45 protein-coding genes (1 of these 45 cut by a window edge) are annotated in these 42,171 nt (G+C 47.9%); 14 read left to right on the top strand and 31 right to left on the bottom strand.

Annotated elements, in window-relative coordinates; all coding sequences use genetic code 11:
• Nucleotides 1-346: 346 nt before the first annotated feature.
• On the top strand, nt 347-628 hold the full coding sequence (locus C7R93_RS07660) for a hypothetical protein (RefSeq protein WP_106838258.1): 282 nt from the start codon (nt 347-349) through the stop codon (nt 626-628).
• A gap of 60 nt (nt 629-688) precedes the next feature.
• Here the strand turns inward: C7R93_RS07660 and C7R93_RS07655 are convergent, their stop codons facing one another.
• From C7R93_RS07655 to C7R93_RS07645, 3 genes are read right to left on the bottom strand one after another with little or no spacing between them, the layout of a single operon-like run.
• Nucleotides 689-1,465, bottom strand: coding sequence for a fumarylacetoacetate hydrolase family protein (locus C7R93_RS07655; protein WP_106838257.1), 777 nt, complete (start codon nt 1,463-1,465; stop codon nt 689-691).
• A 42-nt stretch (nt 1,466-1,507) separates the two neighbouring features.
• Complete coding sequence (gene thiI, locus C7R93_RS07650) at nt 1,508-2,707, bottom strand: tRNA uracil 4-sulfurtransferase ThiI (RefSeq protein WP_106838256.1); 1,200 nt, start codon at nt 2,705-2,707, stop codon at nt 1,508-1,510.
• Between the two features lie 25 nt (nt 2,708-2,732).
• Nucleotides 2,733-3,902, bottom strand: a complete 1,170-nt coding sequence (locus tag C7R93_RS07645; protein WP_106838255.1) for a cysteine desulfurase family protein — start codon at nt 3,900-3,902, stop codon at nt 2,733-2,735.
• Between the two features lie 276 nt (nt 3,903-4,178).
• On the opposite strand from C7R93_RS07645, the gene C7R93_RS30215 reads away from it, so the two are divergent.
• Nucleotides 4,179-4,325, top strand: a complete 147-nt coding sequence (locus C7R93_RS30215; protein WP_167402443.1) for a hypothetical protein — start codon at nt 4,179-4,181, stop codon at nt 4,323-4,325.
• 112 nt (nt 4,326-4,437) lie between these two features.
• Here the strand turns inward: C7R93_RS30215 and dapF are convergent, their stop codons facing one another.
• The gene (gene dapF, locus C7R93_RS07640) at nt 4,438-5,298 is read right to left on the bottom strand and encodes a diaminopimelate epimerase (RefSeq protein ID WP_106838254.1); all 861 of its coding nucleotides are present in this window, start codon (nt 5,296-5,298) and stop codon (nt 4,438-4,440) included.
• Between the two features lie 141 nt (nt 5,299-5,439).
• On the opposite strand from dapF, the gene C7R93_RS07635 reads away from it, so the two are divergent.
• Nucleotides 5,440-5,970, top strand: a complete 531-nt coding sequence (locus C7R93_RS07635; protein ID WP_106838253.1) for a DUF84 family protein — start codon at nt 5,440-5,442, stop codon at nt 5,968-5,970.
• 63 nt (nt 5,971-6,033) lie between these two features.
• Here C7R93_RS07635 and C7R93_RS07630 read toward each other — a convergent pair whose 3' ends face one another.
• Nucleotides 6,034-6,615, bottom strand: a complete 582-nt coding sequence (locus tag C7R93_RS07630; protein WP_106838252.1) for a hypothetical protein — start codon at nt 6,613-6,615, stop codon at nt 6,034-6,036.
• Between the two features lie 97 nt (nt 6,616-6,712).
• Here C7R93_RS07630 and C7R93_RS07625 point away from each other — a divergent pair, with 97 nt between their 5' ends.
• Nucleotides 6,713-7,303, top strand: a complete 591-nt coding sequence (locus tag C7R93_RS07625; protein ID WP_106838251.1) for a 5' nucleotidase, NT5C type — start codon at nt 6,713-6,715, stop codon at nt 7,301-7,303.
• A 62-nt stretch (nt 7,304-7,365) separates the two neighbouring features.
• Here C7R93_RS07625 and C7R93_RS07620 read toward each other — a convergent pair whose 3' ends face one another.
• A complete protein-coding gene (locus C7R93_RS07620) occupies nt 7,366-7,590 on the bottom strand; it encodes a DUF1540 domain-containing protein (RefSeq protein WP_106838250.1) in 225 nt (74 codons plus the stop codon).
• Between the two features lie 101 nt (nt 7,591-7,691).
• Between C7R93_RS07620 and C7R93_RS07615 the strand changes: the two genes are divergently transcribed.
• Nucleotides 7,692-8,471: an SDR family NAD(P)-dependent oxidoreductase gene (locus C7R93_RS07615; protein ID WP_106838249.1), complete on the top strand. Its 780-nt coding sequence runs from the start codon at nt 7,692-7,694 to the stop codon at nt 8,469-8,471.
• Here C7R93_RS07615 and C7R93_RS07610 read toward each other — a convergent pair.
• Together C7R93_RS07610 and C7R93_RS07605 are read right to left on the bottom strand one after the other, a co-directional pair.
• Nucleotides 8,448-9,704, bottom strand: a complete 1,257-nt coding sequence (locus C7R93_RS07610) for an MFS transporter (RefSeq protein WP_106838248.1) — start codon at nt 9,702-9,704, stop codon at nt 8,448-8,450. The two genes, C7R93_RS07615 and C7R93_RS07610, sit on opposite strands and share 24 nt — an antisense overlap.
• 147 nt (nt 9,705-9,851) lie before the next feature.
• Nucleotides 9,852-11,060, bottom strand: a complete 1,209-nt coding sequence (locus tag C7R93_RS07605) for an MFS transporter (protein ID WP_106838247.1) — start codon at nt 11,058-11,060, stop codon at nt 9,852-9,854.
• Nucleotides 11,061-11,224: 164 nt separating this feature from the next.
• On the opposite strand from C7R93_RS07605, the gene C7R93_RS07600 reads away from it, so the two are divergent.
• The gene (locus tag C7R93_RS07600; RefSeq protein ID WP_106838246.1) at nt 11,225-11,959 is read left to right on the top strand and encodes a transcriptional regulator; all 735 of its coding nucleotides are present in this window, start codon (nt 11,225-11,227) and stop codon (nt 11,957-11,959) included.
• Nucleotides 11,931-13,250, top strand: coding sequence for an MFS transporter (locus C7R93_RS07595; protein WP_106838245.1), 1,320 nt, complete (start codon nt 11,931-11,933; stop codon nt 13,248-13,250). The genes C7R93_RS07600 and C7R93_RS07595 overlap by 29 nt, the downstream gene beginning before the upstream one ends.
• 71 nt (nt 13,251-13,321) lie before the next feature.
• Here the strand turns inward: C7R93_RS07595 and C7R93_RS07590 are convergent, their stop codons facing one another.
• The 10 genes from C7R93_RS07590 to codY form a co-directional block, all read right to left on the bottom strand.
• Nucleotides 13,322-14,758, bottom strand: coding sequence for a serine hydrolase domain-containing protein (locus C7R93_RS07590; RefSeq protein WP_106838244.1), 1,437 nt, complete (start codon nt 14,756-14,758; stop codon nt 13,322-13,324).
• Nucleotides 14,759-14,784: 26 nt separating this feature from the next.
• Nucleotides 14,785-15,897: an o-succinylbenzoate synthase gene (gene menC / locus C7R93_RS07585; RefSeq protein WP_106838243.1), complete on the bottom strand. Its 1,113-nt coding sequence runs from the start codon at nt 15,895-15,897 to the stop codon at nt 14,785-14,787.
• Nucleotides 15,878-16,885, bottom strand: a complete 1,008-nt coding sequence (locus C7R93_RS07580) for an ABC transporter ATP-binding protein (protein ID WP_106838242.1) — start codon at nt 16,883-16,885, stop codon at nt 15,878-15,880. Before C7R93_RS07580 ends, menC begins: the two co-directional genes overlap by 20 nt.
• Nucleotides 16,882-17,871 (bottom strand): ABC transporter ATP-binding protein, encoded by a 990-nt coding sequence (locus C7R93_RS07575; protein ID WP_106838241.1) that lies wholly within the window; start codon nt 17,869-17,871, stop codon nt 16,882-16,884. Before C7R93_RS07575 ends, C7R93_RS07580 begins: the two co-directional genes overlap by 4 nt.
• A gap of 22 nt (nt 17,872-17,893) precedes the next feature.
• Nucleotides 17,894-18,748, bottom strand: a complete 855-nt coding sequence (locus tag C7R93_RS07570) for an ABC transporter permease (RefSeq protein WP_106838240.1) — start codon at nt 18,746-18,748, stop codon at nt 17,894-17,896.
• Nucleotides 18,749-18,763: 15 nt separating this feature from the next.
• Nucleotides 18,764-19,684 (bottom strand): ABC transporter permease, encoded by a 921-nt coding sequence (locus C7R93_RS07565; RefSeq protein WP_106838239.1) that lies wholly within the window; start codon nt 19,682-19,684, stop codon nt 18,764-18,766.
• Between the two features lie 17 nt (nt 19,685-19,701).
• On the bottom strand, nt 19,702-21,300 hold the full coding sequence (locus C7R93_RS07560; RefSeq protein WP_106838238.1) for an ABC transporter substrate-binding protein: 1,599 nt from the start codon (nt 21,298-21,300) through the stop codon (nt 19,702-19,704).
• Between the two features lie 25 nt (nt 21,301-21,325).
• Nucleotides 21,326-22,204, bottom strand: a complete 879-nt coding sequence (locus tag C7R93_RS07555; RefSeq protein ID WP_106838237.1) for a MurR/RpiR family transcriptional regulator — start codon at nt 22,202-22,204, stop codon at nt 21,326-21,328.
• On the bottom strand, nt 22,205-23,698 hold the full coding sequence (locus C7R93_RS07550; RefSeq protein WP_106838236.1) for a M81 family metallopeptidase: 1,494 nt from the start codon (nt 23,696-23,698) through the stop codon (nt 22,205-22,207).
• Nucleotides 23,699-23,903: 205 nt separating this feature from the next.
• Nucleotides 23,904-24,680: a GTP-sensing pleiotropic transcriptional regulator CodY gene (codY, locus tag C7R93_RS07545; protein ID WP_106838235.1), complete on the bottom strand. Its 777-nt coding sequence runs from the start codon at nt 24,678-24,680 to the stop codon at nt 23,904-23,906.
• Nucleotides 24,681-24,868: 188 nt separating this feature from the next.
• Here codY and C7R93_RS07540 point away from each other — a divergent pair, with 188 nt between their 5' ends.
• Complete coding sequence (locus tag C7R93_RS07540) at nt 24,869-24,958, top strand: sporulation protein YjcZ (protein WP_106838234.1); 90 nt, start codon at nt 24,869-24,871, stop codon at nt 24,956-24,958.
• Between the two features lie 68 nt (nt 24,959-25,026).
• On the opposite strand, the gene C7R93_RS07535 is transcribed toward C7R93_RS07540, so the two are convergent.
• From C7R93_RS07535 to C7R93_RS07520, 4 genes are all read right to left on the bottom strand, one after another.
• Nucleotides 25,027-25,803, bottom strand: a complete 777-nt coding sequence (locus C7R93_RS07535) for a sporulation protein (RefSeq protein ID WP_106838233.1) — start codon at nt 25,801-25,803, stop codon at nt 25,027-25,029.
• Between the two features lie 56 nt (nt 25,804-25,859).
• A complete protein-coding gene (locus C7R93_RS07530; protein WP_106838232.1) occupies nt 25,860-26,405 on the bottom strand; it encodes a sporulation membrane protein YtrI in 546 nt (181 codons plus the stop codon).
• Nucleotides 26,402-26,713 carry a YtrH family sporulation protein gene (locus C7R93_RS07525; protein WP_007720892.1) on the bottom strand — a complete coding sequence of 104 codons (312 nt, stop codon included), beginning with the start codon at nt 26,711-26,713 and terminating at the stop codon, nt 26,402-26,404. Before C7R93_RS07525 ends, C7R93_RS07530 begins: the two co-directional genes overlap by 4 nt.
• A 132-nt stretch (nt 26,714-26,845) precedes the next feature.
• Nucleotides 26,846-27,070 carry a hypothetical protein gene (locus C7R93_RS07520; protein WP_106838231.1) on the bottom strand — a complete coding sequence of 75 codons (225 nt, stop codon included), beginning with the start codon at nt 27,068-27,070 and terminating at the stop codon, nt 26,846-26,848.
• A 335-nt stretch (nt 27,071-27,405) separates the two neighbouring features.
• On the opposite strand from C7R93_RS07520, the gene C7R93_RS07510 reads away from it, so the two are divergent.
• The 3 genes from C7R93_RS07510 to C7R93_RS30205 are packed head-to-tail and all read left to right on the top strand — an operon-like array spanning nt 27,406 to nt 28,949.
• The gene (locus tag C7R93_RS07510; RefSeq protein ID WP_106838229.1) at nt 27,406-28,653 is read left to right on the top strand and encodes an MFS transporter; all 1,248 of its coding nucleotides are present in this window, start codon (nt 27,406-27,408) and stop codon (nt 28,651-28,653) included.
• Nucleotides 28,650-28,796: a hypothetical protein gene (locus C7R93_RS30210; protein WP_167402442.1), complete on the top strand. Its 147-nt coding sequence runs from the start codon at nt 28,650-28,652 to the stop codon at nt 28,794-28,796. Before C7R93_RS07510 ends, C7R93_RS30210 begins: the two co-directional genes overlap by 4 nt.
• Nucleotides 28,797-28,811: 15 nt before the next feature.
• Nucleotides 28,812-28,949 (top strand): hypothetical protein, encoded by a 138-nt coding sequence (locus C7R93_RS30205; RefSeq protein WP_167402441.1) that lies wholly within the window; start codon nt 28,812-28,814, stop codon nt 28,947-28,949.
• Nucleotides 28,950-29,021: 72 nt separating this feature from the next.
• On the opposite strand, the gene C7R93_RS07505 is transcribed toward C7R93_RS30205, so the two are convergent.
• Nucleotides 29,022-29,537, bottom strand: coding sequence for a hypothetical protein (locus C7R93_RS07505; RefSeq protein WP_106838228.1), 516 nt, complete (start codon nt 29,535-29,537; stop codon nt 29,022-29,024).
• 41 nt (nt 29,538-29,578) lie between these two features.
• Nucleotides 29,579-30,658 (bottom strand): M42 family metallopeptidase, encoded by a 1,080-nt coding sequence (locus C7R93_RS07500; RefSeq protein WP_106838227.1) that lies wholly within the window; start codon nt 30,656-30,658, stop codon nt 29,579-29,581.
• A gap of 153 nt (nt 30,659-30,811) precedes the next feature.
• Between C7R93_RS07500 and C7R93_RS07495 the strand changes: the two genes are divergently transcribed.
• Both C7R93_RS07495 and C7R93_RS07490 read left to right on the top strand, forming a co-directional pair.
• Nucleotides 30,812-31,651, top strand: coding sequence for a GNAT family N-acetyltransferase (locus tag C7R93_RS07495; protein WP_106838226.1), 840 nt, complete (start codon nt 30,812-30,814; stop codon nt 31,649-31,651).
• A 78-nt stretch (nt 31,652-31,729) separates the two neighbouring features.
• On the top strand, nt 31,730-33,031 hold the full coding sequence (locus C7R93_RS07490) for a BaiN/RdsA family NAD(P)/FAD-dependent oxidoreductase (RefSeq protein WP_167402440.1): 1,302 nt from the start codon (nt 31,730-31,732) through the stop codon (nt 33,029-33,031).
• Nucleotides 33,032-33,267: 236 nt separating this feature from the next.
• Here C7R93_RS07490 and C7R93_RS07485 read toward each other — a convergent pair whose 3' ends face one another.
• From C7R93_RS07485 to C7R93_RS07450, 7 genes are all read right to left on the bottom strand, one after another.
• A complete protein-coding gene (locus C7R93_RS07485; RefSeq protein ID WP_106838224.1) occupies nt 33,268-33,477 on the bottom strand; it encodes a hypothetical protein in 210 nt (69 codons plus the stop codon).
• Entirely contained in the window at nt 33,474-35,921 is a 2,448-nt protein-coding gene (locus C7R93_RS07480) for a septation ring formation regulator EzrA (RefSeq protein WP_106838223.1), read from the bottom strand. The genes C7R93_RS07485 and C7R93_RS07480 overlap by 4 nt, the downstream gene beginning before the upstream one ends.
• Nucleotides 35,922-35,969: 48 nt before the next feature.
• Nucleotides 35,970-36,572 (bottom strand): forespore capture DNA-binding protein RefZ, encoded by a 603-nt coding sequence (gene refZ, locus C7R93_RS07475; RefSeq protein WP_106838222.1) that lies wholly within the window; start codon nt 36,570-36,572, stop codon nt 35,970-35,972.
• Between the two features lie 259 nt (nt 36,573-36,831).
• Nucleotides 36,832-37,740 carry a hypothetical protein gene (locus C7R93_RS07465; RefSeq protein ID WP_106838221.1) on the bottom strand — a complete coding sequence of 303 codons (909 nt, stop codon included), beginning with the start codon at nt 37,738-37,740 and terminating at the stop codon, nt 36,832-36,834.
• 127 nt (nt 37,741-37,867) lie between these two features.
• Nucleotides 37,868-38,866, bottom strand: a complete 999-nt coding sequence (locus tag C7R93_RS07460; protein WP_106838220.1) for an MBL fold metallo-hydrolase — start codon at nt 38,864-38,866, stop codon at nt 37,868-37,870.
• A 66-nt stretch (nt 38,867-38,932) separates the two neighbouring features.
• Nucleotides 38,933-41,173, bottom strand: coding sequence for a sensor domain-containing diguanylate cyclase (locus C7R93_RS07455; protein ID WP_106838219.1), 2,241 nt, complete (start codon nt 41,171-41,173; stop codon nt 38,933-38,935).
• 38 nt (nt 41,174-41,211) lie between these two features.
• Nucleotides 41,212-41,793, bottom strand: a complete 582-nt coding sequence (locus C7R93_RS07450; RefSeq protein ID WP_106838218.1) for a histidine phosphatase family protein — start codon at nt 41,791-41,793, stop codon at nt 41,212-41,214.
• A 230-nt stretch (nt 41,794-42,023) separates the two neighbouring features.
• Between C7R93_RS07450 and C7R93_RS07445 the strand changes: the two genes are divergently transcribed.
• Nucleotides 42,024-42,171, top strand: partial view of an S-layer homology domain-containing protein gene (locus C7R93_RS07445; RefSeq protein WP_106838217.1) — the 5' portion only. Its footprint extends 2,141 nt past the window's final position; the window shows 148 of its 2,289 coding nt (coding positions 1-148); its start codon is at nt 42,024-42,026; its stop codon lies off the right edge, out of view.

Below are 42,171 nucleotides of genomic sequence, written 5' to 3'. Positions count from 1 at the left end.
GTTTTCAAAGAGCATTTTGTGTCATTCGCCCGAAGGCGACTTATCGATCTTACCACATCGCAACTGTTTTTGCAAGAGGTTTTTTTAACCATTTCGCTTCGTTCAGCAGCGACAAGATCTAATATAACAAAACCAACAGATAAAAGTCAAGTGTTTCTCTCACTTTTTTATTGATGACTTTTCATTTGAGTTGATTGTTTCGAGCAGAATTTAAATATAAATGAAATAAGTGACGGAGTCAATAGGTAAAACGAATAGTGATTCTCTTTTTATTTCACACTATAACCGTCAGGCGTTTTAGCTACGTATCCGTGAAAGTATCCAATAATAAAACGGCGGTGTTACTATGGACCCGAAACCAACCTACGAAGAATACGAAAACGATAATTACAGTGAATTATCTACTGTAGAGTCCCAGCGCAACGAAATCCTTCAGGAAGAATTCCCGGAGGGGCCTTTTGGAGCAGCCACCAACGAAGCCCGCTTAGGGAAAGCAACAGGCTGGGAACCCGGACAGCACTCCACCACCACTCGATTCACTTACGAAACACGGCTGATGCATCAAGACCTTCCGAGACAAGACCCATCCGCGCACCCCATTCATGATGATCCGAACGAAGAAGAATAAAAAGCCAAGCCCCCACTTATACAAGCAGGGGGCTTGGTCAATTTATCAAAGAATGTATGACTACTCCTCAGCAACTACATGAGTCGTTAAGGTTCCGATCCCTTCGATGGTTACCGAAATTTCGTCACCTGGAACAAGTTCGCCTACACCAGATGGAGTCCCGGTTAAAATAACATCGCCTGGACGAAGCGTCATGACCGCAGACACAGCTTCGATCAGCTGCGGAATCGAAAAAATCAATTGGTCAGTGCGAGCATCCTGACGCACTTCCCCGTTTACTCGTGTCACGATACGCAAGTTATGATAATCCAGTTTGGCTGCAATAGCAGGTCCAAGCGGACAAAACGTGTCAAAGCCTTTCGCTCGTGTCCATTGCCCATCGCTCATCTGCAGATCGCGAGCGGTCACATCAATCGCACAAGTGAATCCCAAGATATAATCGTCTGCATCAACAGCCTTGACCTTCTTGGCCTCTTTCTTAATCACCACGGCGAGTTCACCTTCATAATGAAGGTTCTGGGTCAGTTTTGGATAGACGATGGGCTCACCAGGTCCAATGACAGTTGTTGACGGCTTCAAAAACATCAACGGTTCTTTTGGCATGTCAATCCCCATCTCAGCCGCATGGTCCAGGTAATTCAATCCGATGCACACGACCTTGCTTGGATCACTTGGCGCCTTTAACGTGACCTCGTCCAAAGGCAGCTCAAGGCCTGTCATAATCGGTTTTGCTGTATGGATTTTGTAAATGTCCCCTTCAATCACACGTACTTTGTGATCCTCTTCCACCATCCAGCCATGCTTCACCTTACCATTGCGCTCATAACGGATTATCATGGTTCCTTCTCCCCCGTGTCGCGATTTTCTCTATACCTGCATTTAGAACAGGTCGGTTGTGGTTTCTTTTGGCTTCGTTGTAATCTCTTCTATTTCAGTTCGCGCTACAGCATCCTCCACTAACGCTTCTACATCCAGCGCTTCCTCAAATTTTACGGCGAGGCGAGGCTTCGGTCGCGTCACAGGATTTTTCGGTGTAAACACTGTGCAGCAGTCTTCATATGGCAAAATAGACAGTTCGTACGTATCAATTTGGCGAGAAATGTCCACAATGTCTACCTTGTCCATTGCAACAAGCGGTCGCAGGATTGGAATCGAAATCACCTTGTTGATCGTATCCATACTTTCCAAGGTTTGCGACGCAACTTGACCGAGGCTTTCTCCTGTTGCGAGTGCCTTGGCATTGGTATTTTCCGCAACACGCTCCGAAATGCGCATCATGAAACGACGCATGATGGTGATCAAATAGTCTTCTGGACATTTTTCACGAATGGCAGTTTGAATCTCTGTAAACGGTACGACGTGGAGACGGACAGTTCCTCCCCATTTGGTCAGCTTATGAGCCAAGTCACGTACTTTTTGCAAAGCGCGCTCGCTCGTAAACGGATAGCTGTGGAAGTGAATCGCTTCAAGCGTCACTCCACGCTTCAGCATCATCCAGCCAGCTACAGGACTGTCGATACCCCCAGATAGAAGCAACAGTACTTTTCCGCTTACCCCAACTGGCAAGCCGCCTAGTCCCTGAATGGTTTCACAACTAATGTACGTACCCTCCGTGCGAATTTCTACATTAACAATCATATCCGGCTCATGCAAATCTACACTGATAGCTGGAAGGGCACGCAAGATGTGTGTTGCCACCATGCGGTTCACTTCCATCGATTGAATTGGATAGCGTTTATCTGCGCGACGAGAAACCACGCGGAAGGTACGCGGCTGTGGGTCCATTTGACGAACCAACTCCAGCGCTTTTTCCTTGATCGTTTCAATATCAGGATCTACCTGGATCGTCGGACTAAAGGAAGAAATACCAAAAACGCGCTTCAAACGCTCCATAACCGCATAGGCGTCCTCCCCGTGCAGCTCCACATACATCCGACCGTAATTGCGTCGAACTTTTACTTTAAAAAATGAGCGCAGTACGTTTCTTACACTTTTGACAAGTGCCTCTTCGAATTGATCGCGGTTTTTCCCTTTCAGCGCCAATTCACCATAACGAATCAAAATAACATCGTAGTTCATATTTATCTCCTTTTAGTTGTCCACACTATTTTCTATGAGCGGGGGCAGGTTGTTGTTTGATATACGTACGAAGCACACTTACGCATTCCTCTAACGCCTTCAAAAACTGTTGAATATCCTCCGCTGTATTTTCCCGGCCCAGACTGACCCGCAGAGACGACAACGCGCAATCCCGCTCGATTCCAATCGCAGTCAGTACTCTGCTCGGCTCATTGGCTTTGGATGAACACGCCGACTTCGTGGATATTAAGAAACCTTTTTCCTCCAAAGCATGCAACAGGACTTCCGCTTTTACTCCTGGTACTGACAAGTTCATAATATGAGGAGCCGCATTCGCTTCCGGGGTATTCACAATGCAACCTTCGATTGTTGTAATCCCTTCTCGAAGCTGCTGATTCAGTTTTTGCAGCCTGATTATCTCGACGCTGCCCAGTTCCTCTAAAATCCGGATTGCTTTTGCCATACCAGCGATGGCTGGGAGGTTTTCCGTTCCTGAGCGAACACCGCCTTCTTGACCGCCACCCATCATTAACGGGTGAATGATCAAGCCTTCTCGTTTATATAAAATGCCCACTCCTCTAGGGCCGTAAAACTTGTGAGCAGAGACGCTCAACAAATCAATCCCTGAATCCTTGATGCGCAAAGGAACTTTCCCAATTCCTTGGACAGCATCGACGTGAAACAAGACTTTCGGAAATTGCTTCAGCCATTGTCCGATTTCCAGGATCGGCTGAATGGTCCCCAGCTCGTTGTTCACATGCATGACCGAAACAAGAATCGTATCGGGACGCATTGCTTTCTGAACATCTTCTACCGATACGCGACCTTCACGATCTACCGGCAGATATGTCACGGCAAACCCCAGGCCTTCCAACTGTTTGCAGACATCGTAAACAGCCGGATGCTCTACCTGTGTCGTAATAATATGTTTCCCTCTGTTTTGATATTGAAAGGCTACACCCTTGATCGCCGTATTGTTGCTCTCCGTACCACCTGAAGTAAATATAACTTCACTTTCTTTACAGCCCAAGTACTGTGCAGCAACCTTTCGCGCCTGCTTCAGTACATTTTCCGCCTCTACTCCTTTTTGATGCAAAGAAGACGGGTTTCCATAGTAGCTTTCCATCGCGCGTCTCACGGTTTCAATCACTTGAGGATGAGGCCGGGTAGTCGCACTGTTGTCCAAGTAAATCACCAGTACACACCTTCCTAAGGGCAAGATGCCCGAATACTACGCTTCATCATAACATGACTTTTCGTAAAGAACATACAAAGTATTGCACTTCTCGACCTTATTTTTCCCCGAGTTCGTTGCTCTCAAAAGACCAAATCAGACAATCTGAACAACCGTTCACAGACTATTCACGGATAAAGCGCTTACATCCAGATATAGGCTATTTACATTGTTTTGGCCTTTCGTTAGAATAGTCAATAAATTTAGATAAAAAACGACAACAAGGAGAGAACCACCATGACAGCACAAGCCATGCAAGAAGAAATCAAGAAGATGGAAGCCGAATTGAAAAGACTGCAAGCAGAACTGGCGAAGATGAACAAAAATACCCCTCAGTACGATCGCACGGATGTCGCGTACTTACATGAGGTGTATAACGGGTGACATTCATTCGAATTCGATAGCGTGGTTACGGCAAGGAAAAACGCCCGTGACCACGCTATTTTTTGTGAAAAACCGCTCCAGTCGATTTCGACGGAACGGTTTTTACTTGCTGCTATTTAAATGGGATCTCTCCCAAATACTCACCGGAAAAAACTTCGGTAGCCGGCCCCGTCATATAGACTCGGTTATCCTCTTCCTTCCATTCAATAAAGAGATCTCCTCCTGCCAAGTGAACCGTGACTTTTCTATCTGTCTTTCCACTCAAGTGGGCAGCTACTGCAGCAGCGCAAGCTCCTGTCCCACAGGCAAGCGTTACACCTGATCCCCTCTCCCATACACGGAAAAGAATTTCCTCTTGATTCAATATTTGGATAAATTCGACGTTGGTTCGCTCAGGAAACCATTCGTGGTACTCGATCATTGGCCCGTAATGACGAACATCTTCTTCCTTCACTTCATCGACGAAAAGGATGGCATGTGGATTGCCCATCGAAACAGCCGTCATCGTAAACGCCGTTCCATCGACCTCGATTACCTCTTCTCGCACTCGTTCTTCAGGAATGCCTGTCATCGGAATCGCTGCTCGCTCAAAACGAGGCTCTCCCATATCAATTGTTACTTGATCGACCTTACCGTCTGTTCCAAGCGATACGACAGGGGTAACGGTCCCTCCCAACGTCTCCACGGTAAACGTTGTTTGCTCCGTCAAACCGTGGTCGTATACGTACTTGCTCACACAGCGCAAGCCGTTTCCGCAATTTTTTGCTTCGCTGCCATCATTGTTAAATACCCGCATGCGAAAATCTGCTCGTTCAGATGGCATAATGAGGATCAGTCCATCGCCTCCAATGCCAAAATTCCGATCGCTCACCCTTCTTGCCAATTCAGGTAAATCTACACCCGACAAGTCTTCATCAAAACAGTTGACGTAAACGTAATCATTACCCAAGCCATGCAGCTTTGTAAATTTCATCGTCCACTCCTCTTTCTCTTTCGAATGCTAGGTCTGACTCTCCTCTATGCATTATCTTATCACAACCTAGAGAATCGTGGTCGAATCAAAAGGTGGTATACTACCACTAGCATCGATGATGGAAAGAGGTGGAATAAGCCGTTGGATTATCATATTTTCCGCTATGCACTCGGAACAACAAATGAAGCAAAACGTCTCGCTGTACAAAAAGCAACTGGAACGGAACCTATCTGCTTATCCGTCCCCTCGGGCGTAGCGGCTCAGCCGATGAGTGAAGAAGAAACGATTACAGGAGCGATCAATCGAGCAAAAGCTGCACGTAGTCAAGCACCAGAAGCAGAGATTGGGCTAGGCTTAGAAGGCGGACTTACGTACGATGAGCAATTTACAAAACAGTGGTATTTGATTTCCATCTGCGCTGCCTGGAATGGAAGTGAGCTATTTATTGGAAAAGGTTTGGCTTTTCCTATCCCGAATCAAGCCGTCCAGCGAATCCAGCAGGAGCAAATTGAGCTTGGCACCATCATAGATGAATGGGGCAAAACCGTTGGCAGTAATCATCGCGGCGGCGCCTATTCCCTCTTAACGGATAATCGCGTACGGCGTTCCGATGTTTTTTGTGATGCCGTTATCGCAGCGATTACGCCTTTCGTTTCCTCTTTGTACAAATAGTAGTGGGGCAACACAAAAACCTCTCCGGCTGAACGACCGGAGAGGTTTTGCGGTGTGATGCTTTTAGCGAGCCGTATAGTACGGGTAGATAACTAATGCGCCCAAAATGGCAATAGCACCTACGATCATCGCCCAGGCTCCCAGTGTCTTCGAGTTGCGTCGATACGCCAAGTAGCCAAGCACCATACCAATTGGAGCCACCAAGTATGGCATGAGAAACAAGGACAGGACCGATAAGCCCAAGCCAGTCATCCCGATACCACTGGCCCCATTTTCCCGGTTTTCCTCGTCTGTGTCGATCTCACTGGCAGCACGACTGGTCGGAATCGGCTCGGCGATTTCCGCCGCCACCTCGATGTCATCATCTTTGACTTTGGCGACCGGTGAACGATCCTCTCTGGTCAGGACAACGCCATCCAAACGCTCCGAAAAGTCGTTTCGCTCCTCATCCAGCTCGCCTGTATAGCGCTCTGTATAGGAATGGGGATCGTAGTGAACCCTGCGCCTCGACCGCTCTTCCTCTTCGTCAAAGACGGCCTGTGTCCAAGTATTCGCTGCAAACTCCCTGTCGTGCTGATCAACCGTCTCGGAAAAACCGGTATCTTCCTTCCGCTTCGCATCATTACGTTCGTGTCGATCCAACATATCATGCTCAGCCCCTTTTTTGGCAAAGGATTAATTAAGTGAAGGAAGTAGCCTTATTGTCTGCCTACGTTGTACAATTTAAACGGGAGGCGAGAGAATGAAACCAGACAAAATCCTAACCATTGGCATTGATATTGACGGTACAGTCACATCACCTAGCAGTATTGTTCCGTTGATGAATGAGAGCTTTGGAAGAGATTTACGATATGAAGATTGTGTGGAGTACAATTTAGCCAACGTGTATCAAATCACGGACGCAGAGTTCGAAACGTGGTTGGATCAAAACGGGGAGCGCCTTTATGATGGTGCGCCTGTTCACGGAATTGCCGATCAGGTTTTGCGCGATTGGTCTTCCTCCCACAAGCTGGTATATATAAGTGCTCGTGAGGATCGTCACCGCGATGTGACCTTACAATGGTTTGCTCGCTACAATATCCCTCACCATGAAGTGGATTTGATTGGAAGCCACGACAAGCTGTCAGCTGCCCGTAAATGGGGAGTGGACCTTTTTTTGGAGGATCGTCTGGAGAACGCTTTGCAATTGTCAGAAGCACTGCAAATTCCCGTGTTCTTGTTTGACACTCCTTATAATCAAGCTTCCCTTCCTCCACTCATTCATCGAGTCACTTCTTGGGAAGAGGTTGCCCAAAAAGTCAACGAGCTCTTTCTGGCTAGGACAAGCGTATAGGGCAAACAGCAAAAAAGACGTATCACCATTAAGGGATACGTCCTTTTTGCGCCGAAGCCGCATTATTTCTTCGTGGAATTCTTCGGCTTGAACGTCAGACAACAGGTTTCAGACGAAGTTTTTGCCTGATCCTGATGCTGCGTGTTTTGACCGTACTCACCCGCGAATTCTTCTTTCAGGTTTACGGTAGCGTGTGCGTCAATCTCTACCATGATCTCTTCGGCGCTGCAAAGATTGCCCTGCGCCCAGTACTCACAGTTTGCTACAGAACATTTAACTGCTGGCATGTGCATTCACCCCCTAGAGGCTAGCCTTCACAACAACTTAGGGGCTTATACTTGCCATTCACAATGGAAACAAAACTCTACTCGAGAAAGAGGAGGATGACATGTCAACTCCCCGTATTGTCGTCATCACCGGGGCTTCTGGTGGCCTTGGTCTAGCTTTGACACGACTTCATTTGGAAAAAGGAGATTGTGTCATTGCCACAAGCCGCAAAGCCATCAGCGAGGAACTCGTTTCGTTACAAAAAGCTTATCCGAATCGTCTCCATCATTACCTGTTAGACGTCGGCAGTAATGAAGACATTCGGCAGTTCGCTGCATGGGTGCACATCCGTTTTGAACGTTGCGATTTTCTTTACAACAATGCCGGGATGGCAGTCTTTGAACCACTCATCGAAATGCGCGTAGAGGAGCTGGAAGAAACATTGCGAACGAATATTTCCGGTGTTCTCTACACGACCCGTGCCTTTTTGCCGATGATGCTTCAACAAGAGCAGGGGCATATTATCACGATAGCCTCACTTGCCGGACAGGTCGCAACAGCCAAAGCTGCGGTATATGCAGCCAGCAAAGCAGCTGTAATCCGCTTTAGTGAAGGATTGCGCCACGAACTGCAAGGCAGTGGAATTGCCGTTACCTGTGCCATGCCAGGACCGATTGACACACCCTTTTTGGATAAGGCAGACAAAACGGGTAGCTATCGCAGCAAAGTAAGTCGGTATTTATTGACACCGGAACAAACGGCAAAGGCAATATATCGAGCGGCGGAAGCAAAACGTCCGGAGGTTGCCATGCCATTTCGTCTACATGCGCTCTCCCGCATCTACTTCCTATTGCCTCAGTGGCTAAAACACCTCGTCTCACCTCTCCTCAATCGAAAGTGATGAGGAATCCTCCAAGTTTTTCAATGCACCAAATGCAATGATACCGAAAATGATACATACGGCTGCTCCGGCTCCAATGATCCCTTGAACACCCAGGTAGGGTATGAGGAAGCCAGAGACAGCCGCTCCCGCCGGCATTCCTGTCCCCGTAATCGTGCGAACACTGGTTAATACCCGCCCCAAGAGAGCATCGGGCACCTGCTTTTGCAGATAGCTTCTGTACATGATGTTATAAGGAGCAAAGCAAAAGCCCGCCACAACCATCGAAGCCATCGCGATCTCCAACCTTGAGAATAATGCGATCGGCAATGTGGTCACTCCCCACGCCACGATAATCCCTGCTAATGTCGACCCCAACGGAAGTTTCCACGTAACCGTCGAGAAAAAGAGTGAGCCTAGTAATGCCCCTACTGCCAAAGAAGACCACAGCATCCCTAATGCAATTGATCCTCCTGCCAAATCCTGATTCGCATACAGTGGTAATGCAATTTCAATGGGGCCGTACGACATGTTAAACAAAAAGGTAAAGAAAACAAGAATGATCAATTGCTTACGTCCAAATATGTATCGATACCCTGTCCGCATGTCACTCAGGAGAGAACGCATGAACACTCCCGTTTGGCCTTTGGCAATCGCTGTTGGATTCGCACTTTTCGTAAGCTCTCGGGGCAACCGGGAGAAGCAGAATGCACATACGAAAAAGCTGGCCGCATCGATCAACAGAACATAAGCTTCACCAATCAACCCGATTAATACACCCGCGAGTGCCGGTCCAAACATATAGACAATTTGCCATTGCGTTTCCATCACGCCATTCGCTTTGACCAATTGATTTTTGTCCGAGACGATTCTAGGCAACAAAGTCTGCGCCCCAGCTGTACTCAACGGTGAAAGGATTCCCGCAATCACAATCAACACGTATATCACAAATAGCGGAACTTGATCGATCTGCAATAATGCGACCAACGCTATAAAAATGAGTCCTCGCGCCACATTGTCCATCATGATGAGCTTGCGTCGATCAAACCGATCCAGTAAAACTCCCGCCACTAAACCAGTAAGAACAGCAGGGAGCATATACGCAAGAACAACCCCACCCATCGCAGTAGGTGAGCCTGTTTTATTCATGACAAACCACGTCAAGCCCATCCAGCCAAACTGATCCCCCAGACCAGATAAGAACATCCCCAGCCAATACCAGCGAAATGAACGCTGCCGCCATAATTCCTTCATGCTGCATCTTCCTTTTTCTCTTTTTTCCATTCATTGTATAATCAGGTTCATACTTTTTCAATAATTATATTTATTAAATCTAAAAGTTTCATTTTGTATAAAAAAAGAGCCTCTGCTCCAAATAAGCAGAGGAATCTATCCTGAGTCTCACTGTACGTCTGTGATCTTTTGCAACTTACGATGGCTCCAGAGCCACAGAAGCCCTGCTGCAACCCCAAAGAAACCAAGCCACACGGAGACAGCGGCACTCCCGACCTGCTCCGCACTGAATCCGAGAATCAAGCAGCTCACAGAAAAGCTTCCCATGGTCGCCATTTCCCGAATGGAAAAAACGCGAGCCAAATAAGCAGGGTCAGACATTCGTTGAAGCTTCGTCACAGACAATATCGATGAGCTAAACTGAGCAGTTGATGCGAATAGGATGGCGATGGCCAGCCCAAGCAGCGGTTTCGCATGAAACACGGCGATAATCGAACATCCCATCGCTACGAGTGCCCATCCTTGGACACGCCATGTTCCCTTTTCGCTCAGGCGCTCAGACAGCTTGTTCACAGCAATCCCAGCTATCACACCCCCGAGACCCAACGGAATGTCCAAGAGTCCGAAGACATACAAGCCCTCTCCCCGCTCCGTAAGAACATAGTACATCAGCATAATGTAATAGGCGCCACATACACGTTCCGCCATCTGATAGCCGATCACACTGCCAATCTCCCGATGTTTGCCGATATAACGGAATCCCTCTTTTAACCTTTCCATAAAAGGTACAGCCGTTTTCGATGCAACAGAGTTGGCGATATGCGGAAGCGGAAGCAAGATGAACAGCGACAACAAATAACAGGCGGCATCGAGCAAGAAGTTGTAGCGATAGGAGAACAAGTAAACCAGAACTGCTGCCACACCCTGACAAACGATAATAAGAAACGAAGTCGTCCCCTGCAAAAGGGAATTGGCAGCCAACCTGTCCTTTTCCTCCACGGATTGTACGATCGCTACTTGCATCGCTGGTTGGAAAAAAGCACTGCAAATATTGACCAGAATCAATAACAAAAAAGCCACCCATAAGTAGGTCGCAGATGTGATGAAGAAAAACAAACTGACGAGAATGCCACGAAGCAAATTGACGACAATCATGACCCGCCGTTTATCCCAATTCTCCACAAGCGTCCCTGCGAAAAAGCTGGCAAACACATAAGGGAGCATACGAAACACAGTACCTGCCGCAAAAGAAAGACCCGATCCACTTAAATCATGTAAAAGTCCAACGACCGCAATAAACGTAAATTCATTTCCGATGATGTGAACAATGTGGGCCGTATACAAACGACGAAAGACGGGATGTTGCAAGATCGACACAGGAATGCATCCTCTCACCGTTTTCAATATTGTAACATTTGTCAAAAAATAAGCGCAAATTGATCTTGCGGAACGGACCGTTTTGTTGTTACAATACGTTCAAATAAAACTGAACGTCTAAAAATAATAAAACATTCACGTTCAGCGAAACGAGGTTGATCGACTTGAAGCGATACGTAGTTGTGGAAACTTTGGATCAATTAAAAGCTGTCAGTGATTCCTTGCGCCTACAGATCATCACGATGCTGGTCAAGGAGGAATACACAGGCAAGCAGCTCGCGACCCTTCTCTCCCTTTCGCCCTCTAAAGTGCATTATCACCTGAAGGAATTGGAAAGCCACGGCTTCGTTGAGGTCGTGCGTACGGAAGAAAAAAACGGCATCGTGCAAAAGTTTTATCGGGCTGTTGCTTACGACTTCAAGGTTAGTGATGATTTGCTGCCTTCCCTACGTGAAGACAGCATCCTGTTGCAGGAAACGATGCTAAATCACCTGCGCTCCAGTATGAATCGCCTATATAACGCACCAGACGAGTCATTCATGCTCTTTTCGGATCAAGAGGATCGTCTTCCTGCAATTGCAGTTAACTCCGAAGTGAAAGCACCTCGGAAAGAAATATTTGCTTGGCTCAATAAATATCAGGCTTTACTTGAGGAGCTATCCGAAATGGAAGATCGCTACTTAGAGAGGATTGCTGCTGGAGAAGCGGAGGATACGGTTGAAAACTTTTACATGGTCACGGTCGGGTTCATGACGAATGAACGTTACTACGTCGCAGAAGACGATTCCTTGCCAGATAACTATGAGCACCAACAGTCTGAATTCAAGCATCTCACCGGCAAAATTGTGGTGAAGAAAAAGAAGGAGGAAAATAGAGATGAGCACTCTGGCGACAAATAATTCCCTTTGGAAAAATGGATCGTTTGTCCGGTTATGGTGCGGCACTTTATTTTCGGCAATGGCTGACGGAGCTTTCTTCATCCTGCTCAACTGGTATATCGTGAATGCCATGGGCTCAGGAGCAATCCTCGGCACGACTTTGATCTGTCTGTCCATCCCCCGTCTCCTGTTTATGCTGGCGGGCGGGGTGGCTGCTGATCGTTTGAATCGAAAATGGATTATGTTTTCCTCCCTTTTGGTTAGGGGAATTATTTTAGCCTGCTTCAGTTTGCTTATGCTTCAAGGAAATGGCGCCTGGTTCCCAGTGAGCCTGTATGTCATGGCGGCTTTATTCGGGACAGTCGATGCATTTTTTTGGCCAGCACGTAGCTCGATTCTACCCTCTCTTGTCTCTCGAGAACAACTTGCGCCAGCTAACAGCTTAATGGAACTATGCCATCAGATTAGCTTGGTTGCCGGACCGGTAGTTACTGCCTTATTAATTGGAACTGTTAGTTATCCGATCATGTTTATGATTTTGGCATGCACCTTCTTCGTAGGAACACTCTTTGTACTCTCTCTCCATTCACACTCATACACCAAAGACACGACTTCAGAGTCTTCAACAGAATCAAGGGCAAGCTCATATTTCAAAGATATCGTGGGAGGAATTCGTTTTACGTATTCAATCCCGATCCTTGCTCTTATTTTAACAACATCACTGTTCACCAACATGATGTTCTCCGGCCCAGTTAACATGATCATTCCCATTCATGTAAATGACCTCGGATGGGACGGGAGTGCTTTTAGCTCACTCAGTACCTCACTTGGAGTGGGCATGATTGTCGGCGGTATTTTGACAGGATTGTTTAAAGGATTCCGTGGAAAATTTATGTTACTCCCTGTCATTCTCGGATGTATGGGAGTTGGAATCAGCTCGTATTATTTCATTGAGGAGCTTTCCTTTGGACTTGTCTCTCATTTTCTCATCGGAATGGCACTCAGTATGACGAATATTCCGTTTATCACCTACATTCAAAGTATCGCCCCTGCCAACATGCTCGGTCGTGTCATGTCATTGCTTTCCTTGATGTCCGTCGGCTTCGGGCCAGTCAGCTATGCACTGTGCTCCTTTCTTCTCGCCAAAAACATCGCAACACCGGGGCTTCTATTATTCTTTGGCGGTATCATATTTGCAAGTATCAGCCTTAGCCTGTTCTTTTTCCGCTCGTTCCGGCAAATGGAGCACCACCCGAACTGGAAGCGACCTATGGTAGAGGAGCAGCAGCGTCCTGTCACCCTTTCTTCGTAACGCCTCTACTATAAATAGAAAGAACGCGCACCTCGCAAGCATGAGCTCTTGCAGGTACGCGTTCTTTCTATTTATGCGGTTTGTTCTTTTTCAGCAAAGACCTTTATCAGCTGACGAGCACCAAAGCCCATCCGTGTGACTACTCCTGCCTCATCTCGTACAAAGCGGATAAACGCGTCGGTTTCTCCGCGCTTCATGACGAAGCTGTCTTCTCCCACTGAACGAAGTGGAATATTCGTCCCGTTACTCTTTGCTACCAGCTCATTTTCTTCGATTTCAACCGATACGATCGCCCCTTCGGAAGAGCGGTACTCGCCTGTAAATGCAGGGAGTGCTTCTACAGCCAGCTCATAATCCGGATATTGGAACGGTACCGTATCCGTAGAACGTCCATTGGTCGCATTCAAAATGCCGTGCATCAAATCCGCCATCGGACCGCCATCTGTGTTCATGAGAATGGCTCCTGTCAGATTACGCTCCGGGAAGACAAAGATTTGTGCCGCAACTCCCTTGATCGCTCCACCGTGCTCAATGAGTGTTCCATCATGACAATTGGCTACAAACAATCCATAGCCATATGCCTGAAACGGCGAAATCGAGAAATGAGGCGCCGTCATGTCCTGCACACTCTCGGGTGAGAGCAAGCGATTCTCGCCCACCAATCCACCCGTTCTGAATATTTCGGTATAGCGCAATAGGTCGTGAATCGTCGATTTCAGAAAACCAGCGGAGCGCATCGATGGTGAATCCCACCACGAGGGTGAACGGTATACCTCACCGCCATCCTTTGGACTTTTTCGGGTAAACAAGGTAGCTACCTCTGCTCCCTCTGGCAAATCTTCGACGAGAAAGGCACTGTTCTTCATCCCGGCTGGCTCCAAAATATGGTCATGCACAAACTGCTCGTAAGATATCCCACTCACTCTTTCAATAATCAGACCGAGCATGGCATAACTGTCGTTGGAGTAGCTAAACTCCGTTCCAGGCGCACCTAGAAACTCGTAATCCAGCTTGCCAATGTAGGCCATGAATTCTTCTTTTGTATTGATCTCTTCCACTGTATCGAGATCAAACTCAAGACCGGAGCTAGAGGACTTAACGTCCCCACCCTTCAGAATACTTCTTTTCATCGCACCAGCTAATGTATCCAAGGGAGGGAAGCCGGCGGTATGTGTCATCAGATGATGGATCGTGATCTCCCGAGTATAAGCTTCATTAGGCGTACGGAGCTCTGGGAGATACTTGATGACAGGATCATGCACAGAGAGCTTTCCTGCATCCTGGAGCTGCATGATCGCCACGCAAGTAAATGACTTGGTCGCGGAACCGATGCCAAACACTGTATCAGGGGTTAATGCTTTTGCATCCTCTGTATTGTCAGCCAAGCCAAATCCATGGAAATATCCCATCTCTCCTTGCTCTGCCAATCCAACTGCTGTTCCGGTTACTTTTGCCTCTGCAAGCAGCTTTTGCGCGTATTCCTCAAACGATTGAACCCAATCCGCCATGCTCTTTCTCCCCTTTTCAGTTTTTGTTAAGGCCGGAAGTTTGCCGTACGAATCACATAGTTGCCAATTGCCTTTTGGTTTAGGGTATAACCGATGCCCGGGCTATCTGGAACTGCCAATTGACCGGGAGCCATCAACTCTACACCATTTTCCACAATGTCTTCCTCCCAGTAACGGCTGGATGCGGCTGTATCACCTGGGATCGTAAAATTCGGCAAAGAGGTAATCGCAATGTTGTGTGCGCGGCCAACACCAGACTCAATCATGCCTCCGCACCAAACCGGGATGTCGTGTGCCTGACACAAGTCGTGTATGCGTTTGGACTCTGTTAGCCCACCGACCCTCCCCACCTTGATATTAATAATGCCGCAGCTACCTAGCTCTATCGCTTTTCTGGCATCATCCACATTATGAATGCTTTCATCAAGACAGATTGGAGTGGACAGCTCCCTTTGCAGCTTGGCATGATCGATAATGTCGTCATGTGCGAGTGGCTGTTCGATCATCATCAGCCCATATTGATCCAGCTCCTTCATCACATCCAAATGCTCCATTGTATAAGCGGAGTTCGCATCCGCCATCAGCGGGACACCCTCGCCAAAGCGTTCGCGGATCGCTCGAATCACCTCTACGTCAAAGCCCGGCTTGATCTTTACCTTGATCTTCTTGTAGCCCTCACCGAGATGGCGCTCTACTTTTGCCAACACCTGTTCCACTGTTGGTTCAATGCCGATACTGATCCCGACATCGATGACAGATTTCTCTCCTCCTAATGCTTTGGCGAGAGAGATTCCTTTTTGCTTGCTGTAGAGATCCCAGATTGCGCCTTCTAAAGCCGCCTTCGCCATGTTATTGCGGCGAATAGGGGCAAACAGCCGATCCACATCCTCCGGGGTCTCGATCTCACTCGTGAACAGCTTTGGAATCATAAACTTTCCCATCATGTGCCAAGCTGTCTCTGTCGTTTCTTCACTATAATAAGGGGCGGACATCGCCACACTTTCTGCGTGCCCTACCTCTCCCTCTCCATACACACTGACCAGAATGAGTTCCTTGATGGTCGTATATCCAAAGCTCGTTTCAAAACGGAAACGAAGTGGCATGTGTAGTTGCTGCAGTTCAATTCGTTCGATTTTCAATGTACTTCATCCCTTCTGTTCCATATAAATGACAAGCAACATAATGTTGTGGCGAAGCTAATGTAGCGACAGGACGCACTGTTCGGCAAATATCCGTAGCATAAGAGCACCTGGTATGAAACGCACACCCCACTGGGACATTCGCCGGAGAGGGAACATCCCCCGAAAGAACAATTCGCTCCTTCTTCCGAAACGGATTGGCTTTGGGAACTGCTGACATGAGCGCTTCTGTGTATGGATGTAACGGGCGCGTAAACAAATCTTTTTTGCTCGCGATTTCGACGATTCGTCCGAGATACATCACCGCAATTCGGTCGCTGATGTGACGGACGACACCGAGATCGTGTGAAATAAACAGATAGCTCAAGCCTAGACGTTGCTGCAAATCCTGCAGCAGATTCACGATCTGCGCCTGAATGGAGACGTCAAGTGCTGAAACCGGCTCATCTGCTACGATCAATGAAGGTTCCACTGCCAGTGCGCGAGCGATCCCGATCCGCTGTCGCTGTCCTCCGCTAAACTCATGCGGAAAGCGAGTAGCGTATTGAGCATTCAGTCCGACCATTTGAAGCAGTTCTCTTACTTGATCGCGCCTTTCTTTCGCAGACATCTTCGGGTCTTTGACGCCTAACGCTTCCTCCAAAGCTCCTTGCACGGTCATTCGTGGATTTAACGACGCATACGGGTCCTGAAACACAATTTGCATTCGTTTGCGGAGTGGACGAAAACGTGCAGCCGACATATCCGAAATGTTTTGCCCCTCAAATTCAATCGTTCCACCCGTCGGCTCGATGAGTCGCATGATGCTGCGCCCCGTTGTTGACTTGCCACAACCGCTCTCTCCTACCAACCCAAGTGTTTCGCCTTTTCGCAACTGGAAAGAAACCCCATCGACTGCCTTGATCATTTCGTCACTATTGCGAAACAGTCCTTTGCTAATGGGAAAATACGTTTTTAATTCATTTACCGATAACAAGATATCGCTCATACCGCCATCTCCTTGTTCTGGTACAGCCAGCATCGAACGGCCTGTGTACCTGTGCCTGTTGCCATCAGCGGCGGTTTTTCTTGGTGACATCGCTCCTCGGCCTGCGAGCAGCGGAAGCGGAATGCACACCCTTGTGTCACTTCACCCAATAGCGGGACACTGCCTTCAATCGGATCGAGGCGCAGCTTCTCCTCCTCATCCAGATCCGGGATGCATCGCAAAAGCCCAATCGTATACGGATGCTTCGGATTCGAAAACAGACTGGCAACGTCAGCTTCCTCTACGATCTCCCCGTAGTACATCACAAGTACACGATCAGCCATTTCAGCCACGACACCCAAGTCATGCGTAATGAGCAACAGGGAAGTATGATCGGTCTCCTTCAGATCGTTCATCAGTTCCAAAATTTGCGCTTGTATGGTCACATCCAGTGCGGTCGTCGGCTCGTCCGCGATCAATAAATCTGGGTTACAAGCCATCGCCATAGCAATCATGACGCGCTGTTTCATCCCACCTGATAGCTGATGGGGATATTCCCGCATGATGTCTTCTGCCCTCGGCACGCCCACTTTTTTGAGCATCTCAATCGCTTTTGCTTGGCGTTCTTTTTTCGATAAATCGGTATGCAGCCGATACACTTCCTCTAGCTGTTTACCAATCGTATGGACCGGATTGAGTGACGTCATCGGTTCCTGAAAAATCATCGCGATATCCTTGCCGCGAATGTTGCGAAGTTCACTGATACTCAATTGGTTCAATAAGGTATCACGAAACCGAATGCTTCCCTCCATGTGTGCATTCGACCGAGACAAGAGTCCCATAATCGCCAGGGACGTCACGCTTTTTCCACAGCCAGACTCCCCTACCAACGCTACCGTCTCACCTTTTTTCAGTTGAAAAGAAATGCCTTGCAGCGCTGGTAGCTCGCCCTTATCCGTCTTAAACTGCAAGCGTAAATCATTTACTTCCAAGAGTACTTCTTTCATCAGCTCGTGCCCCCTTCATCCATTACCTCGTTTTCGGGTCGAATGCATCCCGTAATCCGTCACCTAACAGATTGAAGCCAAGGACAACCAGCATAATGGCCAATCCAGGAAAAATGGACATCCACCAGGCCTGACTCAAGAATGCCTTGCCGACAAAAACCATGGCTCCCCACTCTGGCATCGGCGGTTGCGCACCCAGTCCGAGAAAGCTCAAGGCCGCTGCCGCCAAAATACTAACACCGAATTGAATGGTGGAAAGCACGATGATCGGGGAGAGAATATTGGGTAGAATATGCTTCAGCAAAATCTGCCAGTCTCTGATCCCCAGAGCGCGAACAGCCTCAATGTACTCTTTTTCCCTGATGGATAAGACCGCAGAGCGAACGACCCGCACATAAGACGGAATAACGGCAATCACTACCGCAATCATGGCGTTCGTTAACCCAGGACCCAAGACCGCAATGACAGCGATCGCCAGAAGCAGTGCGGGAAGTGACATGAGAATATCCATGCCCTGCATGATAAACAGATCCACGCGACGATAATAGCCCGCGATAATACCGAGCGTTACCCCTACCAAGGTAGAAAGCACAACCGTTATCAGACCCATCAGCAAGGAAATTCGCCCCCCGTGCAACAAACGGGAAAAAATATCTCTGCCAAAATCATCTGTTCCGAGAAGATGAGTCAGACTCGGAGCGCTTAATCGGCTGTTAAAGTTCATTTGTTCGACAGGATGAGGGGCAACGACTGGAGCAAGAAGCGATCCCAGTGTAAAGACGAGTAGGATGACCACACCCGCCATTGCTGTCTTATTGCGTCTCAGCCGTTTGCCCATCCCTACCCAATACGACTCCGGACGATTAATGTTCACCATCTATCCGCTCCTTCCTTAGTCGAAATGGATTCTCGGATCAATCCGGCTGTAAATGAGATCCACGATCAAATTGGTTAAGGCAAAAATCAACGCCATGAAAAACACCATGCCTTGTATGGTCGGCATATCCCGTTTACCGATCGCCTCAATCGCTAGGCTGCCGATCCCTTGCAGAGTAAACACAGTTTCCACCACCACAGCCCCAGCCATAAGCGAACCGAACTGTAACCCTATCATCGTGACAACTGGAATAATGGCATTCGGAAGACCGTGGCTCACTATGATTCGGAAAAGCGCCGCCCCCTTGGCCTCGGCTGTCCGCATGTAATCCTGCTTGATGACTTCCAACATACTGGATCGGGTCATTCGGGCGATCATCCCCGCTTCCGCCATACCCAAGGTGATCGCTGGCAGCAGCAGGGAGTGAATCCCCTCATAGCCGGAAATCGGAAACAAGGCCAACTTGTAAGCAAAAACCCAGATGAGAAACAAGGCAATCCAGAAGCCGGGTGCCGAAATACCGAGTAACGAGGTAAGCACCACAAGCCGATCGATGATGGTGTTTTGTTTGACGGCAGCAATGGTGCCTAGCAAGATACCGAATATTGCGGCAATGATTACACTAAGGGTGGCAAGCTGCATGGTGATCGGGAAACGGTTCATAATCTGATCCCAGACCTTTTCGCCAGTGAATAACGATGTTCCCAAATCGCCAGTGAACAGGTTGCCGACAAATCGCATGTATTGCTGCCACAATGGTTGGTCAAGACCAAGTTTCGCTCTCAATTGACTGATGGCCTCTGGTGTTGCAAACTGGCCGAGTATTTGTGTTGCGGGATCGCCCGGAATGAGGTGCACCATCAAGAAGATCAGGACGGATACGCCAAGCAATGTACCCACCAGTGAAAGTATTCTTTTTACGACATATCGGCGCATGCCTTCACCTCCGTTGTCTATTTTTCGAGCGTGACATCATGCAACGTGATACCTTGCGTGTACGGATTGACCGTAAAGCCTTTGACCCCGCGAGTTGCCACAACCGTCTCACTTACCCATAAAGGGACCCACGGCAAATCATTTAGCAAAATCTCTTGTGCATCTTCGTAAATCTTGAGACGCGCCTGCTCATTCATTTCCAAACGTCCTTTGTTCAGTAAAACATCCAACTCAGGGCTGTTGTAATGAGTGCGGCTTGTTGAATTGCTCTTTTCAAAGATGAGGTACAAGATATCAGCGTCAAACCAGCCGTAGTACATCAAAGCCATGTCATACGACGTTTTCGAAATGCGCTCTTTGATGGTCGTCATTTCTTGCACGCTTATTTTCATATCAATACCGGCTTCTTTCAGCTGGCTCTGCAAAATCTGCACCGCTCGCTGAAATGCCGGCTCTTGAGAGACGAGCATTTCTACAGACAACGGCTTTCCGTCCTTATCTACGATGCCATCTCCATTACTGTCCGTCCAGCCTGCTTCCGCTAGCAACTCCTTAGCTTTGCCTAAATCTCTCGTATACAACTGCTTCGCCTTGCTTTCAATCGCTTCACTGTAGCCATAAATCGTGGGTGCCAATGGACCATAGACCGGCTTGCCGAAGCCGTTCAACGCTACCTGAACAAGCGGATCGCGATCTACGGAGAGGGCTACTGCTTTGCGCAGACGGACATCTGAAAACAACGGGTGCTTATTGTTAAAAGCGATGTATTTGTTTCCAACGTCCATCACTTTCTCAATATTGACTCCGGGCAGTGTCTCAAGCTCCGCAACCGAGTTCGGCGGCGCATCATACAACACATGGACCGTACCCTTTTTGAATTCCATCAGTCGCGTATCGTCGTCTTTCATAAGCCGGAACATAATGCTGTCCACCTGCAGAGGACCTTTGTTGGCAGCGTACTCCGGCCCCCATTTATAGTCAGGATTTTTCTTGTAGGTGAGCGAAGCACCCCGCTCGCGTTTGTCAAAGATGATCGGCCCCGTTGCGGATGGGCTATTTGAGAACCCATCCCCTAATTCTTTTGCCTTTTTGGCATCAAGAGGCGAGACTAAACCTCCGACAATGACGTTAACAAAAGGGGCAAACGGTTGGCTAAAATGCACCTTGAGCGTATTCTCGTCGGTTGCTTCCACTTTTTCAATCGGACCTGCAAGTCCCTTCACAGGCGAAATGGCAAGCAAACGGTCAAACGAATCTTTTACGGACACTGCCGTCATTGGATCGCCAGAGTGATAGCGGACATCTTTGCGGAGGATAAATGTCCAAACCTTGCCGTCCTGCGAGATTTCGTACTTCTCGGCCAAACCCGGATGGAGTTTGCCTGTTGCATCGCGGGTCAATAGAGGCTCGTATATTAAACTGTTTTCCATACTCAGCCAGCTCGTTTTGTGCATATCAAGCGAGTCTGGGTCTGTCAAGGAAGCGATGACTAATGTGTTACCTTTGGCCGCTGTGTCATTCCCTACTTGATTGGTTGGCTGTGAGGAGCAGCCTGCAATCAACGCCATTGCCACAAATACACTCATGGCCCCTTGCTTCCACCTGTGAATTTTCATGTCGCATCCCCCTTATCAATTGCCGTTACACTTCGGTCCCTTCCACAAACGGGTATATTTGTCTACTTGTCTCTTCGTATTCTTTCAATCTTTGTTGTACCTGTTCGCCATCAGCCTGAACCACACCACTGATCAAAATATTCAGCATGGAAAAAATCGCCGTCATTCCTTTTAAGGCAGTAGGAGCAGGTGCGCTGACTTTCAAAATCTGATCGGCTACCGGCCCAATCGGAGATAACTCATCGTCTGTAATCCCGATGATTTTGGCGCCTCTCTCTTTGGCTGCTTTTGCAAATAGGATCGTTTCACTCGTATAGCGGGGGAAGGAGAGTGCGATCACGAGCCACTCCTGATTGATCTGGGTCAACAGATAGTTGACGTCATCAACCGGCCCATTGTATAGGTGCGCGTTTCCTCTGACGACATTCAGTGTAAAGGCGAGCCAATGGGCCGGAGCATAGGAGCTACGAAACCCGACGACGAGAATGTGTTTGGCTGCCATAATACTTGAAACCGCTTGCAAAAGATGGTCCTTTTGTAGCTCCCCCAACGTTTGCCGAATATACGCAACATCCTGCTCCATGTTATAAGAAATCAGGTCTTGTTTCCCCTTCATCTCCACAGCCGCTGTACGAAAACTGTGGATGGCATCAGCTTTTGGGACTTTTTCCAATAAGGAGCTGCGAATCTCATTTTGCAATTCACTGTACCCGGAGTAGGCGAGAGCGTAAGATAGCCGGATGATCGTAGTTTCGCTTGTGCCGCTCAAGGCCCCGACAACTTTGGCTGGTTGCAGTGCAACGGTCTTCGGCTCGGCGAGAATGTATTTGGCTGCGAGTTTTTGTTGGTTGGTCAATTCCGGATAATGCTTGCGAATGCGCTCCTGTACGGATTCCATGATCATCTACTTCCTTGTCAATTGATGTAGGTTCCACTCTGTGGCTGGGTCTAACGGATAAATCGGACGAATGGCGCGCTCGTATTTGAAAAAGCGGAAGTTGAGCGTAGTTAATCCTGGTGAATCGACGGTAATAACGCGTGCGCTGATCGGTTCGAATGATGCCCGGAAATGTGTGCTTGATTTCAAGGCCACGATCTTGTATTTGGTCACGTCAATACCGTGCAATAGAAAAATTTGCTCGTCCAGCACTTGCGATTTCACAGAGCAAACCAGTACGTCTACCCCGTCAATTTGCAAGCGAACGGACTTGCCAAAATTTTCATGACCACCTTGCCCCATCGGCGTCGTCGCAATGAATTTTCCATCTGTCAAAGCTTTGACGTAGGCTGTAACTTCAAGTGGTTCTCCATGCAAGTAATCTGTCTTTCCACCAAGTGATAGTTGAATGGTAGCGCCTACCCCAGCCTGATGAGCAATCTGGACCACTTCGGGATCGTAAATAAAACCAAAGCATGCATTTGTCAGCTTGGCTGCAAGCATCGCCCGCAGCAAATGCGTTCCGTCTCCGGGTGTGCCTCCGCCTGGATTATCTGAGGTCTCATTGATTACGATGGGCATCCCTTCCGTTTCCAGTGCCATCGCAATTCCCTCAGCAGGAGCAGGCATGTTCAGCTCGAATTCATCCCGCTTTTCCCAAATAAGACTGGCGACATCCTCGCTCACTTTTTTGGCAAGCTCCTGATCGTTATTCGTAACACTCAAAACGGAGACGCCCAGCTCAGGAATGTCCGTATAGGGAAATCCGTGGAAGAATGCACAGTCGATGACGCCTTCTTCCTTTTCCCACGCCCAGCAGGCTTCGTTTATTTCGCGTGCCGGGGAATGGTGAGTAGCTGATGTCGGAATCAATAGAGGCAATCTGGTCAAATGCATGGTCGGCTTAACCCCTTCCGTAACCATCTTGTGCGCCAGATCGATCGCTTCAATTCCGCGTTCGTAGCAGTCCACATGCGGGTAGAGATGGACACCCAGGAGAGCATCGGCCTCATCCACCATTTTTTGTGTCATGTTGGCATGGAGGTCGAGCGTAACTATTAAAGGAATGTCATAACCGACCAACTGTCGCACTGAAGCCAGAAGTTCGCCCTCCAGATCATCCATTCCCTCTACGACCCCCGCTCCGTGAAGCCCCAGACAAATGGCGTCTGCACCTTCTGTTGCGGCAATGGCGTCAAGAAGCTCTTTTTTTATACGATCATACGCTTCTCGCAAAATCGTGCCCGCTGGATACGTAAAGGTGAGAAAGGTCGGCAACAGCTCGATGCCCAACTCTTCGGCGCGATCCACCATCCCTCCCGGAAAGTTGCGAACGCCTCGATTGCGGTTCACAATCGTTTCATGATGATCCCACTCATAGCTTTGAAACATCTCAAGCGTCGTAGGCACATTGGAAAACGTATTCGTTTCATGCGCAATTCCACCAATGATCACCTTCATTCATAGCCCCTCCATTCGATTTTGAAGTATGAACTTTAATTTTTGATTTTTTTGAAGTTTCAACCTTTGTGGACATTATAAAGGGAATAAAATCATTTATTCAACTGCTAAATCATGAACGTTTTATCGATTCTGCTATACTCGTTGATTCATAAATAAAAGCTCTCCCTAGTACAGGGAGAGCTTCTTTGGTAGCTCGTGCAATTTATGAAGTTTTCCATTTGGCCAATTCAGATGGGAACTTGTCATTCAGCACTTTGATATATGTACCCTTCATCCCTAACGAACGGGATTCCAGCACACCCGCACTTGCCAGCTTGCGAAGAGCGTTCACGATGACAGAACGTGTCAGACCTGCTTGATCTGCCAACTGACTGGCCACCAGCAAACCTTCGCGTGCATCCAATTGCTCCATAATTTTTTCAATCGCGATCTGTTCACTGTAGGACAACGAAGAGAGTGCGATTTTGGCAAATGTTTTGTCGCGCACTTCATTTTCAATCTGTTCTGTGCGCTGACGAACGATTTTCATTCCGATCACGGTAGCACCGATTTCGCCCAAAATCAGATCCTCTGTTTCAAACTGACCGTAAGCACGCAGCAGGACAAGTGTGCCAAGGCGGCTTCCCCCTGCATTGATGGGAACAATCGTCGTCATCATTTGTGGGAAGATCGAATTCAACTCTTTTGGAACCAGGCTATATGGACTGGTAATCGGCTCGTTCGCCAAGGTTTGTGTAACTTCCAGCAGCTTCTGATGTACACCTTCCTGCAACTGCGTGGATGAACGACCGTCTTCTTGAAGGGAAATTTCCTGATTCATTCCACTTCCCAGGATCGAGCCATCTGCGGTAATGATGTAAACATTTGCAGAAATCACTTCAGATAAAAGCCTTGCCAGATCTTGGAAACCCACTCCACTGCCACCCATTGTTTTTTGAAGCATCACATTAATTTTTCTCGTTTTTTCTAACAAATTCATAATAATATCCTCCTCTGGATTCTTCATGCTCACAGTATTGTCAGAAAAATCCAGCCCTAAACATGCAAATCGAAAAATTAAAAAGAAAGTTGTGTACGGGAATTTAGGTAAAAGCCTCGACACCGATTCATAGATCAGTGACTATCCTATAGGGAATTGACTACATCTTGTAGGTGGGGGGAAAATCGATGAGCTTGTTTAACGGTGGCTTTAATGGGATTGCGCTGGTTCTCGTCTTGTTCGTTCTGCTGTCCATTGTAGGGGTTGGGGACGATTAAGACTCCATACAAAAAAAGGCTGACAGAGTGTTCATTTTCACTCCGTCAGGCCTTTTTTATATCATTCTCTAGCGAAGCTGCTGCTTAATGAGCGCTTCAATCGCTTCTGCAATGACATGCGTATGTTTGTTCACGTCTGCATTCGTTAAGCGGAAACGGATATAGCGTTCATCGAGATTAAACGCTTCATCGAATGCTCCCATAAAGCCTCGCGCACGTTTATCCAGTTCCAATAAAACTTCTAATTCGCCATCGCGAAGGTAGAAGACTACTTCGAGCTCCTCCAATTGGCTACGGTATGGCCCTGTCGGACGGAATTCAAATTCCTGTACAAACGGATGATTGCGACCAAGGTGGCGATTGTATTCACAGTCTACTTTGTACAGTTGGAATCCGATCTGTTGAACAGCATCCAACACTTTTGACATTAACGGATGTGGGCGAACCTCGATGAAGTCAGAATCACCCGGATCAATCGCATTTTTAATATCGAGACCTGTCCGCAAGTAAACAGGTTGACGCCCCATCGTCAATGGCGTCTCGTAAGGCAATTGAAAAGCGAATGGCAGAACTGTTTCTTCTTTCGGTTTCAATTGTACCCGCTCAGACAGACGATATTTAACAAGTGTGCATTCTTCCTTCGTCTTGTTATCGTTGACTTCTCTTTCATAGTGTGTGACGACATACATGTAGATTTCGTCGATTTCCTGGGCCACATCTCCTCCCTTGATATGGACCTCACCTCTGACCATATCGCCGGGAATGAGTGAATCCTGCTCAAGACGTGCATCTACTTGCGCAGAACCAATACCTACACTAGCCAACAATTTTTTGAACATGGACATGTGTTCGCCTCTCCTTTATACCGACCCAGACCTACATGATCTGGCTATCAGATATTCTATATTGAAATATACGGCGGAAGAAATAGAAAGTTTCGCGCAATCTTTTGCCAAACATCGTCTGGTATCACATCCGCTGTCACGAACACATGCAGCGTCCTGCTGATCACAACCGTTTTAATTCGCACCTCCACTGTCGTTCGATCAGACAAAATATATTCGCGGCGTCGCAGCATCTCATGCAAGACCTGATGAACCTCCGCAACCTGCTCAACCTTCTTCCCTTTTAACGAGGCGAGATCCTTTTCCACGCGATCGACTACTTGTACGACGATAGTGGCATGAAGCGGCTGCTTCTGATCCGCAGTGAGCACAGAGGCGCGCACGTCTTCAATGACGGTCTCTTGCTTTTTACGATAGACGCGCTGATTTTGCTTCAGTTCCAGATTTTCCTCGTACAGTTTTTTGTTTTGCAGCTCTAAGCTTTTTTTGATCAGCATCATCTGTTCCATTTCGCGTCCGTATGTAAATAAAATCACGGTTCCGCCCAACACGCACCCCATGAGCAAAAGAGCGAGGTAACGTTTCCAAAGAGTCACCTTCATGAGCGCACCTGTACCAGCCAATGCACGCAAATTGTACCGATATGGGCACCCAAGAATGCGACTACGATCATAACGAGCTGTTTAAAGACAGGTGTCAAATTTCCCATCAGTATTTTTTCGATCTGCAAAAACGAATCAAACGTTCCTCCCAATGCCCCAACCAATCCCCATATTTTGAGCTGGTCAGCTAATTGGGCCATGGATAACAGCGGAGGCTTTTCTGTGAGAAATGCGCCCACCCCACCTGAAAGAGCGCCGCCAACCACAATGCCATAAGCCACGAAAAACGTCAAAATGACTTGTGCCATGTTGTACTTCATCCTTTCTTCGAACAAGCAGGGTATGCTTATCCCTACGCTCGTCATCCCGGTTTTATAACAGGACTCGTCAGCGTTCCAAATAAAAAGCGGCATGCTCTATTTGGCAGCATGCCGGATCGATCAGCGTTGGTTCCTTCTCCATTTCTTCAGTTTCTTGTCAATGCGCGGCGAATTCATGATCATGAGATCTGTAAACAAATTAACCATTTTCGGATTGCGCAGCATCTGATTAAAAACGTCCGGATTTTGCTTGAACCATTGCTCATTGGCACGAATCCATTTCTTGAAAGCGTCGTTTGATTTGTAATAATGATTCAGTTGACGAACCGGCCGATATGCACTCATCTTAATCTATCCCTTCGTCAAAAAATATGGAGAGGAGAAAGATGATCACGATGATCCAGATGATCACTTCGAAACCTTCCTCGTTGAAGAAACCAAATCCTCTCACGCCAGATCCCCCCTTCATCCTGCCGCGCTCCTCGCACCATTCCCTACCGCCCATGGTACCTTTCCCTATAGGTATATGTGGTTCCGCGCTTGTTGGATTGGACGCTCGCCTGCCTTCATATCGAATTTGTGTGCTAGCCTACTTTGTTTGTGAAAAACGACTAGATGTTGCATAGGGACAATCCTTTTCCACTCATACTAGAGAGGAATGAATCAAAGAGGAGACGAACATGACAGCCTCTACTGGATCTCTGTTACGCAACAAACCATACTTGCTGTTACTGACGATCGTCTTTTTTATGCACATGGCCTCTTATCTGGTCGTTCCTGTCTTCCCTGTGTTTTTACAAAAGGTACGGGTTCTTTCTCTCTCCCAAGTCGGCATCATTTTGGCAGCGGGAAGCATCACATACCAAATCGGAAGCTTGGCAGGCGGCTTGATATCAGATCGCTGGGGCAGACGCTCCATCCTGGCCTTGGGGGCATTCCTTCAAGGATGTGCCATGGCAGGCTATCACTTCAGCCATTCCTACGGTTTCTTCCTGTTATTTTCCTCTGTCAACGGCTTGGGGTTTGGGCTGATCGCTCCTACCATTAAAGCCATGATCGCGGATGAAGTGGATGAGAGCCAAAGAACGGCTGCCTTCTCGTGGAGAGGGATACTCGCTCATAGCGGGATCATTGTCGCAGGCTTGGTCATTACATGGATGACTTCGGGTGGGAAACAGCCGTTTCTCGTAGCTGCCTTCGTATACGGAGCACTTGCTGTCTTTTCTCGCTTCATCCTTCCCGATGATCGCTGTGTGGGAACAGATTGCAAGCAAACGCCGATCAAGGAGTATCGTCACATCTTGACACATCGCAGCTTTCTGTTCTTTTCCGCGATTTCGCTCCTAATCTGGGCGCTTTACGCTCAATTCGCCATGATCCTGCCACTGCGGGGAGAGCATGTCTTGCATTCCGCTACAATGATTGGCCTCATTTGGACGATCAACTCGCTCAGTGTCGTCGTCTTGCAAGGGTTAATCTCACGCTTTGTTCTACAGCGCATCAATCCGTACTTGTCTGTAACGATGGGAACGATCTTGGTAGGAGCAGGGCTTACGCTCATGGGATGGGCGAACCACTTCCTCACACTGTGCGGGGCTGGGATTCTTTTCATTTTGGGTGAGATGCTGTTCATGCCGATGCTGGACAGCCTCGTCACTCATTTTGCAAAGGAAGAATGGCTGGGTGCGTACTTTGGCTTTTCCAATTTCGTATCTGGTCTTGGGACAGCTCTTGGGACGGGATTGGGTGGAGCGATGGTTGAAAAACTGGGGGGAGTCGGCAGCAGTTATCCGTGGATTGGCTATGGAGTGATTACGCTGTTTTTGACGGCCGTTCTTGGTCTGTTTGCCCTGTACGCAATTCCCCGCTACAAAAACGCTGTACTTGACTCTCCCTTAAAAAATCGCAGAAAGGAAGGTGCCACATGAACGCAAAGGAACACGCACAGCATCAACCCGAAAAGCAATTGGAAGTGCTTAGGCGAGTGCCGCTCACCTCCCTATTCATCCAGTTGGAAGACCATGTATCCTCCCGAATTCGCCAGAAGACAAATTCGACTTGGCAGCCATAAGAAAGGGGTAATTACATGACCAAGCAAAACAAAGATTCATCTGTCCAGCAAAATCGACCAGACGAGCGCAATCGCCAGCCCAAAAACGTTCAAAACGATGCACCGGGCTATGGAGACAAAAAGCTGGAGGGGCCGAATCGGCCTTCCACCTAACCTTCAGGCAAGCCATAAAAAAAGTCATTTTGCTCCTTCATGCAAGGGCAAAATGACTTTTTTATGTTTTATTTACGCAATCGGAACGAGCTTGTACGGTAAGGAATATGCTTCAAGTCTGTCTAAAAACGCTTGGCGAGACTTTTCATCAGGCGCAATCAGTTGGAGATAGCGTGTGAAATAAAACACGATGCGATCGTCTTCGCCCTCTTTCAAGCGATAGTGTGACAGCTGTGCGATGTCCGTCAAGTTATAAAAATATTCGTAGCGCTCCTCTGTAAAAGGCGCTTGAAAGGTCCGGCTGACGACTACACCATTGCTCAGATTTTCCCGCATGTTCTCTTTTGTTGCCCCGAGAAAGCGAAGCAGCTCCCCGGCATGCTTCGCCCCGACCTTTTCCACCAGTATGCTGTCGTTGTACTCCACTTCCAGATCGGTCAAGTTGTTGGAAACAGCTGCTAGCATGGCCATCAATACCTTGCGCACTGCCAGATTCTCCGTAGCGAATTGATTGTCAAACACATTAAATTCAAATGACGTAGCTTCGCCCTGACGCCGTGTATACAATATGATCGCGTTCAAAAGCACTCCTCCGCTTTCTACTCACTCAACGATTTTCTCCAGACTATTTATCTAGGCAAAATAGATTCCCACGTCGCACGGTCCAGCTTGCGAATAACACTGAACAGCAGACGCTTTGCAGCCTCGTAATCCTCGCGATCAATGATCGAAGCATGGCTGTGAATGTAACGGGATGGAATTCCAATAACGGCAGACGGCACTCCCTTGCCATGGTACTGAACGACACCTGCATCCGTTCCGCCTTTTGCCACATAAATCTGATACGGAATGTTCTCCTCTTCGCACGTGGAGATGAGAAGCTCACGCAATCCTACCGGCATGACGTACATCGGATCGTAGATGCGCATCAAAAGTCCACCACCGAGCTTGCCACCATCGTCTCTTACACCTGGTATGTCTGTGGCTGGACTCGCATCCAAAGCCAAGAACAAATCCGGATCAATGGACGCAGCGGCCGTTTTCGCACCGCGCTGCCCGGACAATTCTTCCTGTACAGTGGCCCCGACGTAGACGACATTCGGATGATCGGGGTTTTCGTGCAGCTCTTTTGCGAGCTCCACTGCCAAACTACAACCATAGCGATTATCCCATGCTTTGGCCATCACACGGCGCGGATTGGCCATGACCTGCAACGGGCAAACCGGTACAATTTGCTGGCCAGCACGTATTCCTACCTGTTCGGCTTCCACACTCGAATCAACGCCGATATCAATATACATGTTGCGTACATCCATCGGGCGATTGCGCTGATCGTCGCTCAAGACATGCGGCGGGATCGAGCTGATTACACCTTCGACCGGTCCATTGTCCGTAATAATTTGTACACGTTGCGCAAGCAGGACCTGCCCCCACCAGCCTCCCAACGTCTGAAATGAAATAAATCCTTTATCAGAAATTCGGGTGACCATGAAGCCCACTTCGTCCATGTGACCCGCTACCATAATTTTTGGGCCGTTCTCGTCACCACGCATAACGCCAAAAATACTGCCCAAATTGTCGTACATGAGTTCACTAGTATAGCTGCTTATGTATTCCCGCATAATCTCGCGTACCGGACCTTCGAAACCAGGCGCTCCTGGTGCCTGCGTCAAACGGTTCCACAGTTCAACTTGAAATTTATTTTCCATCGCCAAAAATCCTCCTCGACCCTAGTTTCATGCCTGTTTTCCTTCTCTATTATCCGCGAGGGTGTATTCAGACGCAACTACTCACAAGCAGGAATGCAAGAGCTTGTCCCGAATGAAGAAAAAAACACGAATCGTTTGAGGAGGAAAAAGCAGATGGCAATCACGTTACGAAAGTTGACCGAATTCAGTGAAATTGAGCAATTAGAAGAAATGGAGGGGAAAATATGGGACCCTTCTAGTGCTATTCCCCACCATATGACACTCACCATGCAAAAGTTTGGCGGTTTGTTTTTAGGGGCCTTCGATGACGAGGAAATGATCGGCTTTTTGTACAGCTTCCCAGGCTTCACTAACGGAGAATCCCATCTTTGCTCACACATGCTCGGCTTTTTGCCAGAGTATCGCAAGCAAGGGCTAGGTGTACAAATGAAATGGCTGCAAAAAGAAGAAGCGGCAGCTGCAGGCTATTCCAAAATTACATGGACGTATGATCCGCTTGAAACCGTAAACGGTGTTCTGAACATCGCCAAGCTTGGCGGTATCGTTCGTACTTATTTACCAAACTGCTACGGACAACTCGATGACGACTTCAATCGAGGACTGCCGACAGACCGTTTCCTCGTTGAATGGTTAATCGGTAGTAATCGTGTGGAGTTGCGTCAGTCTGGGAAGAGCTCTACTCCATCTTTCAACCAGGCGCCAGACCTATTGCGTTTAGAACTCAAGGATGGCATTCCACATCCTATCGAAATAGATATGTCATGCGAAGAGCCTATGGTGCTACTGCCTGTCCCTGCCTTCTTCCAGGATGTAAAACGAGCAGATATGAGTGTCGCTTCCTTGTGGCGAGAAATGACGAGCGAATTGTTCACGGCCTATTTTGCTAAAGGATACGTCGTCACGAATGTCCTCCGTGGTCAATCCACCGTTCGTTACGTCTTAGAAAAGCAACCGTTGACTGATATTTTAGGTGCCTCGTCCTCTCTATCCTAGCTAGAATTGCGCGACGGGTGGGCGGTATGTGGTAAAATGGATGTTGCCCAACCCTATACAACAAAGGACGAGAATGAAATGAATCGATCACAATACAATTATGACGTTATCATCATAGGCGGCGGTCCCTCTGGGCTGATGTCCGCTATTGCCGCTTCTGGCCAAGGAGCAAGAGTCTGTCTCGTGGAAAAAGGCTCGAAACTCGGACGCAAGCTCATCATATCTGGCGGCGGTCGCTGCAATGTAACCAATGCCAAGGAACAAGATGAATTAATCAAACAAATGCCGGGAAATGGCCGTTTCATGTACAGTGCTCTCACCCAATTCGGCAACCGAGAGATTATCCAGTTTTTCGAGGAGATGGGTGTCGCGTTAAAAGAAGAAGATCGGGGCCGCATGTTTCCCGTCACAGATAAAGCAGTGACAGTCGCCCAAGCGTTGATTGACTTGTTGAAGAGCAGAGGTGCCACCATACATGTAAATGCCGCTGTAAAAGAAGTTCTCTATTCAGAAGGCAGAGTCGGTGGCATCATGCTCCAATCCGGTGAGAAAATCACCGCGCCTTGTGTGATTATTGCCGTTGGGGGCTGTTCAGTACCACAGACAGGGTCTACAGGCGATGGCTATGCATGGGCGAAAGCAGCCGGGCATACAATCACTGAGCTGTATCCTACGGAAGTACCGCTTACAGCCAATGACTCTTTTATTCGCGATAAATCGATCCAGGGTCTGTCGCTGCGTGATATTACGATGACCTTGTATGCGCCCAATGGGAAAAAGATCAATACGCAGGAAGGCGATATGATCTTCACTCACTTCGGAATATCAGGCCCCGCCTCCCTTCGCATGGGACATTATGTCTCTGTGTCACAACGAAAATACGGAGCGGTTCCTCTTTCTCTGACGATCGATCTCATGCCTGACAAAACGGCAGAGGAAATCACAGGGGAAAGCTGGCAGTTGATTGAGGATCAGCCGAAAAAGGCAGTAAAAAATGCCATCAAAGGCTTCCTTCCCGAACGGATTATTCCGCTCTTGCTTGAGTTGGCAGGGATTTCGGAAGAAACAACCTACAGCCATATGAAGAAACAGGAGTGGAGCAAGTTCACGAGCTTGATCAAATCGTTTCCACTCACCATTACGGGGACGCTCTCTCTTGAAGAAGCATTTATTACAGGTGGCGGTGTAAGCGTAAAAGAGATTGATCCACGCTCCATGAGATCCAAGCTCATGGATGGCTTGTATTTTGCTGGAGAGGTCATGGACGTCCACGCCCATACCGGTGGATACAACATCACCATCGCCTTCTCATCCGGCCATTCTGCGGGTACACATAGTGCGCAGGAAGCATTCGAATTTTTTTACGAGAATGACGTTTAGATCAAGTGGGATTGGGGAAACTATAAATCAGGTTCTCTTTTCATGAAAGAGAAACCAGCACATTACTCCCCCCTAGTTGTAATGTGCTGGTTTAACAACCTTACTCCCTTTATCTTCCTAGATGGAGCATCGCCTGCGTGAGCGATGCTTCTTTTTTTTGCCCAGCAAAAAGCACCTGCTACAAAAGAAGACAAGTCCATCTTTTCATAGCAGGTGCTTTATCATTGATTATTGGTTTATCCGACAAGGCGGAACAAATACGCAAATCCTGCGAACACAAAGGCTAGACCCAACAGAAAAAACGTGTTGGCACGTTGCTTCACTCGCCTTTCGTCTCCTTGAAAATAGGCGTTCATCCGCGATTGCCAACGTTTTGTACGCGGTTGTACCATGACGAGAAGCCCAACTGCCAGTAAGAAGAGAGGAAAGACTATCATCTGGCTCATCCCTTTTTCTTACGACGGAGAAGCCATCGGTTTTCCTCTTCGACTGGTGCGCCTTCGATTACCAGACGGGCCTCCTCGGCAAGCTGATAGGCTTCTGCGAAAGCCAGTTGTCGAAACGATATCTCTGCCTTCGTCAACAACTCATTGACCTGGCGATTTTGGCGGCGATAACGGTTTGTATACTGAATGGCACCCTCTGCCATCTGACAAGTAGTGATGATGCGTTCTGCCATCCGTTCTGTTTCGCTGACCAGATCACTCGCGTCCTGAATCAGCATGGCCACCTCTTCCAGATCATAGCGGTACTGAACCATGATCGTTTGCACGCGGCCCAACGTTTGCACGACTTCTTCAAACATGTATTTCAAGTGATCAGGAATCCCAGGCAAGTAGCTGCGCTTAATTTGCTGACGAACGCGGACTAATGTGTTAGAAATTCGCTCCAGCTCGTCCAGCGCATCGTCTTCCGTTTCGATGACCAAATACGCTTGCTCTTCTTCTTCCTGAATCATTTCTTCCGGTTCAGGCTGACTCTTCGGCATGACCAGTTCATACTCTTCTTCTTCGTACGCAGGCTCCTCAGCTTTGACTACTGGAGCAGGCTTTTGTGCTTTTTTATTGAAAAGCTGGGGAATCGCTTGCAACAGAACGGAACGCTCGGCTTCACTCAGTTCTGAGGATTTTCCTCGCCCCGTTCTCTCTTCAGCCACCTTCGTCTGCTGGAGAGGAAGCGGATTTTCAAGATCTGCTTTGCTGGTGGAATGCTCCGTCTCGCTAGTTGGAGTCGGCTCAGGAGTATGAATTTCCTGCTCCACAGGCGCGGATGTCGCAGCTACTTGCTGTCGTGAATCATCCGGATCAGCCTCTACTACTTCTGCTTTCTTTTCCACCTGCATAAATTCTGCTTCTTCATTACCTTGATTCACTTCTGTTGGCGGCTCAACGTCTACATGTATCGTCGCTGCTGCTTCATCACTAGCAAGAACGCCATCTTCTATAGCTTGATAAGTCGTATCAATGAGCACTTCGAACGCCTTGACATGGGTCAGAACCATTTCCAGGCTGCCCTCTTCCAAAGCACTTTTCGCGGACGTGACCAATTGCTTCGCCTGCAAGAGAGCATTGTCCATGGAATCCTGTTTTAAATCAAAGCCGTCACGAACGGCCTGCTCAATTCCTTCTTCCAGATGCTTAAATTCTTCCGGCATTTCTTTTTTCACGCGTTGCACAAGCTTTGGAATGAGTTCCATCGCTTGTCCTACCTGCTCCAGCACTTGCTGCGCTTTTTGTGTGGTTTCGTACGCCGCAATGTCGTCCCCTGCCGCCCGCGCAGTTTTTACGAGTTTTCGCATCGTGTCTACTTCATCGAGCGATGCTTTCAGCTCATGGAAAGACAAACCGTACTCCAGACGCAAATCGGACAAGCGTCGTTCCATCTGCTCCACTTGCTTTCCGATCTCAGGAACAACAACCTTGTTTTCTTGTTTGGTTACTGCCACTTTGGAAGTGTCCGTTTTTAGCTCATTCAGCTCTTCCTCAATTTTCGAAATGGCCTCTCTCGCCTCATTCAGCATGCCAAGCGCCAGCGTAAAGCGGAAGCGATCGCAAGCCTCTTCAGCATCGAGAATCATCATTTCCACATCAGGGATGCGAATACGCAACAGATTTTCTTTTTTGTCAGCCAAGTGGTGGTAACGTACTTCTGTCATGCCGCTGGAACGGCGAAGCGGTTTTTCCACCTCGATGACACTGATCTTCTCAACGAGTTCTTCCTTCCAATCCTCTACATCATCTACTTGGGCAAAAATAGCCCGGCGTCTGATCATCGCATAAATCAAGCTGATCGATAGCCCTGCAAATACCGCTCCCACCAAATAGATCCACCATGGAATGCCACCGAGAGCGCCACTGCTTTCGCTCTCTCCCGCTTTACTAGCGTCGGTCGCACCCGGTTTTGCTGCTGCTTGCTTGCTTTCTATACGACTAAGCTCTTGGTTTACGTCCGTAATTAGCGTCTGAATCCCGGTCAAATACTGCTTTTGTGTTTTGAATGGTTCATAGAAAGACACGATCTTGTCATGCAGCAATGCCATCGTGGCACCTTTTGCCTGCAAAGCAGGGCCGGCATAAATCCCCAACTGCTCGGTGTTTATGTCGAGTACGATCATCAAGGCATCGTCGGCCAAATTGTAATTGTCAAACAGCTTTTGCGCGTAGATATCAGGAGATTCAGCTTCCGGTGCAGTGCTTTCCACTACAACGACTTTGTAGCTGCCTGGTATGCCGTTCAATGAATTTGCAAAGGCTGTCCTGTCTTCTTTTTTCAAATAGTTGTCAGCGTCCTGAACAACTTCCTCTTTTTTATCTGGAAACGGCGTCGCATAGGCCGGATTCGTATATAACAACATGCCTGCCAGACAGAGCATGAATAATTTTCGTTTCACTTGTCATACATCCCCTTACTAGAATCATTCATTGGGAGAAGGCCACGCCTAAGCGGGCAGCAAAGAACCTCGCAGATAACACATGATCGAGGTTTGCAGCCATTGGACGAACTCCTCGGAAGATGGCTCCAGATCATAGACCTGGCGAACCATTTGTGGTTGCAAAAATGGATATATCATCTGGCTCGTCATAGCCAGCACTGTACGATCAATAGAAATGGGCAAAAACTCGCCCGAGATGACACCGCCCTCGATCACACGCGAAAGCCCGTGCTTCCATCGGCTCATATATAGCGTCATCACTTCACGTGCAAGCATGGATTCTACGCTCAGCTCACGGTGAATCAAACGCGTGATAGGCGCATGCTCACATTGAAATCGCAAATACAGCTGCACAATTTGTTCCAGTCGTTGATAGGCAGGGATGTTTTCCTGCTCGTTTTCCAGTTCTTCCAAAAGGCGAAACAACGTCTCAAAGTAAGAAGCAATCAGCGTCTCCAGGACTCCTTGCTTCCCTTCAAAGTGATAGGAAATCAGCGCGGAATTTACTTGAGCAACAGAGGCAATTTGTCTTACGGAGGTCCCTTTGTAGCCATGAACATCAAAAAGCTTCGCAGCTGCGGACAAAATACGCATTTTCGTCTGATCCATCAGGCATCTTTCCCATTGTACAGATTATTCGACGAAAAAAGATAGTCTTGTTGTATGTTCGACAATGTTTTCCGGTATTCCTTCTCACAATGCTGATTCCATCGAAAAAAACCGCTCTCGCATAGATTTTCATCCACATAAGAAGTACGTAAAAAGCATCGAACAAGTTACCTCAACTTTGCAATTTTCCCTGACAGAAAAAAAAGACGCTCCTTGTCTGTTTTGCAAGAGGAACGTCTCACCTGATTACTCTTACTCCTTATTTGCTTTTTTCCGTTGGAGCTGTGATGGGGACCACAGCTCCATATTGCTGCAAATACGTTTCTACTTGCGTATGCTCTTTTACGCGCTGATCGTTCAAATCGTACGAAGATCGAATCGACATCGTCATGTTCGTGGGGAGCATCGTTTTTTTGTTGTAGTGAATCGTGTACTCTGCCTCCACTTCCATCTGGTTCACGAGCTCGCTTATATCCACCTTATTCTTGGATTGAATCGTGGGTCCAGAACGGTGTGCAGGCGTTCCTCTCCAATTGCCTTCAGAGAGTGACATTGCTATCTTTAGCTTCGGTATGTAGGGTTTCTCTCGCCCTGCTATCGATTGGACTCTTGCTCCCGACTTTGTTTGTTCTTGCATTTGGGCAACAAGCCAGCTCTTTAGTTTGGCAGAATCCAATACGACTCCGAGCGCTTCAAAATCGTCTTTTGGATTCTCATCAGGCAGCATCCGGACGTTTCTTTTCATTTCGTCGATTTGCTGAAAGGAGGCGATGGGATTCCAGTTGTTCATTTCTTGATGCAAGGCCGGACTATCCCCCGCGACATGTTTCCAGCTTTCGTTTTGTCCATGCTTGGTATACAGCTTGTCCCCTTGTCGCAGCAAGGATAAGTTGTCCACTCTGTTTTCTTCTGGGACTGAGAGCTTCACGTTCATGTAAACAGCCTCTCCATCTTTTCTGCCCGAAAAGTTAACCAGGTTCGCATTGGCACTATTCGCCGTCAACAGCTTGGTTTGCCCGTAGAAGGCATACGATTTCTGCCCATCAAACTTGTCACGTACCTGCTCAAACGTTGTATTCGCATCCTGCTTCACACTCATTTGATTACAGCCACCTACAACAACTGTACACACAAGAGCCATCACGCAAATGGTCCAATACTTCTGCATAGATGCTTCCCTCCCTCGGCTACCCTGGTTCAGCCTCATGTAGCGTCCCAGGGTAATAGTCCCTTTTAGCGTTTCCGGGGAGGAATAGGCTTATTCTACTTGCAAGCCTCTCTTGTACGATCAGGTTTTACAGGTGGTAATACAAGATGCGATCCTGCTCTCTCACTTCAATCTGATGGAGAATCATTAACAAATCGATGTGCCCCAAAGTCTCGGATAGCGTCAATGGCAATTCTTTTTGGTACAAGGTCGGAAAAAGGAAAGCATTCAGTTCAAAAGCAGTCTTTTCTCCATCTGCAAGAAGCCTGCGGAGCGTATCTGTTCTCTCCCAGTTCTTTTGCAGACGAGTGAGTATGAGCTCTCGATGGTTGTAAACCGGTTCACCGTGTCCGCTGAGGACTTGCTCGATCTCCATGTCCGCACACATTTGCAACGCTGTACGGTATTGGATCAAGGTCAGTGGTCTTGTACTCGAGCGATTCCGGGGTGGTTCAATGAAGGCATTGGATGAAATTCGCTTGATGATATGGTCTCCACCAATCATGACTTGATCCTTTTCCCGATACAACGACAGATGGCTTTGGCTATGTCCCGGCGTATACAGTACCTGCCAGTCCTCCAAGTACGGTACCTTTTGCTCATGCTTCAGGTGGAAGTCAATCTGACTTGGCGCAGAAAACTTCTTCATCAGCTTGTGAAATTTCGAGATAATGACCATCATCTTTTCTGGTACACCGCTCTGGATGTACAACTCTTCAAAAAACTGATCATGAAAAATCATAAACTGCTCATCCTGCTGTACATAAGGTGTTGCCTGCGGATGGGCAAACGTTTTCGCTCCTGATCGTTCCCGTACTTTTTCTAACTGACCGCAATGATCCACATGATGATGCGTCAGTATGACTTGATCGATATCTTCCACGCTTACGCCAATCGATTCTAAGCCATCTGTCAAGGCTGCCCACGCATCGTCGGTCAATGGGCCCACATCAATCAAGGTCAAGCGCTCCCCTTTTAGCAAGTAGACGTTTACTGCCCCCACATCAAAAGGTGTGGGTATTTCCAGACAAAAAATATCAGGTGCTACTTGGGTCGCGATCGTTTGCTTGCCATCGTTCGTTGCCATTTTTTATCTACCCCTCAAGTTTTTTGCCTTTTTTTCCGAAAAGAGAAAAGAGCCATTGTTTTGGCTCTAGGCGAGAACAACTTGATTTCTACCTGAATTTTTGGCTTCATACAAAGCAACATCTGCTTGATGGAACAGCGCTTCTACACTCAGGTCTACATCCATATCCCTGTTCCATTTCGCTAGTCCGCACGAGATCGTGACCTGTGGGGACGTCTCTTGCTCGACGCATTCCCGTATGCGCTCTGCCACGGAATGCGCGGTGTTTTTGTCCACACGCGGCAAATAAACAGCGAGTTCCTCTCCGCCCCATCTTGCCGCAATATCACTGTCTCGGATGCTATGTCGAATCAGATTGGCGACTTGAATCAGTACCTCGTCCCCTACCTGATGGCCAAATGTATCATTCACCGTTTTAAAATAATCAATATCGATCAAGATCAACGAGCCGTAGTTGTCTTTTTGTAATGATCCTCTCACTCGTTCATTCAAATACCTTCTCGTGTATAGGCCTGTCAAATTATCCGTAATGACCATCCGTTCCATTTCATTATGCAGGACCGCGTTGGTCATTGCCAAGCTCGCGTGCTGGCCAAATATTTCGAGGAGTTTGTAGTCGTCAAAACTAAAAAAATGATACCGGGAATCTGCGACTAAAAGTACCCCGCTAATTTCACCCTCGACAACGAGCGGAACACCCATGAAGGAACAACATGAAAAGAGCGAGAAAGGAAGCGGTCCCGCCCCTGGTTGAGCTAGTAACAATGCCTGCTTGTTTTGTAAGATTTGCTGAAATGGCTTTTCTGTAGCATCGATCGCCATGCCATTGAACGCTGGAATGGAGGAAGAGAGCACATCGAAGCAATCCTCTCCTGGCGTTTTTCGCAAAATAGCACAAAACTCTGCATCAAAGGTAGCCCGCATCATCGTCGTAACAAAATCAAGAATTTCCTTTAAATCAAGACTTCTGTTCAACTGACGTGCCATCTCGTTAATCAAACGTAATTCTCGAATCAAATTGCGCGATTGCTGATAGAGCTGGGCGTTTTCAAACGCAGTGCCAGCAGTATCCGCCAAGATCGAGATGTAATCCTTTTCATGCTGATTCAAGGTGATTCGCTGATCGGACGACACTTGCAAAACTCCGTAAATGCCTTGCTTGCCCAAGAGTGGCGCTGCGATCACCGTCACCTGCTGCTCCCCTTCTCCCACTTCTTCGGCAATGAGACGCCCTTCCAAATAGGCCTTGGTACTGGTAGACGGCTCTACTTCTTGAAAAGAAAGCTGTTTGACCGGGGTGGTTGCATTGGGTTCAACCGTCAGGAAAAGCTCTGCCGACAAGTACGGATAAAGGCTGGGAATGCTCGTCACGATTTCATGTAACACATCATTCACATCAATCGAGGCCTGAATCTTTGACATCAACTGATACAACAAATCTTTTTTGCCCGCTTCACGACGCAGGTCGTCCGACATGATCGAACGCCAAAGCGCACAGCTTGCCTTTGCGCCTACTTCCTGCAAAAAAGCAACATCCCGTTCATCGTACACGCAATCTGTCTCTTCAGGTGGCAGATGCAAAAACAGGGCGTAGAGCGGCGTTTGGTTCAAGGAGACAGGAACGACGACAAGCCTGTGGTCATCCAAAATGGAAGGCATGATTTGCGTCGTACCGAATCTCGAGACCAGTTGGGCTATGTGGGATTGTCCAGCTTCGGCCTCCTGCGTTGTTACACTCTCCTGCGGAATCAACGTGGCGTTGTCCGCGAGCTTAACAGCCGAACAATAGCCTTTTTGGATAATGTCACTGATCTGACCCGTCAAGCTTTGCAGCAGTTCTTTGGTCGTATCATGCAGCGTCAAATCCATGACAATCTGGCTTGTGACGTGTTGAATATAAGCATCATATCCCATGCGAATCAACGGCTCTAGCCCGCGCATATAGGATGACAAATCGAATGGAATTTGGTCATTGGGCGCTATGATCCCAATGACAGCACGAACCCTTCCATCGTCTTCACACAAAGGAAAGGCTCCACACACGTTGTTTGTTTCACTTCTCGTATTGACCACAATCTCTTTGGAAGAAAGTGCCTCCAAAATAAAATCAAAGACTTTGCCAATCGATACATCGTGTTGCAGGGTAAGCCCTTGAGAATTCCGAGATGGACCAACCTGCATTTCCATGAAGTTGATTACGCGGCCCCCGGAATCTGTCAAGAAAAGGATGCCTGGGCGCTTTTCCGGCCAAGATTGTAAGATAAAATGGGCCGTGTAGGAAAAGACCGTCTTTAACTTCCCCAACATTTTACTTGACACGAGAAACTCCCTCTCTCAGCATTTTCTCAAGCTTTCAAATGGTCTGTATCATTAACGGATAGAACTTCCCACCTGCGATCGACATACCGAAATATCGTAATACCAGTATTATCGATTCGTGTGATACCCGTTCCTTGTTCTCCCACCGTCACATAATGCAAAAAGCTATTAATGAGACCCCCATGCGAGACCACGACAATCGCCTCACCTAGATGGCTCCCTGCTATTTCTGTCATGGCAGCTACAGCTCGACGCTGCATGTCTTCAAATGTCTCAATTCCACAAGAGGCTTCATCCTGATTTTCAAATCGCTCACGTATTTCTTCATAGGTGAGCCCCTCCCACTCCCCATAGCAGCGCTCCCGCAAGGTTGTCCGCGTAGAAACAGAGGATTGGAAGTTTCCAGCAATCTTGGCAGCCGTATCGTGTGCGCGGCTAAGATCACTCGAATAAAAAGCGTGAATCGTCTCGCCTTGAAACCTGTCTGCTACTTGCTTGGCCTGACGTACCCCGAGCTCGTTCAATGCGATGTCACTGTGGCCTTGTATACGACGAACCTGATTCCACTCCGTCTCTCCATGACGAATGAGATACATGATGGTTTCCAAAACGCTTTATCTCCTTACCGTTTACGTATTCTATGGATAGTATTTCTTATTATATAAGATGCATGTTCACAATTCTAGATTGATAAAAAAACATTTGGTACAAAATTCCTATATTTCATTCCTTTCTGCAAATACTGGACACTTTTTTTTACGAAATTTCTCTGAAACGATCTTTTACTTCCTCTCGTCAGAGGTGATAAGAAGAATATGACATCGTTGGAGGGGTTCCTATGAAACCATGGATCATTCGGTCTAGCTCTTTTGTTCTATCTGCCAGTCTGTTGCTGCCTGTCGCTCAAGCGCATGCACAATCACCTCTTGTGAGTACCAATAAAATGGCGACTACTGTGGCGCAAGCTGACTCTGTGGCACAAGCCA

Source organism: Brevibacillus fortis, from assembly GCF_003013395.1.
GTDB lineage: Bacteria > Bacillota > Bacilli > Brevibacillales > Brevibacillaceae > Brevibacillus > Brevibacillus fortis.
Note: the sequence above shows the minus strand (reverse complement) of the source record. Positions and strands in the feature narration are given on the sequence as shown.

Bases quoted from the DNA above. Each gene is read 5' to 3' on its own strand.
- C7R93_RS07560 (WP_106838238.1), bottom strand. From the start codon at position 21,300: ATGAAAATTCACAGGTGGAAGCAAGGGGCCATGAGTGTATTTGTGGCA.
- C7R93_RS07610 (WP_106838248.1), bottom strand. From the start codon at position 9,704: ATGAAGGAATTATGGCGGCAGCGTTCATTTCGCTGGTATTGGCTGGGG.
- C7R93_RS30205 (WP_167402441.1), top strand. From the start codon at position 28,812: ATGACCAAGCAAAACAAAGATTCATCTGTCCAGCAAAATCGACCAGAC.
- C7R93_RS07500 (WP_106838227.1), bottom strand. From the start codon at position 30,658: ATGGAAAATAAATTTCAAGTTGAACTGTGGAACCGTTTGACGCAGGCA.
- C7R93_RS07550 (WP_106838236.1), bottom strand. From the start codon at position 23,698: ATGAAGGTGATCATTGGTGGAATTGCGCATGAAACGAATACGTTTTCC.
- C7R93_RS07575 (WP_106838241.1), bottom strand. From the start codon at position 17,871: ATGAAAGAAGTACTCTTGGAAGTAAATGATTTACGCTTGCAGTTTAAG.
- C7R93_RS07510 (WP_106838229.1), top strand. From the start codon at position 27,406: ATGACAGCCTCTACTGGATCTCTGTTACGCAACAAACCATACTTGCTG.
- dapF (WP_106838254.1), bottom strand. From the start codon at position 5,298: ATGAAATTTACAAAGCTGCATGGCTTGGGTAATGATTACGTTTACGTC.
- C7R93_RS30215 (WP_167402443.1), top strand. From the start codon at position 4,179: ATGACAGCACAAGCCATGCAAGAAGAAATCAAGAAGATGGAAGCCGAA.
- C7R93_RS07520 (WP_106838231.1), bottom strand. From the start codon at position 27,070: ATGAGTGCATATCGGCCGGTTCGTCAACTGAATCATTATTACAAATCA.
- C7R93_RS07485 (WP_106838224.1), bottom strand. From the start codon at position 33,477: ATGAGCCAGATGATAGTCTTTCCTCTCTTCTTACTGGCAGTTGGGCTT.
- C7R93_RS07565 (WP_106838239.1), bottom strand. From the start codon at position 19,684: ATGCGCCGATATGTCGTAAAAAGAATACTTTCACTGGTGGGTACATTG.
- C7R93_RS07620 (WP_106838250.1), bottom strand. From the start codon at position 7,590: ATGCCAGCAGTTAAATGTTCTGTAGCAAACTGTGAGTACTGGGCGCAG.
- C7R93_RS07525 (WP_007720892.1), bottom strand. From the start codon at position 26,713: ATGGCACAAGTCATTTTGACGTTTTTCGTGGCTTATGGCATTGTGGTT.
- thiI (WP_106838256.1), bottom strand. From the start codon at position 2,707: ATGAACTACGATGTTATTTTGATTCGTTATGGTGAATTGGCGCTGAAA.
- C7R93_RS07465 (WP_106838221.1), bottom strand. From the start codon at position 37,740: ATGCAGAAGTATTGGACCATTTGCGTGATGGCTCTTGTGTGTACAGTT.
- C7R93_RS07570 (WP_106838240.1), bottom strand. From the start codon at position 18,748: ATGGTGAACATTAATCGTCCGGAGTCGTATTGGGTAGGGATGGGCAAA.
- C7R93_RS07615 (WP_106838249.1), top strand. From the start codon at position 7,692: ATGTCAACTCCCCGTATTGTCGTCATCACCGGGGCTTCTGGTGGCCTT.
- C7R93_RS30210 (WP_167402442.1), top strand. From the start codon at position 28,650: ATGAACGCAAAGGAACACGCACAGCATCAACCCGAAAAGCAATTGGAA.
- refZ (WP_106838222.1), bottom strand. From the start codon at position 36,572: ATGGATCAGACGAAAATGCGTATTTTGTCCGCAGCTGCGAAGCTTTTT.
- C7R93_RS07530 (WP_106838232.1), bottom strand. From the start codon at position 26,405: ATGAAGGTGACTCTTTGGAAACGTTACCTCGCTCTTTTGCTCATGGGG.
- C7R93_RS07495 (WP_106838226.1), top strand. From the start codon at position 30,812: ATGGCAATCACGTTACGAAAGTTGACCGAATTCAGTGAAATTGAGCAA.
- C7R93_RS07460 (WP_106838220.1), bottom strand. From the start codon at position 38,866: ATGGCAACGAACGATGGCAAGCAAACGATCGCGACCCAAGTAGCACCT.
- C7R93_RS07535 (WP_106838233.1), bottom strand. From the start codon at position 25,803: ATGTCCATGTTCAAAAAATTGTTGGCTAGTGTAGGTATTGGTTCTGCG.
- C7R93_RS07655 (WP_106838257.1), bottom strand. From the start codon at position 1,465: ATGATAATCCGTTATGAGCGCAATGGTAAGGTGAAGCATGGCTGGATG.
- C7R93_RS07660 (WP_106838258.1), top strand. From the start codon at position 347: ATGGACCCGAAACCAACCTACGAAGAATACGAAAACGATAATTACAGT.
- C7R93_RS07455 (WP_106838219.1), bottom strand. From the start codon at position 41,173: ATGTTGGGGAAGTTAAAGACGGTCTTTTCCTACACGGCCCATTTTATC.
- C7R93_RS07590 (WP_106838244.1), bottom strand. From the start codon at position 14,758: ATGGCGGATTGGGTTCAATCGTTTGAGGAATACGCGCAAAAGCTGCTT.
- C7R93_RS07625 (WP_106838251.1), top strand. From the start codon at position 6,713: ATGAAACCAGACAAAATCCTAACCATTGGCATTGATATTGACGGTACA.
- C7R93_RS07580 (WP_106838242.1), bottom strand. From the start codon at position 16,885: ATGAGCGATATCTTGTTATCGGTAAATGAATTAAAAACGTATTTTCCC.
- C7R93_RS07555 (WP_106838237.1), bottom strand. From the start codon at position 22,204: ATGATCATGGAATCCGTACAGGAGCGCATTCGCAAGCATTATCCGGAA.
- C7R93_RS07540 (WP_106838234.1), top strand. From the start codon at position 24,869: ATGAGCTTGTTTAACGGTGGCTTTAATGGGATTGCGCTGGTTCTCGTC.
- C7R93_RS07490 (WP_167402440.1), top strand. From the start codon at position 31,730: ATGAATCGATCACAATACAATTATGACGTTATCATCATAGGCGGCGGT.
- codY (WP_106838235.1), bottom strand. From the start codon at position 24,680: ATGAATTTGTTAGAAAAAACGAGAAAAATTAATGTGATGCTTCAAAAA.
- C7R93_RS07630 (WP_106838252.1), bottom strand. From the start codon at position 6,615: ATGTTGGATCGACACGAACGTAATGATGCGAAGCGGAAGGAAGATACC.